Here is a 57,671-nt window from a genome sequence, read left to right on the forward strand (position 1 = left end):
AGCCATCGCACCAAAAGTATCACCATGATAAGCATCGGCGAAAGCCAAAACTTTTTTACGTTTTACATCTTGGTTAAACCAAAATTGTAAACACATTTTTATGGCCACTTCTACCGCTGTAGAGCCATTATCAGAAAAAAATACCTTTGCTTGGTTTGAGGGCAAAATGCTGAGCAGTTTGGTAGAAAGCTCTACCGCTTTGGGATGCGTAAAACCCGCAAAAATCACATGTTCTAAAGTGTTTAATTGCTTAAAAACCTCGTTTGCAATGTATGGATGACTGTGCCCATGAATATTTACCCACCATGATGAAACGGCGTCTATCAGTTTTTCTCCGTTTTCTTTAAACAAATGCGCACCTTCTCCCCTAACAATTGGAATGGGAGGCAAAGCATTTTTCATTTGGGTGTAAGGATGCCATATATTCTTTTGGTCTTCTGCAACTAAATCTATCATACAAAATGCTCCATCATTAATTTTATTACATGTTTATCAACGGGGAAGGTTAAATCTTCTGTTGTTAAAGTTTTCAAATCTACCAGTCGGAAACATTGTTTACAAGAGTTTTGCTCATCAAAATCAAAAGCTGTTGATACTAAAGGTATATCTAAGTTATTTTTAGGCTTAATTAGATAATATACAGCTATCAATTGCTCTTCAGAAAAGATAGATTGCACAAAAAAATCTGTGGTATAATAATGTTCAAGAATTTCTATTTCTAAGTTGCACTCTTCTATAAACTCTCTTTTTAGGGCATCAATAAGTCCTTCTCCTTTTTCTAAACCTCCACCTGGGAATTTGGTAAATTTAAAATCTCCTAGTTGTTCATCAGTAATTAAAATCTTTTGCTCTTGATTTATCAATAGCCCGTAAACCCTCACATTAAACTTATTCATATGGTTAAGACTTATATTACTTCAAAATGTTTGTGGTTTTTGGTGACATTATCAATATCCCAAGCTATTTCTTTTGTTTTAGGTTCTTGTCTTACCGGGCAATTTTCTACGTTACAATAATGGCAACATTGGAAAACACAGGGGTCTGTATGGATAAAAAGCTCGGTATTGGCTACATTTTCATTGATAATTTTATCGATATCAGTAATCTCGGCATGCACTTTATTTAAATCAAAATAATAAGGTAAAGTAACATGGCAATCTATATGTATAGCATCGCCGTAGCGTTGAATGCGTAGGTTATGAACATCTATCCAAGCTGGTCGTCTATTTATAGAAAGCTGCTTAATAACGTTTTCAACAATATTTACATCAGATTCATCCATTAAACCGCCTACAGAAAGTCGCATTAATTTATAGCCATTTGAAATGATATACAAAGCTAAACCCATAGAAATAAGGCTATCTAGCCAGTTTAAGCCTGTAAAAGCCATTACTAATAAACCTAACATCAGCCCAAAGCTACTAACAGCATCGGTAAGGAGGTGTTTACCATCCGCATGTAAGGTTAAAGAGTTTAAGACCTTTCCGCGGTTAACTAAATAAAAACCAAGAAGCCCGTTAACTAAACCGGTAAGCCCTATCAACAAAGAACCATCAAACAAATCTTTAATTTCTTGAGGATAAAAAGCGTTGTAAATACTTTTAAAAAAGATGATGATACCAGCAATAATAATTAAAACGCCTTCTACAAAAGCAGAAAAAAACTCGACCTTACCATGCCCATAAGGATGATTTTGGTCTTTTGGTTGTGAGGATAAGTAAATACTATAAAAAGCAAATGAACTTGCTATAACATTCACGATGCTTTCTGCCGCATCTGTTAAAATGGCGTTAGAGTGCGTGATAAAATAAGCGATAAATTTTACCAGCATTAATAAAAGGCCAATGGCAAGCGATAGAAATATGAGTTGCTTTTTTGACTTCACCTTGATGATTTTTTACAAACTTAGACAATTTGCTATTGCCCTAAAGAAAAAACTATTCCTATATTTGCGCCCAAAGCTTAAATCATGACAATTTTATCAACCAGAATTCAGAATTTAACAGAGTCACAGACTATTAAAATGGCCAAATTAGGCCGCGAACTTGCTGCCAAAGGCGTTAAGGTTATTAACTTAAGTTTTGGTGAGCCAGACTTCCATACACCACAGTATATTAAAGATGCTGCAGTAGATGCTATGGAAAAGAACTTTACGTATTACTCTCCTGTTTCAGGTTATCCTGATTTAAGAAAAGCTATTTCAGACAAATTAAAAAGAGAAAATAACCTTGATTTTTCACCAGAACAAATTGTAGTTTCTACAGGTGCTAAACAAGCTTTGGCTAATGCATTATTATGCTTAATTAACCCAGGCGAAGAGGTAATTATACCTACACCATATTGGGTAAGCTACTCAGAAATGGTAAAATTAGCAGAAGGCGAGTCGGTTTTCATTAACGCAACCGTAGAAAATAACTACAAAATTACGCCAGAGCAATTAGAAGCTGCTATTACCCCAAAAACTAAATTATTCATGTTCTCTTCGCCTTGTAACCCTACGGGTAGCGTTTACAGCAAAGAGGAATTAGCAGGTTTAGTTAAAGTTTTTGAAAAACACCCTCAGGTTTACATCCTTTCAGACGAAATTTACGAGCACATTAACTTTGTTGGTGGCCATGCTTCTATAGCAGAGTTTCCATCGGTAAAAGAAAGAGTCATTGTTGTTAACGGTTTCTCTAAAGGTTTCGCCATGACAGGTTGGAGATTGGGTTACTTAGCTGCAAGCAAAGAAATTGCTGCTGCTACAGATAAATTACAAGGCCAAACGACTTCTGGGACTTGTTCTATAACACAAAAAGCAGGCTTAGCAGCTTTATTAGGCGGCTTAGAAACTGTACACCAAATGCGTGACGCTTTCTTAACAAGACGCGATTTAGTTTTTGGTTTACTTTCTCAAATACCTGGTGTTAAGGTAAACTTACCAGAAGGTGCTTTCTATTTCTTCCCAGATGTTTCTTCTTTCTTTGGTAAAACAACCGAAGAAGGCAATGTCATTAGCAATGCAGATGATCTTTGTATTTACATCTTAAACGAAGCACATGTATCAACCGTAACTGGCGAAGCTTTTGGTAATCCAGATTGTATCCGTATTTCTTACGCAGCATCTGAAGAAGAATTAAAAGACGCTTGTAGCAAAATTACAGCCGCTTTAGCTAAATTAAAGTAAGCTATAATTATATAAAATTTTAGGAGAGGGTAATTTTTACCCTCTTTTTTTGTGCTTAATTTTTAATTAGAAAAGCAATGCTAGTACTACTATTAACCGATAGTCCGGTGCTTTGCTTTATTTTTGCCATTTAAGTCATCATGTAAAAAAAAATTAAGCTAGGCAAAAGATACCGCTGCCGCCCCGGTTTATTTGGATTAGGTTATTGCTATTAAATCATTAGCACTTTTGTTAGAAGTCATAAGAGAAAGTTTTGTTGACTATCAAAGTAAATCTCTAGTTTAGCGTAACAAATTATTATAGTATTGAAAATAATAACATGGAACTGTAATGGAGCTTTCAGAAAAAAATTTGATACTCTCTTAGATTATGATGCGGATCTTCTTATCATTCAAGAATGTGAAAATCCACTTGAATCATTAAACTATGATTATCAAAATTGGGCTAAAAATCATCTTTGGATTGGTGATACTAAAAATAAGGGATTAGGAGTATTTGCTAAACCAGAAATAACTCTTAAAAAATTAGATTGGACAAATAGTTTCAAAAATCATACTGTAAAGCATTTTTTACCCTGTAAAATAGATGATGAATTTGATCTTCTTGCTGTTTGGACTCATAAAAACAATTCTCCAAATTTTGGATATATAGGTCAAATATGGAAATATTTACAAGTTAACAAACATAGAATAAATAAAACTATTATAGCTGGAGATTTTAATAGCAATACTAAATGGGATGAATGGGACCGCTGGTGGAATCATTCTGACGTAGTAGAAGAACTAAAACATCTTGGTATTGAAAGTATTTATCACAAGTTAACGGAAGAAGAACAAGGTAAAGAATCTAACCCGACTCTTTATTTTCAACGTAAATTATCAAGACCTTACCACATTGACTATATTTTCGCTTTTAAAGAAATTATTGAAAGAACGACTACATTTAAAATTGGAGAAGTATCTAAATGGATTAAATTAAGCGATCATATGCCTATTTTCCATGAGTTTATTTAGTCTTTATTTTATCAATAGTCAATTACTATTTAGACCTAATCGCCTCAACAGGATCTAATCTGGCAGCAGAAAATGCTGGCCAAAAACCAGAAATCACACCAATGATGATAGAAATTGAAATTCCTCTTATAATATTCCCCATATTCAAGACAATTTCAAAATCGAAACCATACGTGGCTATTAAGGTTAAAGCATAAACCACCGCCAAACCTAGTAAACCACCAATTAATGATAATGCAATAGCTTCAAACAAAAACTGCATCAGAATAAAATAGTTCTTAGCACCTAAAGATTTTTGTATGCCTATAATATTAGTTCGTTCTTTAACAGAAACAAACATGATGTTGGCTATACCAAAACCTCCTACTAAAATAGAGAAACCACCAATAATCCAACCGGCTACGTTTACTATGGCAAACATTTGATCTAATTGGCCAGATAAAATAGTGGTTTTATTTAAAGCGAAATTATCATCCTCAACCGGGCTTAACCTTCTAATAGAGCGCATAATCCCTTGCAATTCACTTTCTACATCTTCTACGGCTACGTTTTCTTTACCTCTTATAGCTATTTGTGGCCCATAGTTATCTCCTTCAACATCGATAACGTTTCTGGCAAAATTTAAGGGTAATAGCAATAATTTATCAGCGGTAACACCCAGCATATCCTCACCTTCTTTAGCAAAAACGCCAATTATCTGTACATTTCTGCCTAAAACTTTTATTTGCTTTCCGGTTGCGCTTTGGTTAGGGAATAAACCTTCGGCAATATCGGCACCAATTAAGCAAACTGCATTACCACTTCCAGATTCTCCTTCGGTAAAATATCTACCCTCTGTTAAATCAAAACTCCATGTCTTATCATATTCGTGTGAAGCAGCAGAAACCTCTACGCCTTCTATACTATTGCTTCTATATTTTAATGTTCTATTTGATAAACCAATCTGATAAGAAATACCATCAGCTAAAGTTACTCGCTCTTTTAAAGCTTCATAATCTCTTAAACTAGCATTTGGTCTTTGCATATATTTCCACCATGGGTAATCGCCAAAACCACCCCAAGGCCATTTCTGCACAAATACGGTTTTACTTCCTAATTTATCTACACTTTCCTGTAAATTACCCCTAAAAGTATCTACCGCAGCAAAAACAGTGATAATGGTAAAAATACCAATAGTGATACCTAGTAAAGATAAAAAGGTACGTGTACGGTTCTGTCTTAAGGCATCGTAAGCAAAAAGAAAGCTTTCTTTAAAAAGTTTTAAAAACAACATATGGTATAAGACAGTTTAAAAGATGAAAAGTTACAGTTTTTAATTATTAAATTTCACAAAATAGCGGTTTAATAGGGCATTATTTTATTGAATTTATTTTTCCTAAATTTGCGCTCCAAATATTTGTTTCAAAACATATGAAATTATCACAATTTAAATTCCATTTACCAGAATCTCTTATTGCTCATCACCCGGCAGAAACCCGCGATGAGTCTCGTTTAATGGTTCTAGACAAAAAAACAGGACATATAGAGCATAAGCTTTTTAAAGACGTATTGGGTTATTTTGAGGAAAAAGATGTGATGATTTTGAATAACACTAAAGTTTTTCCTGCCCGTTTATATGGTAATAAAGAAAAAACTGGTGCCACTATAGAAGTTTTCTTATTAAGAGAGCTAAATAAAGAGTTAAGATTATGGGATGTTTTAGTAGATCCTGCTAGAAAAATTAGAGTTGGTAATAAATTATACTTTGGCGATGATGACTTATTAGTTGCTGAGGTTGTTGATAATACCACGTCTAGAGGTAGAACTATTCGCTTCTTATTTGATGGTACTGATGAAGAATTCCGTCAGAATATTGAAATTTTAGGTGAAACACCTCTTCCTAAATACATCAAACGTAAGCCTACTGCAGAAGATAAAGAGCGTTACCAAACTATTTTTGCTAAAAATGAAGGCGCTGTTGCGGCACCAACCGCAGGTTTACACTTTAGTAGAGAGTTATTAAAAAGACTAGAACTTAAAGGTATAGAATTTGCAGAAGTAACTTTACACATTGGTTTAGGTACTTTTAGACAAGTTGAGGTTGAGGATTTAACCAAACACAAAATGGATTCTGAGCAAATCATCATCACCCAAAAAGATGCTGATATTGTAAATAAAGGTATTGCAGACAAAAGAAAAGTTTGTGCTGTTGGTACAACTGTAATGAGATCTATAGAATCTGCAGTTTCTGCAAGTCATACTTTAAAACCAATTAACGATTGGACATCAAAATTCATTTTCCCACCTTACGATTTTAGTATTGCAAATTGCATGATTACTAATTTCCACACACCAGAATCAACATTATTAATGATGATTGCTGCATTTGGCGGTTATGAAAATGTAATGAATGCTTACGAAGTTGCTGTAAAAGAAAAATATAGATTTTACAGTTATGGAGATGCCATGCTGATTATCTAAACATAAGATATCAAACATATTTAAAACGATGAATAGCAAGCTTTGGCAAAATTATTCATCGTTTTTTTATTTATAAAGCTTTAACTCAACATGAGCAAAAATCAGTTTTATGCCATTATTGTAGCTGGTGGTTCTGGTAAAAGAATGAACAGCCAAACACCTAAGCAATTTTTACTGTTAAAAGGCAAGCCAATTTTAATGCTGAGTATAGAAAAGTTTTACCAAAGCAAATATCAACCAAAAATTATAGTTGTTTTAGCAGAACAAGAACAGCAAACCTGGCATAAACTTGTACAAGAATATCATTTCAATATCCCGCATGAAGTGGTAAGTGGCGGTACAGAAAGATTTCATTCTGTAAAAAATGCGCTTAGCCCAATAGCAGATAAACAAAGTATTATTGCAATACATGATGCTGTTAGACCATTAGTAAGCATCCAAACTATTGATAATTGCTATGAAAAGGCAATTTCTACAGGTAATGCTATTGCAGCTACACTGTCTAAAGATTCTGTTAGGGTACAAGAAGGAAATAAAAACAAGGCGATTGCCAGAAATCAGGTTTATTTGGTTCAAACGCCACAAACATTTCAATATCCACAGCTTGAAAAAGCTTATCAGCAAGATTTTGAAAGCTTTTTTACAGATGATGCCTCTCTTGTTGAAAAAGCTGGCTATACCATTAATTTATGTAATGGCGATGAGTTTAATTTTAAAATTACCTTTCCAGAAGATATTACATTAGCAGAAGCAATTTTAAATAAACCAGCTTATGAATAAAAATTTTAAATTTTATGCTATAAGTGCTACCATAGCTTTGTTGATTCATTTTAGTTTACGCTTTATACCAGCAGAGTTTTATAAACTTATACAACCTTATTTATTAGCTTTCTATTTTGCAGCTATAAGCTTTTATTTATACCTCAAAACAAAGCAACTTCAGCTGGTTAACTATTTGAAATTAGTAGCTTATTATATTGCTTTATATATCATCATTTCATTTATAGAGCTTATTCTAGGTATTCCTCACCCCTATCTGATAGCAGAAATATTTATCCAAATAGCGCTATGTGGAACTGCTGTTTTAATTGGATTTGGACTGGCTTTTATAAAAGATAGGTTAACGGTAAAATAATTTGATAGGCACCATTTACTTAATAAAAAAGCGAGGTTTTTTGCCTCGCTTTTTTATGGTTATACTATTTTTATCAAGCGCCTCTTATAATCCTTAGAAGAATAGCTATAACTGCAATTACCAATAAGATATGAATTAATCCTCCACCAAAAGGTGATACAAATGCTCCAAAAATCCAGATTATAACCAATATAACTGCGATTAAATAAAGTAAATTTCCCATGTTCTTGTTTTTTATAGTGTAAAAATGTTTTGATAATTATATACATCTCACTAAACCAAAACCAGACCAAAAACCAAAATTTCTTAAATAGCAGTTAAAATTTAAGTTTAACAGATAAGTGGAAAATAAAATCGTATCATTTTATATACAAAAAAAGCCCGATTACCATCGGGCTTCTTTTAGTATTCATCTTCGTTAAAGAAGAAGTCATCTTTTGTGGGATAATCCGGCCAAATCTCTTCAATGTTTTCATAGGGCTCGCCATCATCTTCTAGGGCTTGTAGATTTTCTATAACTTCTACAGGAGCTCCTGAGCGGATAGCGTAATCTATTAATTCGTCTTTAGTGGCTGGCCACGGAGCATCTTCTAAATGAGAAGCTAATTCTAATGTCCAATACATATTTCTTAGAATTTTAATTTAATCGCAAAAGTATATTAATAATTTATAGTTCCTAAAAAAGTTTTCAACATTCTTAAACTCGTGGAATCCACTTGTTTTCTGTAATGCTATTATCCGCATTTACTTTCCTTGCTAAAGTGAACAAGTAATCAGACAAACGATTTAAATATATGGTTATTTTATCGTCAACAAAACTTTCTTCTGCCAAATGTACAACGTTACGTTCTGCCCTTCTGCAAACGCATCTGGCCAAATGGCAATAAGAAGAAGCTGTTAGGCCACCGGGTAAAATAAAATGTTTTAAAGGCTCTAAACTTTCATTCATTTTATCTATTTCACTTTCTAAAAGCGTAATATCTTCTTCATGCAAATCCGGAATCTTCATTTTAGATTTTTCTGGATCAGAAGCCAACGAAGAGCCAATGGTAAATAATCTATCTTGAATTTCTTTTAGGGTAGCTTTGTCTTCTATAGCAATGTCTTGGTCGCTTATTAAGCCTATATAAGAATTTAGCTCATCAACAGTTCCGTAAGACTCTATCCTGATATGGTGCTTAGGAACTCTAGTTCCGCCTATTAAAGAAGTATAACCCGTATCACCGGTTTTTGTGTATATTTTCATGCTCATTGTTTCTCTTAACTAAATAAAGCTTTTTTTGTTTAGAAAAATGAACATATTATTAAAAATAAACTTAAACTTTCTCTGCTACCGTCTTCACATCTTTGTTCTGGTAATCATCTTCAACCAAACCATCCCTCATTCTTACTATACGGTGTGCGTGTTGTGCGATATCCTCCTCATGAGTAACCAGAATAATGGTATTGCCTTTTGCATGTATCTCTTCTATCAAGCCCATAATTTCTATAGATGTTTTAGTATCTAAATTACCGGTAGGCTCATCGGCTAAAATAATGGAAGGATTATTAATTAAAGCTCTGGCAACAGCCACACGCTGTCTTTGCCCTCCAGAAAGCTCATTTGGTTTATGATGTAATCTATTAGCTAAGCCAACATTGGTTAAGGCAACAGTTGCTCTATCATCTCTTTCTTTTTTAGAAACACCTGCATAAACCAATGGTAAAGCTACATTATCTTGTGCAGACGAACGAGGTAAAAGATTAAAAGTTTGAAATACAAAACCTATTTCTTTATTTCTTACTTCGGCAAGCTCGCTATCTGTCATTTGGCTTACATTAATTCCGTTTAAGATATACTCTCCTTTTGTAGGTGTGTCTAAGCAACCTAAAATATTCATTAAAGTAGATTTACCAGAACCAGAAGGTCCCATTAAGGCAACAAACTCTCCTTTATTAATGGTTAATGTTACAGATTTTATAGCATGTATAGTTTCTGAACCTATAACGTATTTTCTTCCTATATCTGTAATGGTAATTAATGGCTGCATATTGTTTGTATTTCCTATAAGACAAATTTTAGAAACTTTTGTTACACAAAAAAAGCCGGTTTTTCCGGCTTTATTTTTCTATAACTTTAGAAACTTTAAAGTACTCTTCGTTTTTGAGTGGTGCGTTACTTAAAGCTTCTTCTCTACTTATTTCTTGTACTACTTGGTCTGGTCTTAAAACATTAACACGCTCATTCATATAAATAAGCGGCTCTACACCTGTGGTGTCTAATTCACCTAGTTTCTCCATAAAACTAAGAATCTCACTTAGTTCTTCAATAGACCTATTTTTTTCCTCCTCTGTTAATACTAAACGAGCTAAATGAGCTATTTTATCTACTGTTTCTCTATCAATTTTCATGAGAATAAGCTAAAAATCTTTGTATTTCTTGTAATTTAATGCCGAATGTACGATTTCAAAAACATTATTTTTAAGATTTTCTTCATCTTTTTCTGCTAAGGATGCTGTATCTACCGGCTCATGAACAATTACTTCACATTTTCCGGGTTTAGAGCCAAAGCGTTTACCATCATCCCAAAGTATCTCCCAATTGTTTACAATACTTACGGGCAGAATAGGAATCCCTAAACTAAGAGCTAATTTAAAAGGACCATTTTTGAACGGATGTAAAAGTGGTGGATACTCGTCTCCAATTTTACCTTCCGGGAAAATGATTAAAGATATTCCTTCTTTCAATCGTTCTTCGGCTTTTTTAAAAGCCTTATAGGATGATATTTTACTTTCCCTATTTACAGGTACATCAATAGTTTTAAAATAAAGAGCCGTTAAAGGATTTTTAAGTAACTCATCCTTTCCCATAAAGAAAAAATTATTTTTCATGAGCATGGTAGCTGCTAAAATATCTAGATTAGAAGAATGGTTGGCACAAACGATATAAGTTTTACTCCAATCCATTTTTACTTTAAATTGATATTCATACCTGATACCAGAAAAAAAACAGGCTAATTGTGCATTCCACTGTCTTATTTTATTGAGTTTGGGGTAGCTACGCTGATTTCTTGAATACCTATAAAGCAAGGGATACAAAAGAAAATAAAACAGCACCACCATTAAATGGTAAAAATAGCGATGCAGCTGTTTCAAAATTTGTTTCATCAATTTCAAAAATAGAAATTTTCTGTACTTTCGTTGCCTATATGGAAACTGTTGTTAGTGGAATAAGATCCACAGGAAAATTACATCTGGGAAATTATTATGGTGCTGTAAAAAATTTCATTAAAATGCAGGAGCAATATAATTGTTTCTTTTTTATTGCCGATTATCATTCTTTAACCACGCATCCAACTCCGGAAAACCTACATGGTAATGTAAAACATGTATTGGTAGAATATCTGGCAGCAGGATTAGACCCAGAAAAATGTACGTTATATGTACAGTCTGACGTACCTGAGGTAACAGAACTTTATCTCTACTTAAATATGAACGCTTATTTAGGCGAGTTAGAAAGAAGCACCTCTTTTAAAGACAAAATACGTTCGCAACCTAATAATGTAAATGCTGGCTTATTAACCTATCCGGTTTTAATGGCTGCTGATATTATTTTACACCATGCTACCAAAGTACCTGTAGGAAAAGACCAAGAGCAACATTTAGAAATGGCCCGTACCTTTGGTAACCGTTTCAACAACTTATACCAAACAGCATACTTTAAAGAGCCATATGCTTTTAATTTTTCTGAGCAGTTGATAAAAATACCTGGACTAGATGGAAAAGGTAAAATGGGAAAATCTGAAGGCGAAATGAACGCTGTTTATTTATCAGACAGTCCAGAAATCATCAAAAAGAAAGTAATGAAAGCTGTTACTGATGGTGGCCCAACAGTAGACAACCAAGAAAAGCCTCAAGAAATACAAAATCTTTTTGATTTGATGAAAGTAGTATCTACGGAAGACACTTATCAGCATTTTGAAAATGCTTATAATACTTGCGCTATTAGATATGGTGATTTTAAAAAGCAAATTGCTGAAGATATGATATTAGCAACGGCAGATATCAGATCAAAAATTGAGGATATAGCCCAAAATACAAGCCTTTTACATAAAGTTGCTAAACTTGGCGCAGAGAAAGCAAGAGAAAGCGCATCAAAAACAATAAAAGAAGTAAGAGAAATAATTGGTTTCAGACCATTTTAATTTTAATTTAGAAAAATTGAGCATTTTTTTCAGAATAATTAACCATTATGCATATAGCCGTTGTTGGTAATATAGGAGCCGGGAAAACCACCCTTACCGAATTATTAGCCAAAAATTATAATTGGGAAGCCATGTTTGAAGCTGTTGATAACAATCCGTATTTAGAGGATTTTTACAGCGATATGAAAAGATGGAGCTTTAACTTACAGATTTACTTTTTAAACAGTAGATTTCAACAGATTAGAGATATACAAAGGAGTAATCAAAGTATTATTCAAGACCGTACCATTTATGAGGATGCTTATATTTTTGCTGAAAATCTTCATGAAATGGGCTTAATGACCAGCAGAGATTACGAAAATTATCAATCTATATTTGATAATATTACGGCTTATATTAAACCGCCAGATTTGTTAATCTATTTAAAAGCATCTGTACCTACTTTGGTAGAAAATATACAAAGAAGAGGACGCGAATACGAGGCAAGTATACGTTTAGATTATTTACAAAAGCTAAACGAAAAATACGATAAATGGATTAAAAGCTACAAATCTGGTAAATTGTTGATTTTAGACAAAGACAAATTAGATTTTGCTAATAAACCAGATGATTTAAGTATCGTGATAGAAAGTATAGAAAGAGAAATAAACGGTTTATTTAAATAATTTTTGATGAAAATATTAGGTGTTATTCCTGCAAGATTTGCTTCTACCCGTTTTCCGGGTAAACCTTTGATAGATTTAGAAGGAAAATCTATGATACAAAGGGTTTATGAGCAAACGCAACAGGCAACTTCTTTGGCTGATGTTATTGTGGCTACAGATGACACCAAAATATTTCAAGCTGTAAAACAATTTGGTGGTAATGTTATCATGACTGCTGATAACCATGTAAGCGGAACAGATAGATGCGCAGAAGTAGCCCAAAAAGTAAGTGGTTTTGATGCTGTTATTAACATACAAGGCGATGAACCTTTGATAGACCCTAATCAAATTAATTTGGTTGCAGGTTGCTTTAATGATATTTCTACCCAAATTGCAACACTAGTTAAGAAAATTGAAACTTACGAAGAGCTTTATAATTTTAACACCCCAAAGGTTTTATTAAATAACAAAAGAGAAGCTATATATTTTAGCAGACAAACCTTACCTTATTTAAGAGATGTAGAGCCAAGCCAATGGCTAGAAAAACATACTTTTTATAAGCATATAGGTATTTATGGCTATAAAACCCCTACTTTAAGTATCATTTCACAATTAGAGACGGGCAACTTAGAAAAAGCCGAAGGCTTAGAGCAACTAAGATGGATAGAAAATGGTTTTAATATTAAAGTAGCTATTACTCATACCGATACTTTGGCTATTGACACTCCTTCAGATGTAAATAAAGTATTAAATGCCATTAAGAATGATAAGGTATCGTAATTTTAAATTGCGTACCCGGATTTAAATTTTCAAAACCAATACTTCCCTTTTTATACTCGATTATCTTTTTAATGAGATATAATCCTAATCCATTACCTTCTGATTTTACGTTTCCGCGATAATACATCGTAAAAATATGGTCTTTTATTTGGTCTGAAATTCCTTCGCCATCATCTTCAACAATGATAGTTAAATGTTGACTGGATAAAGATAATTTTGCCTTTATATTTACCTCCTGGTGAGAATATTTAATACTATTCTCAATGAGATTTTCCATCATGATGCTTAGCAAAAACTTACTGAAAATTACTGGCTTTTGTATGCTATCTATCAGCTGTAGGTTTACTTTTTTAACTTTGGTGGCTTCTTCTAATTGCTCTCTTAGGCTGGTTATAAAATTTGGAAGGTCAATTTCTTCATTTTCATGGATTTCTAATGAAGATAAAGCATTCAGCTTATATAACATCTTATATAACCCTTTTACAGAAAGTTCTATGTAGCCAAGCAAATCTAGCATCTGGTTACCATCTTGAGTTTCTTTCAATAAATTAACCACGCCATGTATGTTGGTTAATGGAGCTCTAAAATCATGTGATGTATGGTAAAAAAGAGTTTTTAGCTCTTTATTGATGTTATTTAAATCTTCTGTTCTCTGCTCTATCCTACTTTCTAACTCTTCTTTTAACACCTTTATCTGAGCATTTTGCATACTCATTTGTTGATGCTGGTTCTCTAAACTCTCTACCAAAAAAAGCTGATGTAGCTTATTACATAAAGTATCTGCTATAAGCTTTAGGAAATTAAAATCTTCATCTAATTCTGGATATTCATGGATGTACCCTACCGTAATCACCATTTGTACATCTTTAAAACCAGATAATGGCAAAGCTAGTATTGCTTTAAAAGGGCTCTCTAAATTATCAATACCGAAAAAGGGAATGTTAAATCTCAGCATATCAGCCTTATTTCTGCAATAGATATATTTACCGCCTACAAAAATTTTATGTTCAGCTCGTTTATCTTCAAAGCTTAAAGAGGAAGCATCTATATCTCTAACCTGATGGGAAGTCCAGTATTTACCTTTATAATTAAAACTGAATTTAATTGCAGAGACTTTTAAAAGGGAGAAAATAAAGGAATTTAGTATTTCCTCTATCTCATCCACATGAATAGATTTATTCAGCGTGGATAAAAATGAGTAAAATATGTCATTCCTCTCTGATTTGATAGTGCTCAGAGAAAAATAGTTCATTATTGAGAGTGTAATTTAAGTATTAAATCTACACACTTTAATCCATAAAACCTTGATTTTTATTAGACTTTAATGCAAAGGCCTTGGCTTAACCATGCCTCCATAGGTATCATCTACTGTATGCATCACAATAAAGGCTTGTTTATCTATACTTTTAACCAAGTTCTTTAAGCGAGTAACCTCTAATCTGGTAACTACTGTAAATACAATATCTAAGCCTCTTTCTTCTAGAGGTACATTTTTAACATAACCACGTTCACCTTTATAAATGGTTACAGCCCTTCCCATAATTTTAATGACAGCTTGTCTTATTTCTTCACTTTCGGCTGATATAATAGTAACACCGATATATTCCTCAATACCATGAATGATAAAATCGACCATTTTTGATGCCGCCAAATAAGTTAAAATAGCATATAAAGCAGTTTCCATATTGATTAAAAATGCTGCAAAACCAAAAATAAAGATGTTAAAAACCAGAATAATATCTCCAACACTTAAGCTAACTTTTCTACTTAAATAAAGCGCTAATACCTCGGTACCATCTATCACCGCTCCGCCTCTGATGGTTAGGCCTATACCAGCACCTAAAAAGAAACCTCCGAAAACAGAAATCAATAACTTATCTGTGGTTATAATGGGGTAAAAGTTAAAGCTTAGCATAACGGCAAGTCCGGTTATAGCTATAATGGTTTTAATAGCAAAAGCCCTAGATATTTGCTTAGAGCCTAATAATACGAAAGGAATATTAACCAATACCACCCAAATAGAAAGTGGAATTCCTCCTAAGATATTCAGCATTAAGGAAATCCCCATAGCACCTCCATCTAAGAAATGGTTAGGAAGTAAAAAACTTTTTAAACCAAATGCTGCTGAAGATATTCCTAAAATGATAAATAAACTCTCTTTTATGAATACCTTAGGGTCTAATTTTTGGTATGCGTATTTAACTTTCTTTTTTACTCTCATAAGTGCTTCAAAATAGCGAATTTTGTGTAAAAAGCTGATATTTTTCTTAAAATAGATATGAATTTAAAAAGCATCAACCCTTACAACGGAAAACAGATTGCCACTTACAAGCAACATAGCCAAAGTCAGCTAACCAACAAAGTTCAAAAAACACACAAAGCTTGGATAAGCTACCAGCAAAGTACTTTAGCGCAAAGGGCCGTTTGGATGGAGAATTTAGCTCAACAACTTCTTCTTCAGCAAGAGCATTTAGCAAAAATTGTTACAGAAGAAATGGGAAAACCTTTACAGGACGGCCTTGCAGAAGTAAAGAAATGTGCTGCCGTTTGTCAGTATTATGCTAAACATGCTGCAGCTTTTCTTAAAGATGAAATTATTGATACTGATGCTAAAAAAAGCTTTATCAGTTACCAACCGCTAGGAATTGTTTTAGCCATTATGCCATGGAATTTCCCTTATTGGCAAGTTTTTAGATTCCTCGCCCCTGCATTAATGGCTGGCAATGCTGGGTTATTAAAACATGCATCAAACGTAAGTGCTTGTGCTTTAGCTATAGAAAAGTTGGTTTATGATGCTGGTTTTCCAGAAGATATATTTCAGGTTTTACTGTGTGAAAGCAAAAATTTAGCTGTAGTGATAGAAAATCCTTTAGTGAAAGCTATTACTTTAACGGGAAGCACCCAAGCAGGCATACAAGTGGCTAAAAAAGCGGGCGAATTACTTAAGAAAACAGTTTTAGAACTTGGTGGTAGCGACGCCTATATTATTCTTGAAGATGCAGACTTAGAGCAAGCTGCCGAAATATGTGTAAATTCTCGTTTAATTAATAACGGACAAAGCTGTATTGCCGCTAAACGTTTTATTGTGGTAAAAACTATAGAAAAAGCTTTTACTAAACTTTTTGTTGCTAAAATAAAAGCTAAAACTTACGGAAACCCAACGGAGCCGGGCATAGACTTAGGCCCAATGGCAAGAACAGACCTTAGGGATGAACTCCATCAGCAAGTAATTGCAAGTATCAAGAAAGGTGCTAAATGTGTTTTAGGAGGCTTTATTCCTGAAGGCAAAGGAGCCTTTTATCCGCCAACGGTATTAACCCAAGTAAAAAAAGGAATGCCTGCTTATGAAGATGAGTTATTTGGGCCTGTTGCCGCCATCATATCAGCTAAAAATGAAGACGATGCTATTAAGATTGCTAATGATACTGTTTTTGGATTGGGAGGAGCAATTTTCACTAAAGACTTAGCTAAGGGAGAATTAATAGCCAAAGAAAAACTGCAAGCAGGTTCTTGCTTTGTAAACAGTTTAGTAAAATCTGACCCTAGACTGCCTTTTGGCGGCATTAATCAATCTGGCTATGGTAGAGAGTTAAGCTTAATTGGGATGAGAGAGTTTTTGAATATTAAAACTGTCTATATTCAGGACTGAGTAAAACCAAAAAGACATACCTCATCGTAAATATTTCTAATAGAGCTGATACTAAATCAATAATTTAAAGCATGCAAGAAAGCAAAGAAGCACTCCTTATATTCCTCAAATATCCAGAATTAGGCCGAGCAAAAACCAGATTGGCAGCAAGCATTGGAAATGAACAAGCACTTAAAGTATATATTGAATTATTAAATCACACTAATCTGATTACTAAAAACTTAAATTTAATTAAGTTCTTATATTATGACAAGGTGTCAGAGAAAAAATTAAACTGGAAGGAAGGAAATTATACCCATGCCTATCAGACAGAAAGTGATTTAGGCGGAAGAATGGCTCAAGCCTTCGAAGATACTTTTGCTAAAGGATTTGAACATGTTGTTATTATAGGATCCGACTGTTATGAATTAAGTAGAGACATTATTGAAGAAGCCTTCAAAGCGCTTCAAAACCACGATGTTGTACTTGGACCAGCAAAAGATGGTGGCTATTATTTAATTGGCCTAAGCAAAATGAATAAACAACTTTTTACCGAAATTGAATGGAGTACCGAACATGTATTGAATAGTACGATACAGAAGTGTAAAGCAGCCCATTTATCTTATCACTTATTAGAAACCTTATCAGATATTGATACTGTTGAAGACCTTAACCCTTATCTAAAGCAAATTATTAAGTAAAAAACATAAACATCTGATTAACAATATAATTTAACCATTAAGAAACACTCGGATGAGCCCATATTCTGAGAATTATATCTAAAATCTTTAAGTTATCTTTGCAATATGAAGGACAAACAGCAAGCATATGCTAACATGATAAAGGCAGAAGCAGAGCGCTTAGGCTTTATGTTTTGTGGCATAGCTAAAGCTGATTTCCTCGCAGAAGAAGCACCTAAACTAGAGCAATGGTTAAAAGAAGGAAGACATGGAAAGATGTCTTATATGGAGAACCATTTTGATAAGAGATTAGACCCAAGGTTATTGGTTGATGGTGCAAAATCTGTCATTTCTGTTGCTTTAAACTATTATAGTCCTCAACAACAAACAGCTGCTGAAGCGCCTAAAATATCTAAATATGCTTATGGTACCGATTATCACTTTGTGATAAAAGATAAGTTAAAAGCTTTACAGCAATTTATTTCGGAAAATATAGGTGAGGTAGCCGGTAGAGCTTTTGTTGATTCTGCACCTGTTTTAGACAAAACCTGGGCAAAAAAAGCGGGCATAGGTTGGATTGGCAAAAACAGCAACCTTTTGAATAAGAAAACAGGATCTTTTTTCTTTCTCGCGGAGCTAATTATTGATTTGGAACTAGCTTATGATCACCCATTCCAAACCGACCATTGTGGCACTTGCACCAAATGTATTGATGCATGCCCCACAGAAGCTATTATTAAACCTTACGTGGTTGATGGTAGTAAATGTATTTCTTACTTAACCATAGAGCTAAAAGAGCAAATACCAAATGAATTTAAGGGTAAAATGGATAATTGGATGTTTGGTTGTGATGTTTGCCAAGATGTTTGCCCTTGGAATAGGTTTTCTACACCTCATCCAGAAGAACAGTTTAACCCTCATCCAGATTTGCTACATCTAAACAAAAAAGATTGGGAAGAAATTACCGATGATGTTTTTTCAAAACTCTTTAAAAAATCAGCTGTAAAGCGAACAAAATTAGCTGGCTTACAACGTAACATCAGTTTTTTGAAACCCTATTAAAATTTAAACTTATAATTTAAATAGATTAGTTAGACCTACTGATTTCTATGATTTTATCATTTGTACCATTACTGGTAGAAAAGTAAACCTTACCATCTGGTGCCACACAAATAGCTCTCTTTCTTCCGTATTGCGTTCCAAAATAATCTTGACTAGCTATTATAGCTGTACCTGCATCATTTAGCTTTAACTGCACCAATTTACTCGCTTTTAAAGTAACCAATAGCAAAGAGTTTTTCCATTGTGGTATGCTGCTATGGTTGTAATAAGTTAATCCGGCGGTAGCTATGGTTGGTGTCCAACTTTGTAAAGGCGCAGCAACATTATTAGCTGTACAGAAGGCATTTTCAGTACTATTATCACAAGCACCTACTACATTTGGCCAACCATAATTACGATCTTTCTCTATCAAATTTATCTCATCATCGGTACTAGGACCATGTTCTGATGCATATAATTTACCATTCACCATCACCAAGCCTTGCGCATTACGATGTCCGAAAGACCAAATAGCACTATTAGGCGTAGGATTATCAGTAGGTATGCTACCATTTAGGTTAATTCTTAAAACCTTACCAGCTAAAGAATTTTTATTTTGTGCCAATGCGGTATTATTAGCGTCTCCGGTTGTGATAAAAAGCTTTAAATCAGACGAAATAAGCAATCTACTTCCATTATGAATATTAGCGGCCGGGATATTATCTAACAGAACTAAAGGACTACTTAGGGTTTGATTATTGTAGGTATATCTCACTACTTTTTCTGTGTAAACACCTAGTCTGTTATAATTGTAAACCACATAAACATAGGGCTCGGCAGCAAAATTAGGGTGTAAGGCCATTCCTAATAGTCCGCCTTCTCCTCTCGCATCAACATCCGGAACGGCAAATAAAGGTTTTACTTGTTTAGTTGCTATTTCTAGTCTGCTAATTTTACCACTTCGCTCTGTAAACCAAATATGATTATCAGGACCATAAACAATTTCCCAAGGATGAGAAAGTCCTACTGCCATTTCTGTTGTGGCAAATTCTGCATCAGCTAAAGGTGTTTCCTCTTGTTGTCCTTTCTTTTTACAGCTTATAAAGAAAAAGAATATTGCAAAACTTAATAAACTATATTTCATAATAGGTGATTTTGAAATATAAACGTTTATCTGCAAGAAATAGTTTTTACACCTTGATTATCAAGCTATTTTAGATATACATAAGTAATCCCATCCCCGCCCCTATCGGCATGTTCGTCTTCCATTCTGCTTACTTCACTATATTTTTTTAGGTAGTTTCTTATCAGTTTCCTTAAAATACCATCGCCTTTACCATGTATTACTTTAAAAGAATTCATGTTAAACATAATGGCTTTATCCAGATATTTTTCTATTTCGTAGAGCGCATCATCACCTCTTTTACCTCTTACATCTATTTCACTTACAAAATCTGCGGCAGACTGTGTATGGGTTACTCTGCTAAGTTTGCGTATATCTTTAGGAACTTCGCTATTAGCAACTTTAACAGCTCTGTTCTTTTTCACCACAGACCTTAACTCGCCAAAAGCGATAATCAAATTGTCCTTATTTACTTCTAAAACTTGAGCTACATTACCAGAATCTGTTAGCTTAATCCAATCGCCTTCTTTAATCTCTGTAGTTTCTGCGGTTGCTGGCTTTGCTTTTTCTGCCTTTATTTCGTTCTTTTTAAGCTCGGTATGAAGCTGACTTCTTAATTCCTGAGTCTTCTCCTTATCGGCTTTATGCTCTTTAATTTGGGCAATGGTATTTTCTACCAGCTTATTAGCATTTTTAATAATTTGTTGCGCTTCAAGTTTAGCTTCTTTTATGAGGTTTTTCTTATTCTCATCATAAAAAGCTTTTAGCTTCTCATTCTCATCTAGTAATGATTTTGCCTTTCTTTGAAGCTTATCTATCTCAATCTTTTTTTCTAAAACTTCTTTTTTATCGCGTTCTAAATCAATCAATAAAGTATCTACTTTTCTTTGCTGAACACTTATTTTGCTTTTCGCTAAATCTAGCAACTGCTTAGATAAACCTATCTTTTGCGCAATTTCAAAGGCATAAGAACTACCGGGTTTACCCATCTCTAACATGTAAAGCGGTTGCAGATGGATATTATCAAAAATCATGGATGCATTTTCAATCCCAGTGGTATGGTTAGCAAATATTTTAAGATTAGAGTAGTGTGTGGTAATTACTCCGTAAGCGTTTTTCTTATTGATGATTTCTAAAACAGCCTCAGCAATGGGCCCACCAAATTGAGGATCAGTACCGGTACCAAATTCATCTATCAAAACCAAAGTTTTAGCATTAGAAAACTCCGTAAAGTATTTCATTTTTGATAGATGGGCGCTATAAGTACTTAAATCACTCTCTATAGATTGATCGTCTCCGATATCAGCAAAAAGCTGTTTAAATATACCGAATTCTGATTCTTCAGCCACCGGAACTAATAAACCTGCTTGAACCATAATTTGCAGTAAACCAACAGTTTTCATGGCTACAGATTTACCGCCAGCATTAGGACCAGAAACCAGTAGAATCCTGGTTTTTTCATCTAAATGCATATTTAGTGGCACAACTGCTTTCCCGTTTAACTTTGCCCCTATAACCAACAAAGGGTGACGAGCATTTACCAATTTTAGCCTCGTATCTTTTAAAACAACAGGCATTTCTGCATCTATTTCTATAGCGAAAAGCGCTTTTGCTCTTACAAAATCTAGCTTAGTTAAGAAATTATGATAAGAATATAAAATAGGTACGTAAGGACGAGTTTTATCTGTTAAGTCGGTTAAAATTTTGATGATTTCCCTTCTACGTTCAAACTCCATATCCCTTATCAGGTTATTGAGGTTAAAAACTTCTTCGGGTTCTATGTAAACGGTTTGCCCAGATGCAGATTCATCATGAACAAAACCTTTTAATTTCCTTTTATTTTCTGCTAAAATAGGGATACAAATTCTGCCATCTCTAACAGTTAAGCTACCATCTGCAACCCAGTTGTTTTGTTGGGCATTTTTATAAATTTGGTCTACTTTTTTACGAGAATCTTGTTCTGCTTTAGCTATAGCATCGGTTAAATAAGCTAATTCTTTAGATGCGTTATTCTTGATTTTACCCTTTACATCTATAATAGCTTCAATATTTTTAATGATGCTTTTTTCTATAGGTAAATGCTCAAAAAGTGCTTCTAAGTTGGGATACAAGCCATTACGCTCTTCAAAATATTTGATAACTGCAAAAACGGTTAACAAAGAATTATAAATCTGAAAAAACTCTTCCTCACTTAAAAAAGTCCCTTCTATTTTAGCTTTATCAGAAAGTCTTTTGATATCAAAAAAACTTTGGATAGGTAAAGGCTGGTCGTTTTTAATGATATTTTTAAATTCCTGCGTTTGCTTCAAGAACTTAATAATCTGGTCGTAATTAGCCATGAACTGGATTTTATCCACCATTCCACGTCCCATATCACTCATACAAAAAGATCTGATGTTTGCTTTTATCTCATCAAAACCTAATTTGTCTAAACTATTTACTGGATAAATCATCTACTGCTCAAATTAAACTTGAAACACCTAGTTAATAGGCGTTCTTCTAACCCTAAGGCTATCTTGTGTTTGACGTTCTATTTCTTTAATCTCTTTACGGATGATTCCCTTATTTAAATCCTCAATTTTGGCAACAGAATCTTTTTTAAGCTTATAAATTAAGCTACTACTGATGATTGTATGGTTTAAGCTATCAACAAATTTTAGTGGCAATCTTAAAGTTCTCAATTGCTCTTTATTGATTTTATCTTGCATTCTTAACAAACTATCTTCAACTACTTTATATATTTCTTTAATCTGGTCGGTATTTTTACCGTAATATTTTAAGCTGATGCTAAACTTTGCAGAATCTATTTCATGCTTCTTAAAAACATAGTTGTAACGGTCTTTAGCAAAGATTAACAAAGAATCCTGACTAAATTTTACATCCAAAGCTGCATCGCTTAAATGCATATCTATCAACAAATTAGCCATTTCATCTTTCTCTATCAAGTTATCAGGCTTATCATCATTGTTACATGCTGTAAAAAAAATAAGTGCACAAAACAAAGCCAGCAATTTTTTCATTCGTATTTTTACCATTTAAAACGATAAAATTACGGATAAATGAGCATTACAGATAATTTATTAAAACTAAAAAAAGAGATAGAGCAAGAAGATGTAAAACTTATTGCTGTATCTAAGACTAAACCGGTTGAAGATATTATGGAAGCTTATGATGCTGGGCAACGTTTATTCGGAGAAAACCATGTACAAGAATTGGTAGAGAAACATGAAGCCCTGCCAAAAGATATAGAATGGCATTTAATTGGCCATTTACAAAGCAATAAAGTAAAATACATTGCACCTTTTATACATCTTATTCACTCGGTTGATAGCTTAAAACTATTGCAAGAAATTAATAAACAAGCGGCAAAAAACAATCGAGTTATCAATTGCTTATTACAGGTTTACATTGCCGATGAGGAAACTAAATATGGTTTAGGTTTTGATGAGGTGATAGATTTATTACGTTCTGATGAATTTGCAAGCTTACAAAACATAAAAATTGTTGGCTTAATGGGAATTGCAACCAATTCTGATAACGAGAAGCAAATAAAAGAAGAGTTTTACGAGCTTAAAACTTTGTTTGATGGCGTAAAGGCTTCGTATTTTAGAAAAGATGAAGACTTTAAAGAAATTTCTATGGGGATGTCTACCGATTATAAAATAGCTATTGAACAAGGCTCTACTATGGTAAGAATTGGGAGTGATATTTTTGGTAAACGAGTAATTAAGCATTTTAAAAACGAAGAATGATAAGAGAGGCCTACCAAGCAGATTGCCCAAGAATGTTAGAATTGATTCACGAACTTGCCCTTTATGAAAAAGCACCTGATGAGGTTAGTGTTACTTTAGAGGAATTTATAGCTGCCGGTTTTGGAGAAAAGCCCGTTTGGAAAGCTTTTGTAGCAGAAATTGAAGGCAAAGTAGAAGGCTTTGCTTTGTTTTATATACGCTACTCTACCTGGAAAGGCTGCCGTTTATATTTGGAAGATTTTATTGTGACAGAAAAGATGCGTGGCCAAGGAATTGGCAAACTATTATTTGAGCGCACCATACAAGAAGCCCAAGAAAAAGGCTATAAAGGTATGGTTTGGCAAGTATTAGATTGGAACGAGCCTGCTTTGAATTTTTACAACAAATATGAGGCTTATGTAGAAAGTGGCTGGCTTAATGCTTCCTTATCTACACAACAAATACAAAAATTCTAAGCCATGAGACATCACCTTTTACTAGCTGTTTTTGCTCTTACATTTATTAGCTGTAACCAAAATAAGCCAAAGCAGGCAGAACAAGAAGAGGCTAAACAAATAGCTAAAGATACCCTAGCTTACGAGCTTATAAACTTTTATAAGACTACACCAAGCTGTAAAATTGATTCTTGCGAAGCCTATGTAAAAGTCCTTTACCCTGTTTTTAAAGTTGATACTTTAAATAAATTTATCAGTAATATTATCACCACTTTACCTTATAACGGCCAGCCAACCCGTAATTTAAATTTAGCCGCAGATTCTTTTATCAACGACTACTTAAAGTTTAAGAAAGAATTTCCTGATAGCCCGGCTGGCTACGCTTGGGATCAAAATTTCAGAATAGCTTATCAAGATGAAAATTTCATCAATTTTGCTTATCAAAGCTATGTTTATACTGGCGGGGCACATGGTTTAGAAACCATTCAGTATTTTAATATTTCTAAAAAAGGCTATCAAATTATACAACTAAAAGATATTTTTGACCCTAGTGAAAGAGTTCAGTTAAATGCTATTGCAGAGCAAATTTTTAGAAAACAAGAAGGTTTAAAAGCCGATGATCACTTAGATAGCTATTTCTTTGACGAGCAAAAATTTAGCCTTAATGAGAACTTTATCATCACCAACAAGGGATTAGAATTTTTGTATAACCCTTACGAGATTAAAGCTTATGCTTACGGCAGAACAGCGCTTTTTATCCCTTATAAAGACATACAAGAAATCATAAAAAAAGAAAGTATTTTATCAAAATTCAAACCATAATGGAGGTATTTAAATTTGGTGGCGCTTCTGTAAAAGACGCCGATGGCATTAAAAACTTAGGTTTTATTCTTCAAAAAAACCTCGACAAACAACTTTTAGTTGTTATTTCTGCCATGGGAAAAACTACCAATGCTTTAGAAAAACTTACCAAAAGCTATTTTGATAATAAAGATGATATTTTTGATATTCTGGAGGAGATTAAAGCTTATCATTTTGGTGTTATAGACCAACTTTTTGAAGATAAAAATGCCAAAGTATTTGATGAGATTAATAACACTTTCGTAGAGATTGAATGGGTAATTGAAGACGAACCGCAAGACGAGTTTAATTTCATTTACGACCAAATAGTTTCTGTTGGCGAGGTCCTTTCTACCAAGATAGTAAGTCATTATTTAAATACTATCGGAATCAAAAACAAATGGCTTGATGCTCGTTCTTACATCCAAACAGATAATACTTATCGTGAAGCTAAAATTGACTGGGAGAAGACAGAAAAGTTAATTGCTCAAGGCATCCCTCCTATCTTGAAAGAGCAAATTGCTATTACACAAGGTTTCATCGGTAATACATCAGAAAATTTTACAACAACTTTAGGCAGAGAAGGGTCTGACTATACTGCATCTATCTTCGCGAGCTGTTTAAATGCAAGCCAGGTTACCGTTTGGAAAGATGTTCCGGGTATTTTAAATGCCGACCCAAAATTATTTAACGACACCCAAAAACTGGCTGAATTATCTTATGCCGAGGCTATTGAAATGACTTATTATGGTGCTACGGTTATTCATCCAAAAACCATAAAACCATTACAAAATAAAGGGATACCGTTATTTGTAAAACCTTTTATGCAACCAGAAGAAGCCGGCACCATCATTAAAGAAGCTGATATTGCTATTCAGATTCCTATTTTGATTGTGAAGCAAAACCAGTTGTTGTTGAGTATCTCTACCAAAGATTTTTCTTTTATTACAGAGCATCATCTGAAAGATTTATTTGCAGCTTTTTCTAAAGTAAATATCAAAATTAATATGATGCAGATATCGGCTCTTAGCTTTTCTGCTTGTTTTGATGAGGATGAAATGAAATTTAAACAGCTAAGAAGTTTGATAGAGGCAGACTTTAGCTATAAATACAACAATCATTTACAGCTTGTAACCATCAGACATGCTACGGAAGATAGTATAAAGACCTATGCACAAGACAAAAATTTATTACTAGAACAAAGAAGCAGAACTACGGCACAATTTATCCTAAAAAATGATTAATAAAGCGCTTTTAGATAAAGAAGTTCAAGATTACATTAGGCTTAACGCCGATGCTGACGTGAATAAAATTATCTTAAAAGGCTCTCCATTTCAGGATATTGATGTTAAAGAAATTGCTCACCAAATACAAGGGAAGAAAGCTACATTAAAAAAACTCCCCTTGTGGGCAAATACCGATGGTATTATCTATCCACCTAAAATAAATTTAGAGCAATCATCATCAGAAATAACAGCACTTTACAAAAGTAAATTGGTTAAAAATGCCAACATGGTTGATTTAACTGGTGGTTTTGGTGTTGATGATTTTTACTTTTCCAAAGAAGCTAAAGAGGTTGTACATTGTGAACTTAATCCGCAACTATCTGCCCTTGCACAACACAACAACCAATTGTTAGGTGCTCAGAACATTACATTTCATACTGGCGACAGCCATGAATACCTACAAAACATCCAGCAAACTGATATTATTTATACAGACCCATCTAGAAGGGTAGAAAACTCAAAAGTATTTTTATTACAAGATTGCGAGCCAAACATTATACAACATCTGGATTTTTATTTGTCTAAAGCCCCAAAAATCATATTAAAAGCAGCACCTATTTTAGATATTTATGCAGCAGTTAAAGCACTTAAATATGTAAGCGAAATACATGTTGTAAGTGTAAATAACGAGTGTAAAGAGCTTTTATTCATCATAGAAAAACAAGCATCAGCAACTAAAATTGTTTGTGCTTTATTAACTGCAGAAAATCAAAACATCTTAGAATTCCCATACCTGGAAGAAGAAAATATCATCAGCCCAAGCTATAAAAACCCTGAAACTTATTTATACGAGCCTGATGCTGCCATTTTAAAAGCTGGTCTTTTTAAAAGTATTGCCCAAAAGTTTGATTTACATAAACTACATCAACATTCGCATTTATATACTTCTAAAGAACTAAAAAATGATTTTCCAGGACGAGTTTTAAAGATTAATCATGTTCTGGAATTTAAACAGTTTTCTAAGCAGCATTTAAAAAAAGCTAATGTAGTTTGTAGAAACTTCCATTTAAAACCAGAGGAAGTGAAAAAGAAATTCAAAATAGATGATGGCAGCAATACTTATTTATACTGTACAACAGCCCATGATGAACGCAAAATCATGATGATAGCAGAGCGAATTAGCTAAATTAACAATCGCTCAAACTTATAGGAATATTAACCGCTAAACCACCTTCTGAAGTTTCTTTGTATTTAGAATTCATATCTAAAGCGGTTTCCCACATGGTTTTCACCACACTGTCTAAAGAAACTTTTGCTTTTGATGGTTCGCTTTGTAGTGCTAGTTGAGCTGCCGTGATAGCTTTTATAGCTCCCATGGTATTTCGCTCTATACAAGGCACTTGAACCAAGCCAGCAATTGGGTCGCATGTAAGACCTAAATGATGCTCCATCGCAATTTCTGCAGCCATTAAGCATTGTTCTGGGCTACCTCCTAAAACTTCTGTTAAACCAGCTGCTGCCATGGCAGAGCTTACGCCAATTTCTGCTTGGCAACCGCCCATAGCAGCAGATAAGGTTGCACCTTGTTTAAAAATACTTCCAATTTGTGCTGCGGTTAATAAAAACTGTATGATTTTACTGTTATTTTGCCCATTGCAAAACACAATATAATACATTAAAACAGCCGGAATTACCCCTGCAGAACCATTTGTTGGGGCTGTTACTACCCTACCAAAAGAAGCATTTTCCTCATTTACAGCTAAAGCAAAACAGCTCACCCAGTTTAAAGTGTACTGAAAACCATTACCATTTTCTTTAATAGCTGCTATCCAACCTGTTTGGTCTTGATAATTTTTCCCTGCTAATAACCTTTTATTGATAGCCGCTGCTCTTCTATTTACCAATAATCCGCCGGGTAAAATACCCTCTTCATGACAGCCTTTGTACATACAATTTATCATCACTTGCCATATCTGCATTAATTTTTCATCAATAAGCAGTTCTGGATTCCAGCATTTTTCATTTTCTAAAACTATACTACTGATATTTTTACCAGCCTTTGTACAAGCCTCAAGCAAATGAGCTGCAGTTTGCGTTTCATATTTTGGTGTGGCAGCTTTACCAGATGTTAAAGCTTTTTCACCTTCCTTTTGGATAAAACCACCACCAACAGAATAATAAGTTTCCTGATAAACCTCGGCCGTAGCCATTACAACAATAAACGTAAGCGCATTGGGATGATAAGGTAAAGATTCTTGTTTTAAAAACGCTATATCTTTAGCGTAATTAAAATCTATAAGCTGTTGCTGATGAAGATTTATTTTCTTTCCCTTTTTGATGCCATTTATCACTGGGTTTATCTGGTTAATATCCATCGTAACCGGATCAAAACCGCTTAAACCTAGCATAATGGCTATATCTGTACCATGGCCAATACCTGTTTTGGCTAAAGAACCATATAAATTCACATGAATGCTATTTATCTGATTAAGTTTACCTTTTTCTTGTAAATCTTTCACAAAACGTTGTGCAGCTCGCCAAGGACCAAGCGTATGTGAACTTGACGGACCAACTCCTATTTTAAGGATATCAAAAACAGATATTTGTTCTGGTAGCATGTATATAAAATTAAGCTTAGTCTTCTAAATAATCTAAATCTTTGGAAAAAGTTTCTTGCATTTTATTTAATGCCCAAAATGCTAATCCTAAACTTATTACACCCACAATAATTCCTGCATGTATAAATGTTCCGTTAAACATTTTATTAAAAATTGAAACAGTAATGATAAAGGAACCACGGCACCTCGTACAAAATTAGGCACTGTAGTGGTTACCGTTGCTCTAATATTTGTTCCAAACTGCTCTGCAGCTATGGTCATAAAAATAACCCAATAGCCAACAGAAAAACCAAGGAATAAACAAATAGCATAGAAAGCAAACAAACTTATACCTGATAAGAAGAAATATGCTGCAATACCTATTACAGATAAAAACAAGTACACATAAACAACTTTTAAACGGCTTTTTAACCACTGACTTAACAAACCGCTTGCGATATCTCCAAGTACCAAACCAGCATAGCAACAAGCCACAGCTGCACCAGCATTTACATTTCCTTGAACACCTAAAACCTTACCAAACTCTGGAGATAGGGTAATTAAAATCCCTACTACAAACCATAAAGGCACACCAATAATAATGCATCTTAGATATTTAAAAAATCGGTCTTTACTACTAAATAGAGAGAAAAAATCACCTCTATTAACATGTTCTTGCTCTTTGGTTTTACCAAACATTCCAGATTCTGACACCCCTATTCTTAATAACAATAAGGATAAACCTAAACCTCCGCCAATAAAATAACAGGTACGCCAATCAAAAAACTGCGCAACAAAATAAGCTGCTACAGCACCGCTTACACCAACAGCCGCAACAATAGTTGTGGCATAGCCTCTTTTTTCTTTAGAAATTAACTCGGCAACTAAAGTAATACCAGCTCCAAGCTCTCCGGCTAAACCAACTCCGGCTATAAAACGCCAAACAGCATACGCTTCTATAGTATTTACAAAACCATTGGCAATATTGGCCACAGAGTACATAAAAATAGAACCAAATAAAACAGAAAGCCTGCCTTTTTTATCACCAAGAATGCCCCAAAAAATACCTCCTAAAAGTAAACCTATCATTTGAACGTTTAAAAGAAAAATCCCATTGTCTGTTAAAGTTTGTCCAAAATATCCCATAGACTCTAAACTGGGCACCCTCACAATACTAAAAAGCAGTAAATCATAAACATCTACAAAATAGCCTAAAGAGGCTACAATTACGGCCGCACTTAAAAGACCTGCCTTAGGTTGAATATTTTTCTCTTGTTCTTGTTGAGAAGAAAGCATAATGAAGGTTTAAAATAATTGGTTAAAAACTTTTGATTTATTTTATTTTGTTTGGCTAAATTAATAAATATTTTAAAAAGTTAAAGTTTAATTTTCTTGTGAAAAAAATGGCTTTACAAATTGCAAAGCCACTTTTCATATCATGAATGTAAGTAATTATTTTTTGTATTGGTAACTATCAAACTGAACGCCGTTCTCATTAATCATGCTAAATGATGCTTGGTTATTTTTTAGCGTTACCGCGATGAAATGTCTAATACTTTGAGCTTCTTTCAAATACCATTCTTTTTTGGTTATGGGTCTTGTATTAACTCCCCATGCACCATCGCCCATATAAACAATTCCTTTTCCTGTTTCATCAATTTTATTTTCAAAAATTGGATAAGTTCTTTTATAAGTATGATCATGATTTTCAAAAGCAACTCTAACTCCGTTCTTTTCAAAGAGAGGAACAAAATTTTCTCTTATTTCTTTGCTATTACTAGCAGAAAACGACCTATTTGATGGGTAAGCAGGTACATGATAAAAAGGGAAAATAAAATCTACCTTTTTGCTTCTTGCAGATAAAGTTTGAGCTAACCACTGGGTTTGTTCGCCTTTTATAGGGTTAGAATGGTCTGTATCTAAGGAAACTAAAGAAAGGTAATTTTTAAAATCAAGAACATTATAGCCTCTTAAACCCGGAAAAGCAAAAAAGGTATAAAAGTAAGGAGCTATTTTCTTTCTCCACTCGTTGGTATCTTTAAAATCAGGATGCTTTTTATAAGTTCCATCTATTACTTCATGGTTTCCAATACCAGCTATAATGGGAATAACTCGGTTATCTTTATCAATAAGGGTTTCTTGTACAGATTGAAACCATTGCTCCCATCTGCCTAAGTTCTTTTCTAAACCATTAGCATAAGCTAAATCTCCGCCTAAGACTATAAAATCTGGGTTTAGTGCCAATACAGCCTTATTGGTTCTATCCATATGGGCTTTTTCATGCATGGTATCGCCCCCAGCAACAAAAGTGACGCCTTTTTTGGTATTAAGAGGCATGGTTCTAAACCTGTAAACGGTTTTATCTGTACCAAAAGTAAACTCGTAATTACCTGCTGCTGTAAGATTTTTTAAATAAAATCTAGTAATTTTTTTGGTAGAAAATGGATAGGCAAAGCTTTCTCCTTGAAATTCGTTCCACTTTTTATCTGTTGCTAGTTTATAATATAAAGTGTTTTTACCTTGATAATCGCCTGGTGTATGAATATCAATAACCATAGTAGATGTTGGATCATCAACCCAAGTAAGTAATAGGCCAGCAACTATTTTAGTGTCTTGAGCTTGCAAATTGCAGGCGAAGATAGAGAAGGCTAAAAAGGTAAATACCTTTAGCAAATGTTTAATCATGTTGAGTAATTTTTGGTTTAACAGTGTGATAATCTGAAATTTTAGTGAAAAATTTCGATTCTAAAATACAAAGCCTATACCTAATTACCTAAATTAATCTCTTCTACTTAAAATTTTTCTCAATCAATAATTGGATGATTCCATCCACCATACCAACTCTGGGTACGTAAATATTCTTAATATTACCCCATTTCATCACTTTAAGAAAAATATCGCAAGCTGGGATAATAACATCTGCCCTATCTTGATTTAAGCCTAAAACGTTGATTCTGTCTTTTAAAGAGTAAGAACTTAAATAGTTTTCTAAGCTTTTAAGTTTTGTAAAAGATAAAGGAGAACCATCTTTTTCATCAGATAATTTAAATAATTTATTGATGTTACCGCCTGTACCAATACCAATAAGGTCTCTGGTATCTTTACAATTCTCTTTCATCCAGGTTTGCATATCTTGCCACTCTTCTTCCCTATCTTGGTTATCTAAAATACGTATAGTTCCTAAATTGAAAGATTTTGAGGCTTCCATTTGACCATTACTAAATACAGAAAGTTCTGTACTTCCGCCGCCAACATCTATATATAAATAATTCTTCTTACGGTCTAGCGTTTGTTCTATATGGCTAGCATAAATGATACTAGCTTCTTTTTGTCCGCCAACAACTTCTAAATTAAGGCCTATTTCTTCCTTTACTTTTGCCGCAAGTTCTTCACCATTTACAGCCTCACGCATAGCCGATGTTGCACAAGCCAAATAATCTTCAACTTTATAAACATCCATAAGGTTCTTAAAAGCCTGCATGGTTTTATATAAATCAATAGCTTTCTTTTCAGAGATTTTTTTCTCCAAAAAGCATCATCACCTAATCTTAAAGGCACTCTTACTAAAGTATTTTTCTTAAAAGAGATAGTTCCGTCGTTATCTATAATATCTGCTATAAGGAGTCTTACTGCGTTAGAACCAATATCAATTGCTGCGTATTTCAATTTTAGCTATGTTTTTGTTTTAAATAATTATATGTCTCTATTTGCGAACGATGAGGTTCTTTATCACCAGTTTTATGGTATTTATTGTTGTTAAGATGATTGATTTCTCTGGCTTTGGTATTATCCATTAATTGGATATCTATAATATCTCTTATTTCTTGTTTGATAGCCTCATCATAAATAGGAAAACCTACTTCAACACGATGATCTAAGTTTCTAGTCATTAAATCGGCAGATAAAAGGAATACTTTTTCTTTACCTCCATTAGCAAAAACCCATATACGGGCATGCTCCAAATATTTATCTACAATAGATATTACTTCTATATTTTCGCTAAAGCCTTTTCGCCCAGGAACCAAACTACACATGCCACGCACTATCAATTTTATTTTTACACCTGCATTGCTAGCTTCGTAAAGCTTTTTGATGGTTTGCTCATCGGCAAGGGAGTTCATTTTCAAAATGATATAAGCCGTTTTACCTTGTTTAGCAGCTTTAATTTCCTGATTGATAAGGGCAAACAACTTAGGCCTGGTTTCTAAAGGAGAAACAATTAAATGTTTATAATCTTTAGAAATAACTTTCTTATTGATAGCGATGAACAATTTACTTAACTCTTCTGTAATTCTGGGGTTGGCGGTAAATAAGCTATGGTCGCCATAAATACCTGCTGTTTTCTCATTAAAATTACCTGTTGCTAAATTAGCATAATGCACCTTAACACCTTTTTCTATACGGGTTATCAAACAAATTTTAGAGTGTACTTTATAACCTGTAATACCATAATTAACCAATACGCCTTCTTCTTCTAGCCTATTTGTCCAATAAATATTAGCTTGTTCATCAAAACGGGCTTTAAGCTCAACCAAACAATTTACTTTTTTACCGTTACGTGATGCGTTGATGAGCGCATTAATTACCTTTGAATTTTCTGCTAAGCGATATAGTGTGATATGTATTTGTGTAACTTTTGGATCTATGGCGGCTTCCCTTAAAAAGTGGATGATATAATCAAAAGATTGATAAGGTAAGCTGATGAGATAGTCTTTTTGCTTAATGAGCTCGAACAAACCTTTAAAATAACTTAAGCCTTTTACCGGTAGTGGTGTTTGCTTTTTATATTCTAAATTCTCTAAGCCAACATTAGGAAAACTTATAAAATCCTTAAAATTATGGTATCTATTACCGGGAATTAAGCTCTCTGAATTCAGATTCAGTTTTGCCACGATGGTTGATAGCATATCCATAGGCATAGCAGTATCATAAAGTAAACGCATAGGTTTACCTTTTTTACGCTTTTGCAAGCTTTTAGATAAGGCTTCAATAAACTTATCACTAACGGTTTTATCTAAATCTAGTTCAGCATCTCGGGTAACCTGTATAGAGTAAGCTTCAATTTCATCATAATCAAAAATGAAAAAAACATCATCTAAACAATACCTAATAATATCATCAACCAGAATAATAAATTTTAGATTATTGGTTTCTGGCAGAATTAAAAACCTACTGATACCCTCTGGAAGCTCTACCAAAGCATATTTTACTTTAGTTTTCTTATCTTTTCTTGATAGCTTAACTAAGAAATAAATGACCCTATCTTTTAACTGAGGAAAAGGCTGTTTTTCATCTAAAATAATAGGGACAATAGCAGATAAAAGCTTATCTCTAAAATACGATTTTACGAAAGCTCCTCTGCTTACGTTCAACTGCTTATCATTAAGGATAAAGATTTTATTAGTAGAAAGTTCTTTTATAATATCCTCATACAAAAGATTAAACTTCCTTTCCTGCTTGATAACGATGTTTTTTATCTGGTTAAGGATTTTCTTTGGGTTATAACCTAACTCCTCTTCTACCCTATCCACTACGGTTGTTAACCTATTTAAGGTAGCAACACGTACACGGTAAAACTCATCAAGATTAGACGAAAATATTGCCAAAAACTTAATACGCTCTATCAAAGGGACAGTTTTATCGGCAGCTTCTTGCAGAACCCTGTCGTTAAAATAAAGCCAACTAATTTCTCTGTTTAAAATTGGAGGTTTACTATTTGTCATGTATTGTTTACCACGAAATCCAAAGCTGCAAAATTTAATGTTAACTGTGTGTTAATTATAAACACAGCTAAGCCATTGCTTCGTAAGCTTTAACTCTTATCAAAATTGATGCAGAAAAACCTATTTTTCTATTCTGTTTTCTTAGTAGGTGCTTTGCTTACTTTTTTTGCAGGTGCTTTGCTACTTGTTTTTACTGCCGCAGCCTTAGCAGGAGCCATAGGCTTTTCTGCACTTTTTTTAGTTGCTACAACTTTTGGTGCAGGTGCTTTTTTTATTACAGTTTTAGCTGGAGCTACTTTTGGAGCTGCTTGAACATCATCTAAAACTACTTTAGCTGGGTTCACAACTTCTTTTTTAATAATTTCTTCAATATCAGCAGCCTTGTTATTTACCTTTTTAACCGCTTTAGCGATTACTTTTTTTGCCTTTTGGGCAGATTTTACGGCATTAACTTTAACATCTACTTTTTTTACTTCGGCCTTTTTAGGCTTAATATCTTTTACGCTTTTAATTTTTGCAGCTAATTTCTTAGCTAATAATTTACTCGCTTTTTTTAGCTCTGAGCCAATATCTTCGGCATCATGTCCGAGGCTTATAATAAAATCTTTAAGCTTGGCTTTTAAGTTTACTTCTAATTCGCTTTTAAGCTGTTTTTTAACTTTTCTATTTACCCCTTTAGTTTTTGATGCTTTCATAATAATTTTGTTTTATTTAAATCTATCTTTAAAAACTCAATTAATCAAATTAAGTTTTGTATGCCATCATTTGATATCGTAAGTAAATTAGATAGCCAAACATTAGATAACGCTATCAATAACGCAAAAAAGGAAATTTTAAATCGTTATGATTTTCATGATTCTAAAAGTTCTATAGAATTGGATAAGAAAACCAATGCTTTAACCATAATTACAGAGAACGATATGCGCTTAAAAGCTATTATTGATTCTATTATTTCAAGAATGGTAAAGCAACATTTAGATCCTAATGCTTTAAACTTAGAAAAACCTCATTACAGCGTTTCAGGTAATATGATTAGGAAAGATATTGATGTTAAAGAAGGTATTGATAAAGAAACAGCTAAAAAGATTGTGAAGAAAATTAAAGATTCTGGACTTAAAGTACAGGCTTCTATTATGGAAGACCAAGTAAGGGTACAAGGCAAGAAAATTGATGATTTACAAGCGGTGATTCAACTTTGCAGAGGCGATAATTTTGGGCAACCACTGCAATACATCAACATGAGAAACTAAGTATGGAAAAAACAATAGCGGCATCAGATTTAATTATTAATGCTGATGGCAGTATTTATCATCTAAACTTAAGACCAGAAGATATTGCCGATACCATTATTACTGTTGGCGACCAAGAAAGGGTGCCTGAGGTGAGCAAGTATTTTGATAAAATCGAGCTCAAAAAAGGCAAAAGAGAATTTATTACGCATACAGGTTATATCGGTAAAAAAAGAATTACCGTTATTTCTACCGGTATTGGTACTGATAATATCGACATTGTTTTAAACGAATTGGATGCGCTTGCTAATATTGATTTTGAGCAAAGACAAATAAAAGAAAACCATAAAACTTTACAAATTATTAGGCTAGGAACATCAGGAAGTATAAATAAAGATGTAGAAATGGGCAGTATTTTAGCTTCTTCGCATGGTTTAGGCTTAGATAGCTTGATGCATTATTACGAAAGAAATCTGAACAATGAAGACAAAGTTTTAGAGCAACAAGTTAAATCCTCTCTTCAAGATTTAGGTTTATCTCCTTATTTAACATCAGCTTCAGCTTCTTTATTAAATACTTTAGCTGCTGATATTCCTAAAGGGATAACAGTAACGGCTCCGGGGTTTTACGCTCCACAAGGCAGAAAAGTAAGAGCAAACAATAAAATCAATAACCTTATTGAAAGACTAACCAGCTTAAATGTAAGTAAATACCAAGTCACCAATTTAGAAATGGAAACGGCGGGAATTTACGCTCTTGCCAACGCTTTAGGTCATGAAGCTATTTCTATCAATGCTATTTTAGCCAGTCGATTAAACTTTGAATTTGCTGCTAACCCTGCATTAATTGTAGAAAATATGCTAAAAAAGGTTTTAGAAAAACTAGCTTAATGCTTTAACGTAATTTAAAAACAGCGCTAAAGCTTCTCTTTTTTGAGTATCTAAAGGATAATCTATTTTATGTAGCAGATAGTCTTCCAAATCAAAATTAGCTCGCATTTGCATGGTTTTAAAGACTTCTTTACGGTTATCTAAACCATGTTTTAAGGCATCATTAAAAGCATTAACAAATTTCTCAGGCAACTTTTTATTGCTTACCCAAGCGGCAAAAACAAAAGGCAAACCTGTGAAATTTTTCCATTCTTGAGCCAAATCATAAGCATAAGGATATTGATTTTGCTTACCAAAAGTACGGTCGCCAATTTGTACAAAGGCTGTTTTAGGATGTTTAAGTTCACCATAATCTACAGCATTAATCAACCTTACTGGATTAACCTTAAAATAATGTTTTAACAGTACAAAGGCTAAATTATTTGAGGTGTTAGACTCGGGGTCTAATTGTAGAAATTCTATTTCTTCTACCGGGCAGTTGCTAAAAATATAAACCGAGTTTACTATACCATTAGCACCTATGCAATAATCAGAAACTAAATGATATTCTGGCAATTTCAATAAAGACGCCACAGGAATTAAACCTATATCAGCTTCATCATCTATTAATTTTTGAGCGCACAATGCCGGATAATCTACCGTTAACTGTATTTCTTCTTTAACAGGATGATGCGCTAAACCATAAATAAAGGGTAATGTATTGGTATAACTAACCGCAGAAACTCTTATCATCTCAAAATAAAATCAAAACCTATAAACCCTGCTCTTCTAAATGCGCCAAACTATTAAAAACTTCTATCTCAAACTGCTCTCCATCATAGTTTAAAACATATAAAGAAGTATTTTGGTGCGGATAGGTATCCATCTCAGATAATGGCTTTTTCATCAATAAACACATTAATAAACGTATAGCTCTGCCATGCATACAAATTAAAACCGTGTTTTCATGGTCTTGCTTAGTAATATGATTCATGGCTGCTGCTTGTCTTACATAAACCTCATTGGGGCTTTCGCCACCTTCTGGCTTCACATCATAATGCCCGGCAGCCCAAGCCTGTATTAAATTAACAAAAGCCTCTCTTAAAGCTGCATTGCTTTTTTGACCTTCATAAACACCCCAAGCCAACTCATCTAAACCAGCTAACTGCTCCCAAACTAAGCCGTCATTAATAAAGTCTTTTACCGTTTGATGTGTTCTTTTTAAGGTTGATGTATAAAGCTTATCAAAAGGAATATTTTTATATTTTTTATAAAAAGCTTCACCTTGCGCTATTCCTGTAGCATTTAAATCAGAATTTACTCCCCTGCCTTGTACAATCCCATCTTTATTGAAATCTGTTTCACCATGCCTAATGATGTAAAGCTTTTTATTTTTCTTCTTATCCAAACTCTATATTTTTAATTAATAACGGGTAAAGCGTAGTATTTTGGTTTTTCATCCTCGGGGAAATCAACATTTTCAAAATCATTGATGATGTTGTATAAAGTATCTCTTTCAACAGGCTTTTTACCAACTGCTTTAATCAATTTCACTAAATCTTTAGTGCTCATGGCAGGGTTTTGCTCCTCGGCACCAGCCATCGAATAAATTTTTGTAGTATCGTCTAAAGTACCATCAATATCATCTACACCAAAATTAAGCGATAGTTGAGCGGTATTTCTACCTATCATGGCCCAATAAGCTTTGATATGATCAAAATTATCCAGATAAATTCTAGAGATAGCATAGTTTCTTAAATCCTCAACTACTGTAGATTCTGCTACATGCGACATTTGGTTATCTTGGTTTCTAAATTTTAACGGAATAAAAGTTTGAAAACCGCCTGTTTTGTCTTGCAATACTCTCAATTTTTCTAAATGGTCTACCCTATGCCAATATTCCTCAATATGGCCATATAGCATGGTTGCATTAGAACGCATTCCTAATTTATGCCATTCTTCGTGTATTTGCAGCCACTGTTCTGCATCACATTTATCTTTAGCTATTTGCTCTCTTATTTCCGGATGAAAAATTTCTGCACCACCACCTGGCATAGACTCTAAGCCGGCTTCTTTCATCATACGCATACCAGTAGCGTAATCTACTTTGGCTTTTTTAAAGATGTAATGATATTCTACTGGAGTAAGTGCTTTAACATGCAACTCTGGGCGATGCTTTTTAATTGCGGTAAAGAAATCCATATAAAATTTCATATCATATTGCGGCAATACACCGCCTACTATATGAACTTCTGTAACAGGCTGCTCATCATAAGATTTTACAATGGCCATCATTTCCTCCATGGTATACTCCCAGCCTTCTGCCTTTTCTTTGATCAAACGAGAATAAGAGCAAAATTTACAATCATAAACGCATAAGTTTGTAGGCTCTATATGGAAATTTCTATTAAAATAAGTAACGTTTCCATGCTTCTTGGTTCTGATATAGTTTGCTAAAACACCTAGATAGGATAAATCAGCTTTTTTGTATAAAAGAACTCCTTCTTCAAAACTTATTCTCTCTCCGTTTTGTACTTTTTTGGCTATTTCTTTTAAAGAAGCCTCAAGATGAGCATCTTGTAAAAGTACTGCGAGTTGATGGTCTGCGTTCATGTGATGAATTTTGTCAAAATTAACAATTAACAAGCTTTTTTTTAGTTTACTTAATGTAAAACAAACACTTTTATATTAAGTTTACTTTCATATTTAAAAGATGATGAATTTAGAGACCATAGCCATACATGCAGGCAACAAAGTTGATGAAGCTACTAAAGCAGTTGTACAGCCCTTAATTTTGTCGAGCACTTTTGAAAGAAGCAATGGCGAATATCCTGGTGGATATATCTATTCCAGAGCAGATAATCCTAACCGCAAGTCTTTAGAACGTGTTTTAGCTTTATTGGAAGGCGGTGAAGATGCTTGTGCTTTTGCCACAGGTAATGCAGCTGGCATGTCGGTTTTTCAAGCTTTAGCACCTGGCTCTCATATCATTTGTCCTGATGATATGTATCACGGACTAAGAAATCAGCTTAAAATATTGTTTAAAGGGATTTTAACTTTTGATTTTATTGATTTTACCGATTTATCTTTAATAGAAAGCACCATAAATGATTCTACAAAGTTAATATGGGCCGAAACACCATCTAACCCTTTATTAAAATTAGCCGATATTGCAGCTATAGCGGAAATTTGTAAAAAGTATCAACTCATATTTGCTGTTGATAATACCTTTGCAACGCCTATTTGCCAGCAACCTTTAACCTTAGGTGCACATTTAGTAATGCACTCTACCACCAAATATTTAAATGGCCATAGCGATGTTACGGGTGGTGTCATCATCACTAAAAATAAAGACGAATTTTGGGAGAAGATTAGAACCGTACAAGGTTTTGGCGGTGCAACCCCCTCTCCTTTTGATTGTTATTTGATTACCCGCGGCATTAAAACTTTACCTTACCGGATGCGTGGCCATGTAGAAAACGCTGTTAAATTGGCTGTTTATTTAGAAAGTCATCCTGCTGTTGAAGCTGTTTTTTATCCCGGTTTAGCATCACACCCGCAGCATAATTTAGCAAAAAAACAAATGTTAAGCTATAGTGGTATGCTTTCTTTTACTTTAAAAGGTGGTGAAAAAGCCGCTTTTGATTTGATAAACGGATTGAAAATATTTACTCAAGCTACAAGTTTAGGCGGAGTAGAAAGTTTAATAGAACACCGTTATGCAGTAGAAGGTCCGGATACTAAAACGCCAAAAAATTTACTAAGAGTTTCTGTTGGCTTAGAACATATTGATGATTTAATTGCTGATTTAGCTCAGAATTTAGACCACCTAAACTCTTAATTATCAGTAAAATAAAAATTAGTTCAAAATTTTATTTGGAAAAGCAAAATAAACAAACCTATATTTGAAATATTATTTGGTTTAAATACCAAAATCAATTCCTTTCAAAAGGTCTTGATTTATAAAGAAGTGGTGAGAGAATAGGCTCTAAGACCCACTGGCAACCTCACAAAGATTGTGAAAGGTGCCAAATCCTACCCCGAAAGGGAAATATAAATATTTAAAGACATGAAAAATTTAAAATTCTTCTTACATCAAACTTATTTCCTACTAAAAGGAAATCAAAATTCTTATGTTTTACAATTTGCTGATGCAAGCTGTAGCATGCGTTGTTATATGTGCTAATTCTGGCACTTCTTTATCTCAACTAACAACAATTTTATTTTATTATTCACAATCTTAACATATTACACAATGTCTAGTCAAAATTTAAAATTTGAAACACTACAATTACATGCTGGTCAACAAGTAGACCCAACAACTGGTTCAAGAGCAGTTCCTTTGTACCAAACTACTTCTTATGTATTTAACAGTTCAGAACATGGCGCCAATTTATTCGCTTTAAAAGAGTTCGGGAATATTTACACCCGTTTAATGAACCCTACTACCGATGTTTTTGAGCAAAGAGTAGCAGCTTTAGAGGGTGGTGTAGCAGCTTTAGCGGTAGCATCAGGGCAAGCGGCTCAATTCATCGCCATAGCAAATATTATCCAATCTGGAGAGAACTTTGTTTCAACAAGATATTTATACGGTGGTAGCTATAACCAATTTAAAGTACAATTTAAGAGGTTAGGTATAGAAGCTCGTTTTGTGAACGAGGAAACTCCTGAAGCTTATGAAGCTTTGATAGACGATAAAACTAAAGCTATTTACCTAGAAACTATTGGTAACCCAGCGTTTAACATCCCTGATTTTGAAAAAATATCGGCTTTAGCTAAAAAACACGACCTTCCTTTAATTGTAGATAATACTTTTGGTGCTGGCGGCTATCTTTTTAGACCTATTGAGCATGGCGCTAATGTGGTGGTAGAATCTGCAACAAAATGGATTGGCGGACATGGCACAAGCGTTGGCGGTGTTATTGTTGATGGCGGAAATTACAATTGGGGAAATGGTAAATTCCCTCAATTCTCTGAGCCATCAGAAGGTTACCATGGTTTAGTTTTCTCTGATGTTTTTGGAGTTAACGGTCCTTTTGGCAACATCCAGTTTATCATTAGAGCAAGAGTAGAAGGTTTAAGAGATTTTGGACCTGCCATTTCTCCGTTCAACTCTTTCTTATTGATTCAAGGTTTAGAAACCCTTTCTTTAAGAGTACAAAGACATGTTGATAATGCTTTAGAGCTAGCAAAATGGTTAGAAAACCATGATGCAGTACAAGCAGTTAACTACCCTGGTTTAGAATCATCTCCTTACCATACTTTAGCTAAAAAGTATTTAAAAAATGGTTTTGGCGGAGTATTATCTTTCGAGCTAAAAGGCGATAAAGAAAACGCCATCAAATTTGTTGATGCACTTAAACTAACCAGCCATTTAGCCAATGTGGGCGATGCAAAAACACTTATCATACAGCCTTCTGCAACTACACACCAACAACTAAGTGCTGAAGAGCAATTAAAAGCAGGTGTTACTCCAACTTTATTAAGAGTTTCTGTAGGTATAGAGCATATTGATGACATTAAAGCTGATTTTGCTCAAGCTTTTGATGCCATTAAATAATTTTCAAATCCTTTTTAATTGATGATTGCGATGAGTATAAAGACATTTCAATATAAAAAGCAGTTTAAGCTAGAAAGTGGTAAAAGACTTAAAAAGCTAAACATAGCTTACCATACTTTTGGTAAGCTAAATGCTGATAAAAGCAATGTAGTATGGGTTTGTCATGCTTTAACCGCAAATTCTGATGTATTTGATTGGTGGAAAGGCCTGTTTGGCGAAAAAGATTTATTTAATCGGGAAGAGTATTTTATTGTTTGTGCTAATATTTTAGGTTCTCCTTATGGCACTACAAATCCTTTATCAGTAAATGAAACCACCAAGCAACCTTATTATTTGTCTTTTCCAAAAATCTCTATCAGAGATATGGTGGAGGCGCACAAACTTTTAGCGCAACACTTAGCAATTGAAAACATTGAGGTTTTAATTGGAGGTTCTTTAGGTGGCCAACAAGCTTTAGAGTGGTCTGTTTCTGAAGCTGATAGAATTAAAAACCTAATTGTTTTAGCTACTAATGCACAACACTCTGCTTGGGGAATTGCTTTTAACGAATCGCAAAGATTGGCTATAGAAACCGATAGAACTTTTTATACACAAGAAGCGAAAGGTGGGCAAAAAGGCTTGAAAACAGCTAGAAGCATGGCTTTATTATCTTACAGAACTTACAACTGTTATGCTGATAAACAAGCAGAAGCGTCTAACGAAGTTATAGATTTATTTAAATCTTCATCCTACCAAAATTATCAAGGAGAGAAATTGGTAAAAAGATTTAACGCCTACAGCTATTGGTATTTAACCAAAACTATGGATAGCCACAACTTAGGAAGAGGAAGAACAAGTGTAGAAGCCGCTTTAGCAAGCATAAAAGCAAATACTTTAGTTATAGGTATAGCTTCTGATATTCTTTTCCCTACACATGAGCAAAAATTTATTGCTAAGCATATTGAGGAAGCAGAATATCATGAAATTGATTCTTTATACGGGCATGATGGCTTCTTGCTTGAGGTTGAAAAGCTTGAAAATATTATTTCTAAGTTCTTAAGAGAAAAATCTTTAGAAAAAAAACAAAGCAGCTTACAAGTTGCTTAAATAAAAAAACCGATTAGGAAGAAGCTAATCGGTTTTTTTTATACTAGGAAGTTTAAACTTAAATTTCTCTATGGCTATCCCACTGCTCTAGGTAATCGGCTACTTTTTTCACAAACATACCGCCTAGTGCACCATCAACAACCCTATGGTCATAAGATAATGATAAGTACATCATGTGTCTGATACCTATCATATCGCCATGTTCTGTTTCTATCACAGCTGGTTTCTTTTTAATAACACCAACTGCTAAAATAGCTACTTGTGGTTGGTTGATGATTGGCGTACCCATGATATTACCAAAACCACCAATATTGGTAATGGTAAACGTACCACCTTGAATTTCATCGGGCTGTAGTTTATTAACTCTGGCTCTTGCAGCTAAATCATTAACGGCTTTGGTTAAACCCACCATATTTAGCTGGTCGGCATTTTTAATTACCGGTACAATTAAATTTCCGCTTGGCAAAGCCGTAGCCATTCCTATATTGATATCTTTCTTTTTGATGATTTGAGAACCATTTACAGAGATATTAATCATAGGCATATCTTTAATAGCCTTAGCAACAGCCTCAATAAAAATTGGTGTAAAAGTTATCTTCTCGTTTTCGCGTTTCTCAAAAGCATTTTTTACTTTATTTCTCCATTGCACCAGATTGGTAACATCGGCCTCAACAACAGAACAAACATGAGCAGATGTTTGCTTACTGTTAATCATATGATCTGCAATAAGTTTACGCATTCTGTCCATCTCAATAATCTCATCATGACCACTATAGGCAACTTTAGATGTAGGTTTAGAGGCTGCCGGTTCTTCCTCAACTGCTTTTGGCTGCACAGGCATTTGTCTTTCTTCTACTATGGGTTGAACTTTATTTTCAACTGATGACTGCGGATTATTTCTCTGATTCTTCTCTGCTATATAATTCAGTAAATCATTCTTCGTTACTCGGTTTTCTGCACCTGTGCCTTGTATTTTATCAAGCTCGGCTAAATCTAAACCTTCTTCCTGAGCTATACTTTTAACTAAAGGAGAATAAAACCTTCCTGATTCTGAATTTTGGAAGCTTGGCTCTTCTTTTTCTGCCTGTGCCGGGATAAAGGGAACTTCTTCTTCTTCTTTTTCAATAATCTTTTCTTCTGCTACAACGCTATTCTCCGCAACAGGAACTGATTCTTGTGCTTTTGGTTCGTCTTGCTGAGCTTCTTCACCAGCTCCTTCAATTTCTATAATGGCAATTACATCACCAACTTGTGCCACCTCATTTTCAGCAAAAAACTGTTGTATTAGCTTACCTTTTACTGGTGAAGGTACTTCAGAATCAACCTTATCTGTAGCTACCTCCAATACAATATCATCTATTTCGATGTTATCTCCAGGGTTTTTCTCCCACTTGATAACCGTTGCTTCCGCCACACTTTCGCCCATTTTTGGCAATAGTAATTTGTATTGAGCCATAAGAATTATTTATCGTTTATAACAAAAATAACAATTTGATTGATTTTTATGCTTGATGTTGCTTAAGTAATCGTAATAAAAGATTTAGCGCCGCAATAGCCGACCTCTCTATATTTTGTAAGCGTTTATTACTAAAAGTAAATTTCTTGGCAATAGTTTGCTGTTGATGCGCAACGGCTATCCAAACTGTACCTACAGGTTTTTCTGCTGTGCCGCCATCAGGACCTGCAATGCCACTGATTGCTATAGCGTAATCACTATTAAAATTTTTAATGGCTCCGTTAGCCATTGCTGTAACTGTTTCTTCGCTAACAGCGCCATAGGTATCTAAAGTTTGACTACTTACGCCTAGTTGCTTCACTTTTAAAGCATTAGCATAAACAATTCCTCCGCCTAAAAACACTGAAGAAGAGCCCGAATGTTGGGTAAGTAAATGAGAAAGATAACCTCCAGTACAGCTTTCTGCAACGCTAAGGGTAAGTTTATGCGTATCCATTAAATTTAAAATGGCTTTTTCTAGAGGTATATCCTCATCGGCAACCCAGAAATCTTCTATCTCATTTTTAATGAGTTTGGCAAAATGCGCTACTTCTTGCTGTGTTTCTGGAGTAATACCTGTTACAGTGCTTAATCTTAACCTTACAATACCCAATTTGGGTAAATAAGCCAATTTAATATAAGCCGGTAAACTATCCTCTATGTGTGCTATTTTTTCGGCCAAGAAAGACTCGCCAATTCCCGCTGTTAAAATAGTTTTATGGTATATAGAAGGTAAATTATAGGTGGCTTTAATCAATGGCAATATTTTATCTTGCATTAAAGCCATCATTTCAAAAGGCACACCAGGCATAGAAACAATTATCCTATCCTCATTTCTAAATAACATACAAGGGGCAGTACCATTCTCGTTTAAGATAACTTCGCAATTATCTGGCACCATGGCTTGTAGCTTATTGAGATCGGTTACTGGTGCATTATATTTCGCAAAAATAGAAGCAACTTTATCTAAAGTGGGCTGGTGCAAGACCATCCCTCCGCTTTTATAAAACTCTGCTAATGTCTTCTTGGTAATATCGTCTTTTGTAGGACCTAAACCGCCAGTAATCAAAATAATATTAGCTCTTTTCTCTGCCTCACGAAGTGCTTCTTTAATATGCTCGGCGTCATCAGAAACAGATGTTATTTGTTTTACCTTAACCCCTATTTTATTGAGTTCTACAGCCATCCAGGCCGAGTTTGAATCGATAATTTGGCCTATAAGAATCTCATCGCCAATGGTAATAATTTCTGCAAGCATATGTTTAGAATCTTTGGATTGCGTTGGTTGTACGCTTACTTAATTTTAAGTCTTGAAGTATGGATGCCTTAACTCTTAAATTAACGCTGTAAAATTTATAAATACCAAAAGGACTCCAATTGATAGATAAATCCCAACAGTGTAAATCTCTATAAATAGCAAAAGATGTTGGACTAATAGCATTAGAATTAAAATCGTAACCAGATGAAAATTGAACTTTCCATTTTGGTGTTAAATTAAAATCGCCATTAGCATTAAGGGTTTGTACCACATCTTTATCAAAACCTGTATTGATATAGTTGAAATTATAGAAGAAACTTAAATTCCAAGGGATATTAAAATCAACAAAAGCATTAGCGTTTCTACTTATTTGTTGTAACTGTGCAGCTTGTTGCGGACTGACCCTGTTAAATAAATCGCTGTTTTGGTTTGGCGGATTATTGGTTTTGTTATTTTTGCCTAGAGTGGATGAGTTTAAACTATAATCAAAAGAGAAACTAAAGTTTTGTAAACGTGGTAAACTACCTTCTTGCCAAGTATATCTATCTAATCTTCTACCTCTTAAAACACCATTAAACTCTTCTGTTTCGTAAACGTAAGGATCTAAGACCCCAGTAAAACTAATACCTAATTTCTCGGTAAAAAAGGTTCTTCCTGAAAAAGAAAGCGTTGAAAGTTTAAAGCTATCTGCTAAGAAGTTATAATTACCATTAATATTTAGACCTTGAAGGATTGGAATCTTTTTAACGCCACCATTAGTGGTATCCTTTGAATTCCTCACCTTCATTTCTATATTGTTCTCTAAACCAAATGTCATAGCGGCTTGCCTACCCAAACCTGGCCCTCCGTAAATACTATTCTCGAAAATAGAATAGCGTTGTACATCTCCCGCTTGGTTAGATCTCACATCCTGATAATAGCCATATTTATCCTGACCAAAATCTGGACGGTAGGCAATACCTACGTTAGGTGTCATCACATGTCTAATGGCTGCAACTTTACCTTTTTTAAAATTAACCATACCATAAATTTTGGTTGATATTTGCGTACCAACAGAATATTCGCTAGCTCTTCTAAAACCTTGAATGGTATCTATAGCTAAAGAATCTTTTGTACCGTTAGCTGTTGGAGCCAATATGTAGTTTTTGCGAATGGTTTGTAAATACCAACGCTCATTATAAGATACGTTTTGGCTAAACTGGAAATATTTAAATATCTGTGATGATAAAGAAACCGGAATGCTATGCTGTATACCTGTTCTTACTTTTCTTAATGCTTCTTTGGTAAACAGCAAAGAATCTGTTGTTTCTAATTGGTTATCAAAATTTAAATTGTAACCAACCGCAATTCTTTGATACCATTTTTGCTCGCCTATCCTATCCTTTTTATCAAAAGGATTGATGGTAGACATACTAAAATTTAGAGTTGGTAAGCCTAAACGTATTTGTTTGGTGGTTAAATCTTGACTGTGCGACAAACTTGTACTTAAGTTAAAGGGAGAGTTTGCCCAAGTTTTAGAGTATGAAATACTAGAGTTTAAAGTGTTTTGAGCTATTTGAGCAAAATCTTGAACACCACTTTGTCTAAAGTAAGATGAAGAACCCGCATTTACTGATGCACTAAAATTGGTTCCTGGTCTGGCATTTGGATTTTGTGTATGAGACCATCTGATGTTGAAGTTTTTACTTGGATTTTCATATTCTGGCGTACCTTCTACCCCAGATTTTGTAGAAAAGAACGAGAAGAATAAGTTACCATTATATTTATATCGTTTGGTATAATTACTGGTTGCATTTGTCTCATAAGAGCCTTTTGAGTAAACACCACCTCGTAAAGTTAAATCCCAATAATCATTTAAACCTACATAATATCCAAAGTCTTTTAAGAAAAACCCTAAACGAGCATCTTCACCAACATTAGGAAGTAACACGCCCGAAACTCTTTTATTTGGCTTAGGAAAAAAACCAAATGGTAGAACAAAAGGAAGCGGAACATCTTCTATCACTAAATAAGCCGGGCCGGTAACAATAGTTTTTTCTGTAGCAATACCTTTAGTAATGATGATACCAAAGTGCTGATGAGGATCTGGAAGATTACAGGTGGAATAAGTAACCCTTTTCATATGCACCTCATCATTCTGTTGCTTTTTAATTCTTCCGCCGGTTATAAAACCTCCATCTTGCTCGGTATATACCTGATAAATTTTCCCTTTAGAAGTTTTAAAATTAAAAAAAACAGAATCGGCGGTAAGCGTACCTTGAGATGGATCTTTAAAAATAGGTAAACCAGAAAACTTCCCTACAGAATCTATCGTCCCTTTAGCAAAAATGGTATTATTCTTTTGATCTAGCTTGATAAAGCCCGCATCTACTTCACGTTCACCATAAACAACTTTTGCTTTTCCGTACAAATAAATAATATTGTTTTTAGCATCATAAAAGGTAGAATCTTCTGCTGTAGCTACTATTTTATCATTAATTGCATTTTTATTAGAATTTTTCTTTGCAGAATCCGTTTGGGTAGAATCTGTAGATGTAATGGCGTTAATATTTGTTTTTAACGTGTCCACCTGCCCAATTGCATCATTTGTTAGTAAACAAATGTGTATTATTGCGCCAATACAGGTAAAAATTATATTAGTAAATTTCAAAATTCAATATGAATATTATTTTTGTAAGCAAGGTAAACGAAAAACGTTCAAAATTAATGAAAATTACAACATCCAAAAGGTTTATTAGCTGTATTATTCTTTCTATAACCCTTACCTTCTTCTCCCAAAATTTATTTGCCCGCAAAGATAACTTTTCTGCGGCTAGTAAAGTAAAAGTAATTGTAATAGATGCAGGACATGGCGGTGAAGATGGTGCTACCAGAGGTTTATTCTCTAAAGAAAAAGACGTTGCTTTACAAGTAGCTTTAAAATTAGGAAAAGCTATTGAAGCTAAATTACCTGATGTTAAAGTGGTTTATACCCGTAAAACGGATGTTTTTGTAAAACTTTACGATAGAATTGGAATAGCAAACAGAGAGAAAGCTGATATTTTTATATCTATACATTGTAACTCTATGCCTAGCAATTATAAAAATAGATCTGCGGTTAGAGGAACAGAAACGCTGGTATCAGGTTTTGGTAGAATGGGAGAACAAGAATCTGCATTAAGGGAAAATGCTTCTATTTTATTAGAGAAAGACTATAAAAACAATTATGAAGGTTTTGACCCTAATGACCCAGAGAGCTATATCATCTTCTCTTTAATGAAAAATACTTTTAGAGAGCAAAGCATCAAATTGGCATCATTACTGCAAGACGAGTATAAAAAATCTGGTCGTATAAGCCGTGGTGTTAAAGAACAAAGTTTAGCAGTATTAGCAAAAGCAGGTATGCCAGCAATTCTTACTGAAATTGGCTTTATCAGCAGTCCTGAAGAAGAAAGATATATCAATTCTGATGAAGGTCAGGATGAAATTGTGAGCAATATTTTAAATGCCATTATCACATACAAAAAGCAAATTGAGTCTTAATTTGAAAATTAAAATTTAAAATTTTGAAAATTTCTAACGAAACTAAAGTAGGTATTCTTGCAGCCTTTGCAATTGCCATTTTTATTATAGGTTATAACTTCTTGAAAGGGAATGACATTTTCAGTAGCGAAAATGAATTTTATGCTAAGTACGACAAGGTAGAGGGCTTGGCGATTTCTAAACCTGTTTTAGTAAACGGTTATCAAATTGGGCGTGTTTCTGATCTTACTTTGTTAGAAAACGGACAAATTTTAGCTCAATTTAAAATAGACCCTAAATATGCTATCCCAAAAAACACCATTGCCAGATTAGAAAGTACAGATTTATTAGGCAGTAAAGCCGTAGTTTTTGATTTAGGTAGCAGCATGACTTATGCCTTGGATGGCGATACTTTAAATGCTAACGTACAACAAAATATCTTAGAGCAGGTAGAGCCCGTTCAGAAAAAAGCACAAATGCTCATTTCAAGAATGGATTCTATTTTAACATCGGTTAATCAAATTTTAAACCCTACTTTTCAAGAAAATATCAACAGGAGTTTTAATAGCATAGCCAGAACTTTAGAGACACTAGAATCTACTTCTAAAACTGTTGATGGCATGGTGGGTGTACAATCTAAAAGGATTGATAATATTTTGGCTAATGCCGAGTCTATTTCTGCCAATTTGAAAAATAACAATCAGCAAATTACCAATATCATCACCAATTTCAATACCATGTCTGACCAATTAGCAAAAGCTAATTTTAAACAAACTTTAGATAACGCAGATAAAGCTGTTGCCGATTTACAGGCGGTTATGAATAAAGTAAATTCTGGTAAAGGCTCCGCAGGTTTATTATTGAATGATGAGCAGTTATATAATAACCTCAATAATGCAGCTCAAAATCTTGATAAGCTGATGCTTGATTTAAGAGCTAATCCTAAGCGTTATGTAAGTTTCTCGGTATTTGGAGGAAAGAAAGAATAAAAAGGATATTTCTTATCAATATTTTAATTAAATCTGATTAATCAAAGTCTATTTCAAAATAGTGAAGAATTGCCTTATAATTATCCTGGGCTGTAAGACAAGTATCTAATAAGTACTCTTTTATACGTGTCCATTCTTGTAAACCTCGGTAATAAAAAAGTTTAATATCTTCATTTATGATAAACGGAACGATATTATTTGCTAGGCATTCTTTAAACATAATTAAACGTCCAACTCTCCCATTTCCATCTTGGAAAGGATGTATAATTTCAAATTGGTAATGAAAATCTATAATATCTTTTAAATCTTTTTTTCGATAAGGTGATAATGATTTAATAATGCTTTCATTTTAGCAGCAACTTCCTTTGGATGACAGGTTTCATTTCCACCCACTTCATTAGGCATTTTTTTATACTCTCCAACATTAAACCAATCTTTTCGGCTATCAGAAGTACCTGATTTTAAAAGATAATGCAATTCTTTGATAAAAGATTCTGACAGTTTAGTCTTAGCTTTATCAATTATTAAATCAATACACCTAAAATGATTGGTAGTTTCAATAATATCATCAATATTAATACTCTCCTTAGATACACCTATTGTATTAGTTTCAAAAATATAACGCGTTTGATCATGAGTTAGCTTACTTCCTTCAATGCGGTTAGAGTTATAAGTAAGATCTATCTGCGTACGATGATAAATCCCTCCTTTTAACTTCATTTCTTTTTGCTCTTTTAGATAATTGAGTAAAGGGTTATCACTAAATTTCTTTTTCTTCTCTTTTAAAGGCAAAGTAGCTTCTTCTGGTATATTCCATGTTTTACCGGTTAAAAATGCTCCTTTTATTTTTCCAAGAGCACAATAATTACGAACAGTTCTTTCTGAAACATTCCATTTTTCTGCAAAAACAATAACAGATATATATTTCATTTATTTAAAAGGCTAAAGCCTATCGGCAAAAAAAAGATAAATATAACCTAAAAATATCAAAATATTGCCGATAACGGCAACATTTTATTTGAAGACTTTAAATGTAGACAAGAAAATTATTTGACTTAGCGGCTTATAAAGTTATATCACAAAGGTTTCGCCTTCATTAGCCAGATAAGACTCTGGAAAAACTGAACGAGCTTCTATCAATAAAGGACTTAAATCTCGGTATCTGGCAGAGAAATGACCAATCAATAGTTTTTTAGCTCCTACTTTTTAGCTACCTCCCCTGCTTCTTGGCAAGTAGTATGGAAAGTAGCTTTGGCTCTGTCTACCATATCATGCATAAAAGTAGCTTCGTGGTAAAGCGTATCTACATGATAAATTTGGTTGATATAAGTCCAATCGCAAACTGTATCAGAACAATAAGCATAAGCTTTAGGTTCATCAGCCTCAACAGTTAAGTCTATAGCTTTATGTACTTTACCATTTTTATCCGTAAAATCTATCCCCTTTTTAAGCAAAGGGACATAATTAGCAGGAATTTCTAACTCGGCAATTTTGTCTTTTAAAACCTTTCTTAAACGTTGTTTTTCTTTAAAAATAAAACCAGAACAAGGTATTCTATGATTTAAAGGAATAGTTTCAACAGTAAAATCATTGGTTTCAAAAATAAGTTCTGTACTACCTGGTTTAATGGCTTTAAAAGCTATAGGGAAATTTATATGCGTATCAGAATGTTCAAACTGAACGTTTAAAATATCCATCAATTTTTCTGGTCCAAATAAATGTAAAGGTCTTTTTCTTCCATTTAAATTCATAGATGAAATTAAACCTACCAAACCAAAAAAATGATCACCGTGTAAATGACTGATAAAAATATGCTCTATTTTATGGTATTTAATGCCATAACGTAGCATTTGCTGCTGTGTACCCTCTCCACAATCTATCATTAACAGCCTTTCGTTGATGTTGAGAACTTGTGAAGTTGGGTTTCTGTTGAATATAGGCGTAGCAGAACTACTACCTAAAATGGTAACCTCAAACTTCATAGATATAATTGTAGTAATCCTATTTAATCTCTTTTCTTAATTCTTTCTCAATTTCTTCCATAAAAATCAAATCAATAGCTTCTTCTACTTTAGGAACTATAGTCATGACATTGTTTAACTGAGAAATGGTAATTAATCTAGAAACAGCCTCATTAATACCGGTGATAATGAAAACTCCATCAGAGTTTTTACAAAGCCTGTGGCCAACTAATAAACTGCTTAAACCAGAAGAATCAGCATATTTTACGCCAGACATATCTAAAATAATATTTCTTTGACCTTCTGTATTGCTTAAAATTAATTCTGATTTTAATTGTGGAGAAACTAAAGAGTTCAATTTACTCTCATTAAGTTTTATTAAAACATATTTCTCGTGTTTATCAACTGAAAACTTCATAACGTCTGATATTTCTCGTAATTTAATAGAATTTTATCCAAAAAGAAAGAATTATTTTAAAGTTGAGCTAAAGCCTTAAGGATATTGCTTTCTACTCTGTCGTTAATATCCTCTGTAGCAGCTTTTTTGAATTCTTCGCCCGTAATTTTCTCAAATAACTCTATATATCTTTCAGAAATAGAATTAATTCTGTCTTCATTCATTTCTGGAATAACCTGCCCATCTTTACCTTGAAAGTTATTTTCTATTAACCACTGTCTTACAAACTCTTTAGAAAGCTGTCTTTGTGGTTTACCCGATGCTTGTAATTCTCCATAACCTTCTTTATAAAAATATCTTGAAGAATCAGGTGTATGTATTTCATCAATCAAATGAATTTTACCATCGGCTTTACCAAACTCATACTTGGTATCAACCAATATCAAACCTTGCTCGGCCGCAATCTCTGTACCTCTTTGGTAAAGTTTACGGGTATAATCTTCTAGCTGTAAATAATCTTCTTCAGAAACAATAGCTCTTTTCAAAATATCTTCTTTTGAAATATCTTCATCATGCCCTACCGCAGCTTTGGTTGTTGGGGTAATAATGGGTTCTGGAAGTTTATCGTTTTCTTTTAATCCTTCTGGTAGCTGTACACCACAAATCACCCTTTTACCAGCCGCATATTCTCTGGCTGCATGCCCAGCAAGATAACCTCTGATAACCATTTCTACTTTAAAAGGTTCGCAAATTTTACCTATGGTAACACTTGGGTCTGGAACTGTTATTACCCAATTTGGAACAATATCTTGAGTAGCGGCTAAAAATTTAGCTGCTATCTGGTTTAAAACCTGACCTTTAAAGGGGATAGGCTCTGGCAATACAACATCAAAAGCAGAGATTCTATCGCTTACCACCATCACCAAATATTTATCTTGGATGGTATAAACGTCTCTAACTTTACCTTTATAAAAATTGGTTTGACCCGGAAGATTAAATTTTGTTTCTTTTATTGCTTTCATTCTTTTTTCAAGTATGGGGTAGTTAGTATAGAGACTTTATAAGTTTATCCAAACTACTCACTTTCTACTTTTAACTTTCAACTTTTAACTATAAACGTTCAACTTCTAACTTATTGAATATCCCCGTAAGCTTCTAATATTCTTTTAACCAATTTATGTCTTACCACATCGGCACCGCTTAAATAAATAATTTCTATTCCTTTAATATCGGCTAAAATACGTAGCGCATTATGCAAACCTGATTGTTGCTTTTTAGGTAAGTCTATCTGGGTAACATCTCCGGTAACAATAAATTTAGCCGTTGGCCCCATTCTGGTTAAAAACATCTTTAACTGCATATCAGTAGCATTTTGAGCTTCATCTAAGATAACAAAGCAATTATCTAAGGTTCTACCACGCATAAATGCTAAAGGTGCAATCTCAATGGTTCTGTTTTCTAAATATGTTTTTAGCTTTTCTGCCGGAATCATATCATCCAAGGCATCATAAAGTGGTCTTAAATAGGGGTCTATCTTTTCCTTTAAATCACCAGGTAAAAAGCCTAAGTTCTCTCCTGCCTCCACTGCTGGTCTGGTAAGAATAATTCTTTTGATTTCCTTATTCTTTAAAGCTCTAACTGCTAAAGCTACAGCAGTATAGGTTTTACCTGTACCAGCCGGGCCAATAGCAAACAATACATCGTTGGTATTGATACTGCTTACCATTCTTCTTTGGTTGGCCGTTCTGGCCTTCACCATAATACCGTTAGGCCCAAAAACAATCACTTCAGATGAAGAAGCATTCGCCTCTCCGCCTTCTTTAGTGGCATCTTTTTGTGCCGATGAAGCAACTGCTCCTAAAAGCGATTCGATATCATTGGTAGATAAATTCTGATATTTATCAAGATGATTGATAATGGCCGAAATTTTTTCATTAAAATTTATCAGCTCACTTTCATCACCTAAAGCCTTAAGCTCGTTACCTCTGGCAACAACCTTAATCTTTGGGAATGAGCGTTTTATCAACTCAAAATATTCATTATTTGGCCCCCAAAGCACCGCTGGGTTTACAGATTCTAAGGTAATTTTTAGTTCGTTCAAGTTAGAGATTTTATGTTCCTGATATTTATCTGAATTAAAAATTTAATATTTGTAGCATTGTTCTTGTAATGCAAGATTAAGAATAAATATTCACAAATTTAATGGCAATTATTACATTAACTACTGACTTAGGTTATAAAGATTTTTATCAGGCTGCCCTTAAGGGGAGTATACTGAGTACTTTGCCTGATGTTAATATAATTGATATCACCCATGAAATTCAAGCCTTCAATATTTCGAGGGCTGCTTTTATCCTTAAAAATTGCTTCAACTATTTCCCAAAAGGTACCGTACACCTTATAGGTATTGATACCGTTTACAGTGAAGATAATAAATACCTTGCCATAAAATACAAAGGACATTATTTTGTGGGCTCTGATAATGGAATTTTCTCTTTAATTTTTGATGAAACACCAGAAGAAATTGTAGAGATTAATATCATGCAAGACCTTAAATTTTTACATTTCCCCTTAGCTGATATTTTTGTAAAAGCCGCTTGCCACCTTGCTAAAGGCGGTAAATTAGTTGAAATTGGTATCCCAACGGCTAGTATAGAGCAGAGAATGCACTTACACCCTGTTATTGAAAAAGACATGATTAAAGGAAGTGTCATTTTTATAGATTCTTTCCAAAATGTGGTTACCAATGTGAGTAAAGACCTGTTTACGAAAGTCCAAAAAGGCAGAAATTTTACGCTATCCTTCAAAAGGAATGAAACCATAAACCAATTAAGCTGGCATTATAATGAAGTTCCGGAAGGAGAAAAATTATGCTTATTTGGTATCTCTAACCACTTAGAAATTGCTATCAATAAGGGTAAAGCCAGTGGTTTGTTAGGTTTACATATTAATGATATGATTAGGATTGAGTTCCATTAAAATACACAGCATTTTCTACCGTTATGGATGCTAAAACAAAAAACATGATGAAATACATTTTGGGTTTATTGATTTTATGTGCTACTACCCTTCATGCCAATACGCAAAGCGATAGCTTAGCTTACCAGCTTCAACGCAATAAAATTAATACCATGTTGGATGCCAGGAGCAGCAAATTTGGTTTGTATGCAGAAAGCCTAGCTACTAGAACAGGAATTTTTGGTTTTAAAACCAAAAAAGATATGCAAAAAAGCATCGATATCTTAATAGAAATCATCCAAACTGATAATGAGATTCTTAAAGAAACCAAAACACTGCTAGATTATAAAACTTTTGAGCAAGAAAAAGTACTGAGCCAGTCTAAAGAATCGGAAAGTCGCAATTTGGCTTATATGCGTACCATCAATAAATTAGAAAACGATAGAGAAAGAATTAAAAATGAGCTTGATGCAACAGAAAACAGCCTTCACTCTTATCAAATCTTATTTTACCTACTCTTGATGCTTACTTTAGGACTTGGAGTGTTTATATACCGTAAAATTTACCAGAACAAATAGAATAAAATTTTAAAAGCTTATTTTTGTTGAACGTCGTTACCAATCCTAACGGCGTTTTTCATTTTAAGATGGCAAGAAATAGATTTAACAGCAGTAGTTCACAAGAGGCCGAGTTACCAAAGGCAAAAATAAACAAGGAATCTCTAAACAAAATTTCGGGCTTATTAAAATTTTTAAAACCCTATAGAACTAAATTTTTGGTTGGGATGATTTTTTTATTCTTATCCAGCCTTACCGCATTGGCTTTTCCGGCTTTAATAAAAGTGATGGTTGGTAATGCCCAAGGAAACCCTTCTGATTATAGTTTTTTACCACAAACCGTTAATGAAATTGGTTTTTTAGCTTTCGGGATTTTATTTATACAATCTTTTGTTTCTTTTTTCAGAATCAGGCTATTTGTTGAAGTAGCAGAAAAAGCTCTGGCCGATATCAGAAAAGAAACCTATTTTAAGATGATTACCTTACCTATGAATTTCTTTGCAAACAGAAGAGTAGGCGAGCTAAACAGTAGGATATCGGCAGATTTATCTCAAATACAAGATACCATTACCACTACCCTAGCAGAAATTATTAGACAAGTTATTTTATTGATAGGTGGTATAACCTTATTAATCATCACCTCTGGGAAACTTACTTTATTTAACCTTTCTATACTACCCCTCATTGTTTTAGCGGGAGTTATTTTCGGTAAAAAAATCAGGAAAATATCTAGAGATGCACAAGATAAATTAGCAGAATCTAATACAGTTGTAGAAGAAACTTTACAGGGCATAGGCAATGTAAAAGCTTTCGTTAACGAGGCTTATGAAGCAAACCGATATGACAAAAGCCTGAGAGAGGTTGTTAAAATTGCCATTAGGGGCGCAAATTACCGTGGTGGTTTTGCTGCTTTTATTATCTTTTGCTTGTTTGGAGCTATTTTAGGCGTTATCTGGTATGGTTCTGTTTTGGTGGAAAGTGGAGCGCTTCAGGTAGAAGATTTATTAGCTTATGTGCTTTATTCTATTTTTGTTGGTGCAGCTATGGGTAGTTTCCCAGATTTGTATGCCAATATCCAAAAAGCTATAGGCGCATCAGAAAGAGTTTTAGAAATATTAGATGAGGAGAACGAAGCTATTTCTATTCATGAATCTGAAAACCAAATTAAAGAAAAAATACAAGGTAGTTTAAGCTTTAAGGATATAGAATTTGCTTATCCTTCAAGAAAAGAAATTACCGTTTTAAACGGGATATCATTTGATGCCCAAGCCGGAGAGAAGATTGCTATTGTGGGGCCATCTGGTGCAGGTAAATCTACCATAGCAGGTTTAATTTTAAAATTCTACGAAGCGCAAAAAGGAGAAATACTTTTTGATGGTAAAGCA

General features: G+C 33.9%; 59 protein-coding genes, 1 pseudogene and 1 riboswitch (2 of these 61 only partly in view). Of the genes and pseudogenes, 26 read left to right on the forward strand and 34 right to left on the reverse strand.

The window, feature by feature from the left end; genetic code table 11:
• The 3 genes in view from bioA to FYC62_RS07240 are tightly spaced (at most 11 nt apart) and all read right to left on the reverse strand, a layout consistent with a single transcriptional unit that may run on beyond the window.
• A protein-coding gene (gene bioA / locus FYC62_RS07230; RefSeq protein WP_149074471.1) for an adenosylmethionine--8-amino-7-oxononanoate transaminase crosses the window boundary here: on the reverse strand, nt 1–456 show its 5' end (the start). It extends 813 nt beyond the left edge of the window; 456 of the gene's 1,269 nt are visible here — the first part of the coding sequence; its start codon is at nt 454–456; its stop codon lies off the left edge, out of view.
• Nucleotides 453–896 carry an NUDIX domain-containing protein gene (locus FYC62_RS07235; RefSeq protein WP_149074472.1) on the reverse strand — a complete coding sequence of 148 codons (444 nt, stop codon included), beginning with the start codon at nt 894–896 and terminating at the stop codon, nt 453–455. The genes bioA and FYC62_RS07235 overlap by 4 nt, the downstream gene beginning before the upstream one ends.
• An 11-nt stretch (nt 897–907) precedes the next feature.
• On the reverse strand, nt 908–1,885 hold the full coding sequence (locus tag FYC62_RS07240) for a cation diffusion facilitator family transporter (RefSeq protein WP_039450713.1): 978 nt from the start codon (nt 1,883–1,885) through the stop codon (nt 908–910).
• Between the two features lie 84 nt (nt 1,886–1,969).
• On the opposite strand from FYC62_RS07240, the gene FYC62_RS07245 reads away from it, so the two are divergent.
• Nucleotides 1,970–3,166: a pyridoxal phosphate-dependent aminotransferase gene (locus FYC62_RS07245; protein WP_205943820.1), complete on the forward strand. Its 1,197-nt coding sequence runs from the start codon at nt 1,970–1,972 to the stop codon at nt 3,164–3,166.
• Nucleotides 3,167–3,471: 305 nt separating this feature from the next.
• On the forward strand, nt 3,472–4,179 hold the full coding sequence (locus tag FYC62_RS07250) for an endonuclease/exonuclease/phosphatase family protein (RefSeq protein WP_149074473.1): 708 nt from the start codon (nt 3,472–3,474) through the stop codon (nt 4,177–4,179).
• Nucleotides 4,180–4,204: 25 nt separating this feature from the next.
• Here the strand turns inward: FYC62_RS07250 and FYC62_RS07255 are convergent, their stop codons facing one another.
• A complete protein-coding gene (locus tag FYC62_RS07255) occupies nt 4,205–5,452 on the reverse strand; it encodes an ABC transporter permease (protein WP_039450711.1) in 1,248 nt (415 codons plus the stop codon).
• Between the two features lie 137 nt (nt 5,453–5,589).
• On the opposite strand from FYC62_RS07255, the gene queA reads away from it, so the two are divergent.
• The 3 genes from queA (at nt 5,590) to FYC62_RS07270 (ending at nt 7,774) form a co-directional block, all read left to right on the forward strand.
• A complete protein-coding gene (gene queA / locus FYC62_RS07260) occupies nt 5,590–6,639 on the forward strand; it encodes a tRNA preQ1(34) S-adenosylmethionine ribosyltransferase-isomerase QueA (protein WP_039450708.1) in 1,050 nt (349 codons plus the stop codon).
• A gap of 90 nt (nt 6,640–6,729) precedes the next feature.
• Nucleotides 6,730–7,419 (forward strand): 2-C-methyl-D-erythritol 4-phosphate cytidylyltransferase, encoded by a 690-nt coding sequence (locus FYC62_RS07265; protein ID WP_149074474.1) that lies wholly within the window; start codon nt 6,730–6,732, stop codon nt 7,417–7,419.
• Nucleotides 7,412–7,774 carry a hypothetical protein gene (locus tag FYC62_RS07270; protein ID WP_149074475.1) on the forward strand — a complete coding sequence of 121 codons (363 nt, stop codon included), beginning with the start codon at nt 7,412–7,414 and terminating at the stop codon, nt 7,772–7,774. The genes FYC62_RS07265 and FYC62_RS07270 overlap by 8 nt, the downstream gene beginning before the upstream one ends.
• A gap of 73 nt (nt 7,775–7,847) precedes the next feature.
• Here the strand turns inward: FYC62_RS07270 and FYC62_RS07275 are convergent, their stop codons facing one another.
• From FYC62_RS07275 to FYC62_RS07300, 6 genes are all read right to left on the reverse strand, one after another.
• A complete protein-coding gene (locus FYC62_RS07275; protein ID WP_149074476.1) occupies nt 7,848–7,997 on the reverse strand; it encodes a lmo0937 family membrane protein in 150 nt (49 codons plus the stop codon).
• Between the two features lie 179 nt (nt 7,998–8,176).
• Entirely contained in the window at nt 8,177–8,398 is a 222-nt protein-coding gene (locus tag FYC62_RS07280) for a DUF2795 domain-containing protein (protein WP_002996718.1), read from the reverse strand.
• A gap of 73 nt (nt 8,399–8,471) precedes the next feature.
• Nucleotides 8,472–9,020 carry a cob(I)yrinic acid a,c-diamide adenosyltransferase gene (locus tag FYC62_RS07285; protein WP_149074477.1) on the reverse strand — a complete coding sequence of 183 codons (549 nt, stop codon included), beginning with the start codon at nt 9,018–9,020 and terminating at the stop codon, nt 8,472–8,474.
• A gap of 70 nt (nt 9,021–9,090) precedes the next feature.
• Complete coding sequence (locus FYC62_RS07290; protein WP_039450682.1) at nt 9,091–9,804, reverse strand: ABC transporter ATP-binding protein; 714 nt, start codon at nt 9,802–9,804, stop codon at nt 9,091–9,093.
• A gap of 70 nt (nt 9,805–9,874) precedes the next feature.
• Nucleotides 9,875–10,165, reverse strand: coding sequence for an Asp-tRNA(Asn)/Glu-tRNA(Gln) amidotransferase subunit GatC (gene gatC / locus FYC62_RS07295; RefSeq protein ID WP_149074478.1), 291 nt, complete (start codon nt 10,163–10,165; stop codon nt 9,875–9,877).
• Between the two features lie 9 nt (nt 10,166–10,174).
• Nucleotides 10,175–10,720 carry a lysophospholipid acyltransferase family protein gene (locus FYC62_RS07300; protein ID WP_240534853.1) on the reverse strand — a complete coding sequence of 182 codons (546 nt, stop codon included), beginning with the start codon at nt 10,718–10,720 and terminating at the stop codon, nt 10,175–10,177.
• Nucleotides 10,721–10,962: 242 nt separating this feature from the next.
• On the opposite strand from FYC62_RS07300, the gene trpS reads away from it, so the two are divergent.
• Genes trpS through kdsB form a run of 3 tightly spaced genes read left to right on the forward strand, consistent with a single transcriptional unit; the run spans nt 10,963 to nt 13,382 of the window.
• A complete protein-coding gene (gene trpS / locus FYC62_RS07305) occupies nt 10,963–11,958 on the forward strand; it encodes a tryptophan--tRNA ligase (RefSeq protein WP_039450672.1) in 996 nt (331 codons plus the stop codon).
• 47 nt (nt 11,959–12,005) lie between these two features.
• A complete protein-coding gene (locus tag FYC62_RS07310) occupies nt 12,006–12,623 on the forward strand; it encodes a deoxynucleoside kinase (RefSeq protein ID WP_039450668.1) in 618 nt (205 codons plus the stop codon).
• Nucleotides 12,624–12,629: 6 nt separating this feature from the next.
• Complete coding sequence (kdsB, locus tag FYC62_RS07315; protein WP_149074480.1) at nt 12,630–13,382, forward strand: 3-deoxy-manno-octulosonate cytidylyltransferase; 753 nt, start codon at nt 12,630–12,632, stop codon at nt 13,380–13,382.
• Here the strand turns inward: kdsB and FYC62_RS07320 are convergent.
• Both FYC62_RS07320 and FYC62_RS07325 read right to left on the reverse strand, forming a co-directional pair.
• Entirely contained in the window at nt 13,360–14,547 is a 1,188-nt protein-coding gene (locus FYC62_RS07320; protein ID WP_168199406.1) for a sensor histidine kinase, read from the reverse strand. The two genes, kdsB and FYC62_RS07320, sit on opposite strands and share 23 nt — an antisense overlap.
• Nucleotides 14,548–14,703: 156 nt before the next feature.
• Nucleotides 14,704–15,603, reverse strand: a complete 900-nt coding sequence (locus FYC62_RS07325) for a YitT family protein (protein WP_149074482.1) — start codon at nt 15,601–15,603, stop codon at nt 14,704–14,706.
• A 57-nt stretch (nt 15,604–15,660) separates the two neighbouring features.
• Here FYC62_RS07325 and FYC62_RS07330 point away from each other — a divergent pair, with 57 nt between their 5' ends.
• The 3 genes from FYC62_RS07330 to queG all read left to right on the forward strand — a co-directional run bounded on the left by FYC62_RS07330 (nt 15,661) and on the right by queG (nt 18,752).
• Entirely contained in the window at nt 15,661–17,031 is a 1,371-nt protein-coding gene (locus FYC62_RS07330; protein ID WP_149074483.1) for an NAD-dependent succinate-semialdehyde dehydrogenase, read from the forward strand.
• 71 nt (nt 17,032–17,102) lie between these two features.
• The gene (locus FYC62_RS07335) at nt 17,103–17,711 is read left to right on the forward strand and encodes a TIGR04282 family arsenosugar biosynthesis glycosyltransferase (RefSeq protein WP_149074484.1); all 609 of its coding nucleotides are present in this window, start codon (nt 17,103–17,105) and stop codon (nt 17,709–17,711) included.
• A 105-nt stretch (nt 17,712–17,816) separates the two neighbouring features.
• A complete protein-coding gene (gene queG, locus FYC62_RS07340) occupies nt 17,817–18,752 on the forward strand; it encodes a tRNA epoxyqueuosine(34) reductase QueG (RefSeq protein WP_149074485.1) in 936 nt (311 codons plus the stop codon).
• Nucleotides 18,753–18,777: 25 nt separating this feature from the next.
• Here the strand turns inward: queG and FYC62_RS07345 are convergent, their stop codons facing one another.
• The 3 genes from FYC62_RS07345 to FYC62_RS07355 all read right to left on the reverse strand — a co-directional run bounded on the left by FYC62_RS07345 (nt 18,778) and on the right by FYC62_RS07355 (nt 22,874).
• A complete protein-coding gene (locus FYC62_RS07345) occupies nt 18,778–19,875 on the reverse strand; it encodes a PQQ-dependent sugar dehydrogenase (RefSeq protein ID WP_149074486.1) in 1,098 nt (365 codons plus the stop codon).
• Between the two features lie 65 nt (nt 19,876–19,940).
• Nucleotides 19,941–22,307, reverse strand: a complete 2,367-nt coding sequence (locus FYC62_RS07350; RefSeq protein ID WP_149074487.1) for an endonuclease MutS2 — start codon at nt 22,305–22,307, stop codon at nt 19,941–19,943.
• Between the two features lie 27 nt (nt 22,308–22,334).
• Complete coding sequence (locus FYC62_RS07355) at nt 22,335–22,874, reverse strand: DUF4296 domain-containing protein (protein ID WP_168199407.1); 540 nt, start codon at nt 22,872–22,874, stop codon at nt 22,335–22,337.
• Nucleotides 22,875–22,913: 39 nt separating this feature from the next.
• Here FYC62_RS07355 and FYC62_RS07360 point away from each other — a divergent pair, with 39 nt between their 5' ends.
• Genes FYC62_RS07360 through FYC62_RS07380 form a run of 5 tightly spaced genes read left to right on the forward strand, consistent with a single transcriptional unit; the run spans nt 22,914 to nt 27,292 of the window.
• On the forward strand, nt 22,914–23,606 hold the full coding sequence (locus FYC62_RS07360; RefSeq protein ID WP_149074489.1) for a YggS family pyridoxal phosphate-dependent enzyme: 693 nt from the start codon (nt 22,914–22,916) through the stop codon (nt 23,604–23,606).
• The gene (locus FYC62_RS07365; RefSeq protein ID WP_149074490.1) at nt 23,603–24,061 is read left to right on the forward strand and encodes a GNAT family N-acetyltransferase; all 459 of its coding nucleotides are present in this window, start codon (nt 23,603–23,605) and stop codon (nt 24,059–24,061) included. Before FYC62_RS07360 ends, FYC62_RS07365 begins: the two co-directional genes overlap by 4 nt.
• Before the next feature lie 3 nt (nt 24,062–24,064).
• Nucleotides 24,065–24,862, forward strand: coding sequence for a DUF3298 and DUF4163 domain-containing protein (locus tag FYC62_RS07370; RefSeq protein WP_149074491.1), 798 nt, complete (start codon nt 24,065–24,067; stop codon nt 24,860–24,862).
• Complete coding sequence (locus tag FYC62_RS07375) at nt 24,862–26,124, forward strand: aspartate kinase (RefSeq protein ID WP_149074492.1); 1,263 nt, start codon at nt 24,862–24,864, stop codon at nt 26,122–26,124. Before FYC62_RS07370 ends, FYC62_RS07375 begins: the two co-directional genes overlap by 1 nt.
• Nucleotides 26,117–27,292, forward strand: a complete 1,176-nt coding sequence (locus FYC62_RS07380) for a class I SAM-dependent methyltransferase (protein WP_240534854.1) — start codon at nt 26,117–26,119, stop codon at nt 27,290–27,292. The genes FYC62_RS07375 and FYC62_RS07380 overlap by 8 nt, the downstream gene beginning before the upstream one ends.
• A gap of 1 nt (nt 27,293) precedes the next feature.
• Here FYC62_RS07380 and FYC62_RS07385 read toward each other — a convergent pair whose 3' ends face one another.
• The 6 genes from FYC62_RS07385 to FYC62_RS07410 all read right to left on the reverse strand — a co-directional run bounded on the left by FYC62_RS07385 (nt 27,294) and on the right by FYC62_RS07410 (nt 35,121).
• Entirely contained in the window at nt 27,294–28,724 is a 1,431-nt protein-coding gene (locus tag FYC62_RS07385) for an L-serine ammonia-lyase (RefSeq protein WP_149074493.1), read from the reverse strand.
• Between the two features lie 96 nt (nt 28,725–28,820).
• Nucleotides 28,821–29,999 (reverse strand): MFS transporter, encoded by a 1,179-nt coding sequence (locus FYC62_RS07390; RefSeq protein ID WP_149074494.1) that lies wholly within the window; start codon nt 29,997–29,999, stop codon nt 28,821–28,823.
• 156 nt (nt 30,000–30,155) lie between these two features.
• On the reverse strand, nt 30,156–31,388 hold the full coding sequence (locus FYC62_RS07395; protein ID WP_149074495.1) for a purple acid phosphatase family protein: 1,233 nt from the start codon (nt 31,386–31,388) through the stop codon (nt 30,156–30,158).
• 103 nt (nt 31,389–31,491) lie between these two features.
• The gene (locus FYC62_RS07400) at nt 31,492–32,232 is read right to left on the reverse strand and encodes a Ppx/GppA phosphatase family protein (protein WP_449406387.1); all 741 of its coding nucleotides are present in this window, start codon (nt 32,230–32,232) and stop codon (nt 31,492–31,494) included.
• A 139-nt stretch (nt 32,233–32,371) separates the two neighbouring features.
• A complete protein-coding gene (gene ppk1 / locus FYC62_RS07405; RefSeq protein ID WP_149074496.1) occupies nt 32,372–34,426 on the reverse strand; it encodes a polyphosphate kinase 1 in 2,055 nt (684 codons plus the stop codon).
• Nucleotides 34,427–34,554: 128 nt separating this feature from the next.
• Nucleotides 34,555–35,121, reverse strand: coding sequence for an outer membrane integrity protein (locus FYC62_RS07410; protein WP_149074497.1), 567 nt, complete (start codon nt 35,119–35,121; stop codon nt 34,555–34,557).
• 60 nt (nt 35,122–35,181) lie between these two features.
• Here FYC62_RS07410 and FYC62_RS07415 point away from each other — a divergent pair, with 60 nt between their 5' ends.
• Complete coding sequence (locus FYC62_RS07415) at nt 35,182–35,676, forward strand: YajQ family cyclic di-GMP-binding protein (protein ID WP_149074498.1); 495 nt, start codon at nt 35,182–35,184, stop codon at nt 35,674–35,676.
• Between the two features lie 2 nt (nt 35,677–35,678).
• Nucleotides 35,679–36,545: a nucleoside phosphorylase gene (locus tag FYC62_RS07420; RefSeq protein ID WP_149074499.1), complete on the forward strand. Its 867-nt coding sequence runs from the start codon at nt 35,679–35,681 to the stop codon at nt 36,543–36,545.
• On the opposite strand, the gene FYC62_RS07425 is transcribed toward FYC62_RS07420, so the two are convergent.
• The 3 genes from FYC62_RS07425 to mqnE are packed head-to-tail and all read right to left on the reverse strand — an operon-like array spanning nt 36,537 to nt 39,137.
• On the reverse strand, nt 36,537–37,277 hold the full coding sequence (locus FYC62_RS07425; RefSeq protein WP_149074500.1) for a menaquinone biosynthetic enzyme MqnA/MqnD family protein: 741 nt from the start codon (nt 37,275–37,277) through the stop codon (nt 36,537–36,539). The two genes, FYC62_RS07420 and FYC62_RS07425, sit on opposite strands and share 9 nt — an antisense overlap.
• Before the next feature lie 19 nt (nt 37,278–37,296).
• Nucleotides 37,297–37,932, reverse strand: coding sequence for a histidine phosphatase family protein (locus FYC62_RS07430; RefSeq protein WP_149074501.1), 636 nt, complete (start codon nt 37,930–37,932; stop codon nt 37,297–37,299).
• 11 nt (nt 37,933–37,943) lie between these two features.
• Nucleotides 37,944–39,137 carry an aminofutalosine synthase MqnE gene (mqnE, locus tag FYC62_RS07435; protein ID WP_149074502.1) on the reverse strand — a complete coding sequence of 398 codons (1,194 nt, stop codon included), beginning with the start codon at nt 39,135–39,137 and terminating at the stop codon, nt 37,944–37,946.
• Nucleotides 39,138–39,237: 100 nt separating this feature from the next.
• Between mqnE and FYC62_RS07440 the strand changes: the two genes are divergently transcribed.
• The 3 genes from FYC62_RS07440 to metX all read left to right on the forward strand — a co-directional run bounded on the left by FYC62_RS07440 (nt 39,238) and on the right by metX (nt 43,170).
• Nucleotides 39,238–40,365 carry a trans-sulfuration enzyme family protein gene (locus FYC62_RS07440; protein WP_317131529.1) on the forward strand — a complete coding sequence of 376 codons (1,128 nt, stop codon included), beginning with the start codon at nt 39,238–39,240 and terminating at the stop codon, nt 40,363–40,365.
• 116 nt (nt 40,366–40,481) lie between these two features.
• Nucleotides 40,482–40,584: riboswitch (SAM riboswitch) on the forward strand.
• Between the two features lie 195 nt (nt 40,585–40,779).
• Nucleotides 40,780–42,084, forward strand: a complete 1,305-nt coding sequence (locus tag FYC62_RS07445; protein ID WP_039450602.1) for an O-acetylhomoserine aminocarboxypropyltransferase/cysteine synthase family protein — start codon at nt 40,780–40,782, stop codon at nt 42,082–42,084.
• Nucleotides 42,085–42,114: 30 nt separating this feature from the next.
• Nucleotides 42,115–43,170 (forward strand): homoserine O-acetyltransferase MetX, encoded by a 1,056-nt coding sequence (gene metX, locus FYC62_RS07450; RefSeq protein WP_149074503.1) that lies wholly within the window; start codon nt 42,115–42,117, stop codon nt 43,168–43,170.
• A 58-nt stretch (nt 43,171–43,228) separates the two neighbouring features.
• Here metX and FYC62_RS07455 read toward each other — a convergent pair whose 3' ends face one another.
• Genes FYC62_RS07455 through FYC62_RS07465 form a run of 3 tightly spaced genes read right to left on the reverse strand, consistent with a single transcriptional unit; the run spans nt 43,229 to nt 48,492 of the window.
• Nucleotides 43,229–44,626, reverse strand: a complete 1,398-nt coding sequence (locus FYC62_RS07455; RefSeq protein ID WP_149074504.1) for a dihydrolipoamide acetyltransferase family protein — start codon at nt 44,624–44,626, stop codon at nt 43,229–43,231.
• 46 nt (nt 44,627–44,672) lie between these two features.
• The gene (locus FYC62_RS07460; RefSeq protein ID WP_149074505.1) at nt 44,673–45,923 is read right to left on the reverse strand and encodes a competence/damage-inducible protein A; all 1,251 of its coding nucleotides are present in this window, start codon (nt 45,921–45,923) and stop codon (nt 44,673–44,675) included.
• A 4-nt stretch (nt 45,924–45,927) separates the two neighbouring features.
• Nucleotides 45,928–48,492 carry a putative LPS assembly protein LptD gene (locus FYC62_RS07465; RefSeq protein ID WP_240534855.1) on the reverse strand — a complete coding sequence of 855 codons (2,565 nt, stop codon included), beginning with the start codon at nt 48,490–48,492 and terminating at the stop codon, nt 45,928–45,930.
• An 89-nt stretch (nt 48,493–48,581) separates the two neighbouring features.
• Between FYC62_RS07465 and FYC62_RS07470 the strand changes: the two genes are divergently transcribed.
• Nucleotides 48,582–49,445: an N-acetylmuramoyl-L-alanine amidase family protein gene (locus tag FYC62_RS07470; RefSeq protein ID WP_394348897.1), complete on the forward strand. Its 864-nt coding sequence runs from the start codon at nt 48,582–48,584 to the stop codon at nt 49,443–49,445.
• A 23-nt stretch (nt 49,446–49,468) separates the two neighbouring features.
• Nucleotides 49,469–50,413 carry an MlaD family protein gene (locus FYC62_RS07475; RefSeq protein ID WP_039450589.1) on the forward strand — a complete coding sequence of 315 codons (945 nt, stop codon included), beginning with the start codon at nt 49,469–49,471 and terminating at the stop codon, nt 50,411–50,413.
• Between the two features lie 37 nt (nt 50,414–50,450).
• Here FYC62_RS07475 and FYC62_RS17515 read toward each other — a convergent pair whose 3' ends face one another.
• The 7 genes and pseudogenes from FYC62_RS17515 to FYC62_RS07500 all read right to left on the reverse strand — a co-directional run bounded on the left by FYC62_RS17515 (nt 50,451) and on the right by FYC62_RS07500 (nt 54,872).
• Nucleotides 50,451–50,633 carry a hypothetical protein gene (locus FYC62_RS17515; RefSeq protein ID WP_240534856.1) on the reverse strand — a complete coding sequence of 61 codons (183 nt, stop codon included), beginning with the start codon at nt 50,631–50,633 and terminating at the stop codon, nt 50,451–50,453.
• 39 nt (nt 50,634–50,672) lie between these two features.
• Nucleotides 50,673–50,750: pseudogene (locus FYC62_RS18145) on the reverse strand (hypothetical protein); the annotation flags it as partial.
• Nucleotides 50,714–51,343, reverse strand: a complete 630-nt coding sequence (locus FYC62_RS07480; RefSeq protein WP_240534857.1) for a cell filamentation protein Fic — start codon at nt 51,341–51,343, stop codon at nt 50,714–50,716. The gene FYC62_RS07480 and the pseudogene FYC62_RS18145, both read right to left, overlap by 37 nt.
• Nucleotides 51,344–51,612: 269 nt before the next feature.
• Nucleotides 51,613–52,395: a ribonuclease Z gene (locus FYC62_RS07485; protein WP_317131530.1), complete on the reverse strand. Its 783-nt coding sequence runs from the start codon at nt 52,393–52,395 to the stop codon at nt 51,613–51,615.
• A gap of 19 nt (nt 52,396–52,414) precedes the next feature.
• On the reverse strand, nt 52,415–52,792 hold the full coding sequence (locus FYC62_RS07490) for an STAS domain-containing protein (RefSeq protein ID WP_039450581.1): 378 nt from the start codon (nt 52,790–52,792) through the stop codon (nt 52,415–52,417).
• Nucleotides 52,793–52,848: 56 nt separating this feature from the next.
• Nucleotides 52,849–53,793 carry a phosphoribosylaminoimidazolesuccinocarboxamide synthase gene (locus tag FYC62_RS07495; protein ID WP_149074508.1) on the reverse strand — a complete coding sequence of 315 codons (945 nt, stop codon included), beginning with the start codon at nt 53,791–53,793 and terminating at the stop codon, nt 52,849–52,851.
• Between the two features lie 110 nt (nt 53,794–53,903).
• Nucleotides 53,904–54,872 carry a PhoH family protein gene (locus FYC62_RS07500; protein ID WP_039450578.1) on the reverse strand — a complete coding sequence of 323 codons (969 nt, stop codon included), beginning with the start codon at nt 54,870–54,872 and terminating at the stop codon, nt 53,904–53,906.
• A 101-nt stretch (nt 54,873–54,973) separates the two neighbouring features.
• Here FYC62_RS07500 and FYC62_RS07505 point away from each other — a divergent pair, with 101 nt between their 5' ends.
• From FYC62_RS07505 to FYC62_RS07515, 3 genes are all read left to right on the forward strand, one after another.
• On the forward strand, nt 54,974–55,750 hold the full coding sequence (locus FYC62_RS07505) for an SAM hydrolase/SAM-dependent halogenase family protein (protein ID WP_149074509.1): 777 nt from the start codon (nt 54,974–54,976) through the stop codon (nt 55,748–55,750).
• 44 nt (nt 55,751–55,794) lie between these two features.
• Entirely contained in the window at nt 55,795–56,307 is a 513-nt protein-coding gene (locus FYC62_RS07510) for a hypothetical protein (protein ID WP_149074510.1), read from the forward strand.
• 68 nt (nt 56,308–56,375) lie between these two features.
• Nucleotides 56,376–57,671: the 5' portion of an ABC transporter ATP-binding protein gene (locus FYC62_RS07515; RefSeq protein WP_039450572.1), read on the forward strand. The gene runs 531 nt beyond the window's last position; 1,296 of the gene's 1,827 nt are visible here — the first part of the coding sequence; the start codon lies at nt 56,376–56,378; its stop codon lies off the right edge, out of view.

Source organism: Pedobacter aquae, assembly GCF_008195825.1.
Lineage (GTDB): Bacteria > Bacteroidota > Bacteroidia > Sphingobacteriales > Sphingobacteriaceae > Pseudopedobacter > Pseudopedobacter aquae.

Coding starts and splice junctions, on each gene's coding strand:
- FYC62_RS07505 (WP_149074509.1), top strand. CDS start 54,974: ATGGCAATTATTACATTAACTACTGACTTAGGTTATAAAGATTTTTAT.
- FYC62_RS07395 (WP_149074495.1), bottom strand. CDS start 31,388: ATGATTAAACATTTGCTAAAGGTATTTACCTTTTTAGCCTTCTCTATC.
- FYC62_RS07445 (WP_039450602.1), top strand. CDS start 40,780: ATGTCTAGTCAAAATTTAAAATTTGAAACACTACAATTACATGCTGGT.
- FYC62_RS07470 (WP_394348897.1), top strand. CDS start 48,582: ATGAATATTATTTTTGTAAGCAAGGTAAACGAAAAACGTTCAAAATTA.
- FYC62_RS07385 (WP_149074493.1), bottom strand. CDS start 28,724: ATGCTACCAGAACAAATATCTGTTTTTGATATCCTTAAAATAGGAGTT.
- trpS (WP_039450672.1), top strand. CDS start 10,963: ATGGAAACTGTTGTTAGTGGAATAAGATCCACAGGAAAATTACATCTG.
- FYC62_RS07285 (WP_149074477.1), bottom strand. CDS start 9,020: ATGAAAATATACACAAAAACCGGTGATACGGGTTATACTTCTTTAATA.
- FYC62_RS07375 (WP_149074492.1), top strand. CDS start 24,862: ATGGAGGTATTTAAATTTGGTGGCGCTTCTGTAAAAGACGCCGATGGC.
- FYC62_RS17515 (WP_240534856.1), bottom strand. CDS start 50,633: ATGTTTAAAGAATGCCTAGCAAATAATATCGTTCCGTTTATCATAAAT.
- FYC62_RS07330 (WP_149074483.1), top strand. CDS start 15,661: ATGAATTTAAAAAGCATCAACCCTTACAACGGAAAACAGATTGCCACT.
- FYC62_RS07440 (WP_317131529.1), top strand. CDS start 39,238: ATGATGAATTTAGAGACCATAGCCATACATGCAGGCAACAAAGTTGAT.
- FYC62_RS07380 (WP_240534854.1), top strand. CDS start 26,117: ATGATTAATAAAGCGCTTTTAGATAAAGAAGTTCAAGATTACATTAGG.
- FYC62_RS07420 (WP_149074499.1), top strand. CDS start 35,679: ATGGAAAAAACAATAGCGGCATCAGATTTAATTATTAATGCTGATGGC.
- FYC62_RS07290 (WP_039450682.1), bottom strand. CDS start 9,804: ATGCAGCCATTAATTACCATTACAGATATAGGAAGAAAATACGTTATA.
- FYC62_RS07510 (WP_149074510.1), top strand. CDS start 55,795: ATGATGAAATACATTTTGGGTTTATTGATTTTATGTGCTACTACCCTT.
- FYC62_RS07410 (WP_149074497.1), bottom strand. CDS start 35,121: ATGAAAGCATCAAAAACTAAAGGGGTAAATAGAAAAGTTAAAAAACAG.
- FYC62_RS07345 (WP_149074486.1), bottom strand. CDS start 19,875: ATGAAATATAGTTTATTAAGTTTTGCAATATTCTTTTTCTTTATAAGC.
- FYC62_RS07390 (WP_149074494.1), bottom strand. CDS start 29,999: ATGCTTTCTTCTCAACAAGAACAAGAGAAAAATATTCAACCTAAGGCA.
- FYC62_RS07415 (WP_149074498.1), top strand. CDS start 35,182: ATGCCATCATTTGATATCGTAAGTAAATTAGATAGCCAAACATTAGAT.
- kdsB (WP_149074480.1), top strand. CDS start 12,630: ATGAAAATATTAGGTGTTATTCCTGCAAGATTTGCTTCTACCCGTTTT.
- FYC62_RS07335 (WP_149074484.1), top strand. CDS start 17,103: ATGCAAGAAAGCAAAGAAGCACTCCTTATATTCCTCAAATATCCAGAA.
- FYC62_RS07495 (WP_149074508.1), bottom strand. CDS start 53,793: ATGAAAGCAATAAAAGAAACAAAATTTAATCTTCCGGGTCAAACCAAT.
- FYC62_RS07350 (WP_149074487.1), bottom strand. CDS start 22,307: ATGATTTATCCAGTAAATAGTTTAGACAAATTAGGTTTTGATGAGATA.
- FYC62_RS07425 (WP_149074500.1), bottom strand. CDS start 37,277: ATGATAAGAGTTTCTGCGGTTAGTTATACCAATACATTACCCTTTATT.
- FYC62_RS07275 (WP_149074476.1), bottom strand. CDS start 7,997: ATGGGAAATTTACTTTATTTAATCGCAGTTATATTGGTTATAATCTGG.
- FYC62_RS07460 (WP_149074505.1), bottom strand. CDS start 45,923: ATGCTTGCAGAAATTATTACCATTGGCGATGAGATTCTTATAGGCCAA.
- FYC62_RS07325 (WP_149074482.1), bottom strand. CDS start 15,603: ATGAGAGTAAAAAAGAAAGTTAAATACGCATACCAAAAATTAGACCCT.
- FYC62_RS07360 (WP_149074489.1), top strand. CDS start 22,914: ATGAGCATTACAGATAATTTATTAAAACTAAAAAAAGAGATAGAGCAA.
- gatC (WP_149074478.1), bottom strand. CDS start 10,165: ATGAAAATTGATAGAGAAACAGTAGATAAAATAGCTCATTTAGCTCGT.
- metX (WP_149074503.1), top strand. CDS start 42,115: ATGAGTATAAAGACATTTCAATATAAAAAGCAGTTTAAGCTAGAAAGT.
- FYC62_RS07270 (WP_149074475.1), top strand. CDS start 7,412: ATGAATAAAAATTTTAAATTTTATGCTATAAGTGCTACCATAGCTTTG.
- FYC62_RS07245 (WP_205943820.1), top strand. CDS start 1,970: ATGACAATTTTATCAACCAGAATTCAGAATTTAACAGAGTCACAGACT.
- FYC62_RS07480 (WP_240534857.1), bottom strand. CDS start 51,343: ATGAAATATATATCTGTTATTGTTTTTGCAGAAAAATGGAATGTTTCA.
- ppk1 (WP_149074496.1), bottom strand. CDS start 34,426: ATGACAAATAGTAAACCTCCAATTTTAAACAGAGAAATTAGTTGGCTT.
- mqnE (WP_149074502.1), bottom strand. CDS start 39,137: ATGAACGCAGACCATCAACTCGCAGTACTTTTACAAGATGCTCATCTT.
- FYC62_RS07255 (WP_039450711.1), bottom strand. CDS start 5,452: ATGTTGTTTTTAAAACTTTTTAAAGAAAGCTTTCTTTTTGCTTACGAT.
- FYC62_RS07485 (WP_317131530.1), bottom strand. CDS start 52,395: ATGAAGTTTGAGGTTACCATTTTAGGTAGTAGTTCTGCTACGCCTATA.
- FYC62_RS07365 (WP_149074490.1), top strand. CDS start 23,603: ATGATAAGAGAGGCCTACCAAGCAGATTGCCCAAGAATGTTAGAATTG.
- FYC62_RS07235 (WP_149074472.1), bottom strand. CDS start 896: ATGAATAAGTTTAATGTGAGGGTTTACGGGCTATTGATAAATCAAGAG.
- FYC62_RS07355 (WP_168199407.1), bottom strand. CDS start 22,874: ATGAAAAAATTGCTGGCTTTGTTTTGTGCACTTATTTTTTTTACAGCA.
- queG (WP_149074485.1), top strand. CDS start 17,817: ATGAAGGACAAACAGCAAGCATATGCTAACATGATAAAGGCAGAAGCA.
- FYC62_RS07455 (WP_149074504.1), bottom strand. CDS start 44,626: ATGGCTCAATACAAATTACTATTGCCAAAAATGGGCGAAAGTGTGGCG.
- FYC62_RS07265 (WP_149074474.1), top strand. CDS start 6,730: ATGAGCAAAAATCAGTTTTATGCCATTATTGTAGCTGGTGGTTCTGGT.
- FYC62_RS07370 (WP_149074491.1), top strand. CDS start 24,065: ATGAGACATCACCTTTTACTAGCTGTTTTTGCTCTTACATTTATTAGC.
- FYC62_RS07490 (WP_039450581.1), bottom strand. CDS start 52,792: ATGAAGTTTTCAGTTGATAAACACGAGAAATATGTTTTAATAAAACTT.
- queA (WP_039450708.1), top strand. CDS start 5,590: ATGAAATTATCACAATTTAAATTCCATTTACCAGAATCTCTTATTGCT.
- FYC62_RS07280 (WP_002996718.1), bottom strand. CDS start 8,398: ATGTATTGGACATTAGAATTAGCTTCTCATTTAGAAGATGCTCCGTGG.
- FYC62_RS07300 (WP_240534853.1), bottom strand. CDS start 10,720: ATGGATTGGAGTAAAACTTATATCGTTTGTGCCAACCATTCTTCTAAT.
- FYC62_RS07310 (WP_039450668.1), top strand. CDS start 12,006: ATGCATATAGCCGTTGTTGGTAATATAGGAGCCGGGAAAACCACCCTT.